At 70.3% G+C, this 55,842-nt stretch carries 51 protein-coding genes, 4 tRNA genes and 1 pseudogene (2 of these 56 running past the window's edge); 33 read left to right on the top strand and 23 right to left on the bottom strand.

Annotated elements, in window-relative coordinates; translation table 11 throughout:
* Positions 1–84: the end of a hypothetical protein gene (locus EXW95_RS14220; protein WP_174367993.1), read on the top strand. It extends 690 nt beyond the left edge of the window; 84 of the gene's 774 nt are visible here — the last part of the coding sequence; its start codon lies off the left edge, out of view; its stop codon occupies positions 82–84.
* 36 nt (positions 85–120) lie between these two features.
* Positions 121–696, top strand: a complete 576-nt coding sequence (gene tsaB / locus EXW95_RS14215) for a tRNA (adenosine(37)-N6)-threonylcarbamoyltransferase complex dimerization subunit type 1 TsaB (RefSeq protein WP_174367992.1) — start codon at positions 121–123, stop codon at positions 694–696.
* A 79-nt stretch (positions 697–775) separates the two neighbouring features.
* Here the strand turns inward: tsaB and EXW95_RS14210 are convergent, their stop codons facing one another.
* Both EXW95_RS14210 and EXW95_RS14205 read right to left on the bottom strand, forming a co-directional pair.
* Positions 776–2,635, bottom strand: coding sequence for an ABC transporter ATP-binding protein (locus EXW95_RS14210; protein WP_174367991.1), 1,860 nt, complete (start codon positions 2,633–2,635; stop codon positions 776–778).
* Positions 2,632–4,542, bottom strand: coding sequence for an ABC transporter ATP-binding protein (locus tag EXW95_RS14205; protein ID WP_174367990.1), 1,911 nt, complete (start codon positions 4,540–4,542; stop codon positions 2,632–2,634). Before EXW95_RS14205 ends, EXW95_RS14210 begins: the two co-directional genes overlap by 4 nt.
* A 350-nt stretch (positions 4,543–4,892) precedes the next feature.
* Between EXW95_RS14205 and EXW95_RS14200 the strand changes: the two genes are divergently transcribed.
* From EXW95_RS14200 to rplL, 12 genes are all read left to right on the top strand, one after another.
* Positions 4,893–4,965 (top strand) — tRNA-Thr (locus EXW95_RS14200).
* A 70-nt stretch (positions 4,966–5,035) separates the two neighbouring features.
* Positions 5,036–5,121 (top strand) — tRNA-Tyr (locus tag EXW95_RS14195).
* Between the two features lie 7 nt (positions 5,122–5,128).
* A tRNA-Gly gene (locus tag EXW95_RS14190) sits at positions 5,129–5,201 on the top strand.
* A gap of 15 nt (positions 5,202–5,216) precedes the next feature.
* A tRNA-Thr gene (locus EXW95_RS14185) sits at positions 5,217–5,291 on the top strand.
* Between the two features lie 174 nt (positions 5,292–5,465).
* Complete coding sequence (gene tuf / locus EXW95_RS14180; protein WP_046844266.1) at positions 5,466–6,683, top strand: elongation factor Tu; 1,218 nt, start codon at positions 5,466–5,468, stop codon at positions 6,681–6,683.
* A 351-nt stretch (positions 6,684–7,034) separates the two neighbouring features.
* Entirely contained in the window at positions 7,035–7,202 is a 168-nt protein-coding gene (gene rpmG, locus EXW95_RS14175; protein WP_022800165.1) for a 50S ribosomal protein L33, read from the top strand.
* Positions 7,203–7,280: 78 nt separating this feature from the next.
* Positions 7,281–7,460, top strand: coding sequence for a preprotein translocase subunit SecE (gene secE / locus EXW95_RS14170; protein WP_046844264.1), 180 nt, complete (start codon positions 7,281–7,283; stop codon positions 7,458–7,460).
* Positions 7,457–8,029 (top strand): transcription termination/antitermination protein NusG, encoded by a 573-nt coding sequence (gene nusG, locus EXW95_RS14165; RefSeq protein ID WP_058977759.1) that lies wholly within the window; start codon positions 7,457–7,459, stop codon positions 8,027–8,029. Before secE ends, nusG begins: the two co-directional genes overlap by 4 nt.
* A gap of 182 nt (positions 8,030–8,211) precedes the next feature.
* A complete protein-coding gene (gene rplK, locus EXW95_RS14160) occupies positions 8,212–8,646 on the top strand; it encodes a 50S ribosomal protein L11 (protein ID WP_046844262.1) in 435 nt (144 codons plus the stop codon).
* Positions 8,639–9,340 carry a 50S ribosomal protein L1 gene (gene rplA, locus EXW95_RS14155; protein WP_058977761.1) on the top strand — a complete coding sequence of 234 codons (702 nt, stop codon included), beginning with the start codon at positions 8,639–8,641 and terminating at the stop codon, positions 9,338–9,340. Before rplK ends, rplA begins: the two co-directional genes overlap by 8 nt.
* Before the next feature lie 228 nt (positions 9,341–9,568).
* Positions 9,569–10,063 carry a 50S ribosomal protein L10 gene (rplJ, locus tag EXW95_RS14150; RefSeq protein ID WP_119673067.1) on the top strand — a complete coding sequence of 165 codons (495 nt, stop codon included), beginning with the start codon at positions 9,569–9,571 and terminating at the stop codon, positions 10,061–10,063.
* 66 nt (positions 10,064–10,129) lie between these two features.
* Positions 10,130–10,492 carry a 50S ribosomal protein L7/L12 gene (gene rplL / locus EXW95_RS14145; RefSeq protein ID WP_174367989.1) on the top strand — a complete coding sequence of 121 codons (363 nt, stop codon included), beginning with the start codon at positions 10,130–10,132 and terminating at the stop codon, positions 10,490–10,492.
* A 47-nt stretch (positions 10,493–10,539) separates the two neighbouring features.
* Here the strand turns inward: rplL and EXW95_RS14140 are convergent, their stop codons facing one another.
* From EXW95_RS14140 to EXW95_RS14115, 6 genes are read right to left on the bottom strand one after another with little or no spacing between them, the layout of a single operon-like run.
* Positions 10,540–11,142 carry a hypothetical protein gene (locus EXW95_RS14140; RefSeq protein ID WP_174367988.1) on the bottom strand — a complete coding sequence of 201 codons (603 nt, stop codon included), beginning with the start codon at positions 11,140–11,142 and terminating at the stop codon, positions 10,540–10,542.
* Positions 11,100–11,405 carry a GIY-YIG nuclease family protein gene (locus EXW95_RS14135; protein WP_174367987.1) on the bottom strand — a complete coding sequence of 102 codons (306 nt, stop codon included), beginning with the start codon at positions 11,403–11,405 and terminating at the stop codon, positions 11,100–11,102. The genes EXW95_RS14140 and EXW95_RS14135 overlap by 43 nt, the downstream gene beginning before the upstream one ends.
* The gene (locus tag EXW95_RS14130) at positions 11,402–11,953 is read right to left on the bottom strand and encodes a DUF2239 family protein (RefSeq protein ID WP_174367986.1); all 552 of its coding nucleotides are present in this window, start codon (positions 11,951–11,953) and stop codon (positions 11,402–11,404) included. Before EXW95_RS14130 ends, EXW95_RS14135 begins: the two co-directional genes overlap by 4 nt.
* A gap of 60 nt (positions 11,954–12,013) precedes the next feature.
* Complete coding sequence (locus EXW95_RS14125) at positions 12,014–12,430, bottom strand: hypothetical protein (protein ID WP_174367985.1); 417 nt, start codon at positions 12,428–12,430, stop codon at positions 12,014–12,016.
* A 23-nt stretch (positions 12,431–12,453) separates the two neighbouring features.
* On the bottom strand, positions 12,454–12,963 hold the full coding sequence (locus tag EXW95_RS14120; protein ID WP_174367984.1) for a hypothetical protein: 510 nt from the start codon (positions 12,961–12,963) through the stop codon (positions 12,454–12,456).
* A complete protein-coding gene (locus tag EXW95_RS14115) occupies positions 12,960–13,760 on the bottom strand; it encodes a tetratricopeptide repeat protein (RefSeq protein WP_174367983.1) in 801 nt (266 codons plus the stop codon). The genes EXW95_RS14120 and EXW95_RS14115 overlap by 4 nt, the downstream gene beginning before the upstream one ends.
* Before the next feature lie 339 nt (positions 13,761–14,099).
* Between EXW95_RS14115 and EXW95_RS14110 the strand changes: the two are divergent.
* A pseudogene (locus EXW95_RS14110) lies at positions 14,100–17,554 on the top strand (DNA-directed RNA polymerase subunit beta).
* 130 nt (positions 17,555–17,684) lie between these two features.
* Positions 17,685–22,304, top strand: a complete 4,620-nt coding sequence (gene rpoC / locus EXW95_RS14105; RefSeq protein ID WP_174367982.1) for a DNA-directed RNA polymerase subunit beta' — start codon at positions 17,685–17,687, stop codon at positions 22,302–22,304.
* A 63-nt stretch (positions 22,305–22,367) separates the two neighbouring features.
* On the opposite strand, the gene EXW95_RS14100 is transcribed toward rpoC, so the two are convergent.
* From EXW95_RS14100 to aroA, 6 genes are all read right to left on the bottom strand, one after another.
* Positions 22,368–22,610: a hypothetical protein gene (locus EXW95_RS14100; protein WP_174367981.1), complete on the bottom strand. Its 243-nt coding sequence runs from the start codon at positions 22,608–22,610 to the stop codon at positions 22,368–22,370.
* 149 nt (positions 22,611–22,759) lie between these two features.
* Positions 22,760–24,148, bottom strand: a complete 1,389-nt coding sequence (locus EXW95_RS20720; RefSeq protein ID WP_254605624.1) for a DEAD/DEAH box helicase — start codon at positions 24,146–24,148, stop codon at positions 22,760–22,762.
* Positions 24,103–26,121: an SWIM zinc finger family protein gene (locus tag EXW95_RS20715; RefSeq protein ID WP_254605622.1), complete on the bottom strand. Its 2,019-nt coding sequence runs from the start codon at positions 26,119–26,121 to the stop codon at positions 24,103–24,105. Before EXW95_RS20715 ends, EXW95_RS20720 begins: the two co-directional genes overlap by 46 nt.
* A gap of 227 nt (positions 26,122–26,348) precedes the next feature.
* The gene (locus EXW95_RS14090) at positions 26,349–27,467 is read right to left on the bottom strand and encodes a sorbosone dehydrogenase family protein (RefSeq protein WP_371810075.1); all 1,119 of its coding nucleotides are present in this window, start codon (positions 27,465–27,467) and stop codon (positions 26,349–26,351) included.
* A gap of 248 nt (positions 27,468–27,715) precedes the next feature.
* Complete coding sequence (locus EXW95_RS14085; RefSeq protein ID WP_046844247.1) at positions 27,716–27,997, bottom strand: YiaA/YiaB family inner membrane protein; 282 nt, start codon at positions 27,995–27,997, stop codon at positions 27,716–27,718.
* A 267-nt stretch (positions 27,998–28,264) separates the two neighbouring features.
* Positions 28,265–29,590, bottom strand: coding sequence for a 3-phosphoshikimate 1-carboxyvinyltransferase (gene aroA, locus EXW95_RS14080; RefSeq protein ID WP_174367980.1), 1,326 nt, complete (start codon positions 29,588–29,590; stop codon positions 28,265–28,267).
* Positions 29,591–29,954: 364 nt separating this feature from the next.
* Between aroA and EXW95_RS14075 the strand changes: the two genes are divergently transcribed.
* The 6 genes from EXW95_RS14075 to EXW95_RS14050 all read left to right on the top strand — a co-directional run bounded on the left by EXW95_RS14075 (position 29,955) and on the right by EXW95_RS14050 (position 36,809).
* Positions 29,955–31,166 carry a hypothetical protein gene (locus EXW95_RS14075; RefSeq protein ID WP_174367979.1) on the top strand — a complete coding sequence of 404 codons (1,212 nt, stop codon included), beginning with the start codon at positions 29,955–29,957 and terminating at the stop codon, positions 31,164–31,166.
* A gap of 208 nt (positions 31,167–31,374) precedes the next feature.
* On the top strand, positions 31,375–32,190 hold the full coding sequence (locus EXW95_RS14070; RefSeq protein ID WP_174367978.1) for a hypothetical protein: 816 nt from the start codon (positions 31,375–31,377) through the stop codon (positions 32,188–32,190).
* Entirely contained in the window at positions 32,187–33,434 is a 1,248-nt protein-coding gene (locus tag EXW95_RS14065; RefSeq protein ID WP_174367977.1) for a glycosyltransferase, read from the top strand. The genes EXW95_RS14070 and EXW95_RS14065 overlap by 4 nt, the downstream gene beginning before the upstream one ends.
* The gene (locus EXW95_RS14060) at positions 33,431–35,080 is read left to right on the top strand and encodes a hypothetical protein (protein WP_174367976.1); all 1,650 of its coding nucleotides are present in this window, start codon (positions 33,431–33,433) and stop codon (positions 35,078–35,080) included. The genes EXW95_RS14065 and EXW95_RS14060 overlap by 4 nt, the downstream gene beginning before the upstream one ends.
* Positions 35,077–36,000 carry a hypothetical protein gene (locus EXW95_RS14055; protein ID WP_174367975.1) on the top strand — a complete coding sequence of 308 codons (924 nt, stop codon included), beginning with the start codon at positions 35,077–35,079 and terminating at the stop codon, positions 35,998–36,000. The genes EXW95_RS14060 and EXW95_RS14055 overlap by 4 nt, the downstream gene beginning before the upstream one ends.
* Positions 35,991–36,809: a hypothetical protein gene (locus tag EXW95_RS14050; RefSeq protein WP_174367974.1), complete on the top strand. Its 819-nt coding sequence runs from the start codon at positions 35,991–35,993 to the stop codon at positions 36,807–36,809. Before EXW95_RS14055 ends, EXW95_RS14050 begins: the two co-directional genes overlap by 10 nt.
* A 7-nt stretch (positions 36,810–36,816) precedes the next feature.
* On the opposite strand, the gene EXW95_RS14045 is transcribed toward EXW95_RS14050, so the two are convergent.
* The 4 genes from EXW95_RS14045 to EXW95_RS14030 are packed head-to-tail and all read right to left on the bottom strand — an operon-like array spanning position 36,817 to position 40,914.
* Positions 36,817–37,815, bottom strand: coding sequence for a 3-oxoacyl-ACP synthase III family protein (locus EXW95_RS14045; RefSeq protein ID WP_174367973.1), 999 nt, complete (start codon positions 37,813–37,815; stop codon positions 36,817–36,819).
* Positions 37,812–39,134 carry a F390 synthetase-related protein gene (locus EXW95_RS14040; RefSeq protein WP_174367972.1) on the bottom strand — a complete coding sequence of 441 codons (1,323 nt, stop codon included), beginning with the start codon at positions 39,132–39,134 and terminating at the stop codon, positions 37,812–37,814. The genes EXW95_RS14045 and EXW95_RS14040 overlap by 4 nt, the downstream gene beginning before the upstream one ends.
* The gene (locus tag EXW95_RS14035; protein ID WP_174367971.1) at positions 39,131–39,949 is read right to left on the bottom strand and encodes an MBL fold metallo-hydrolase; all 819 of its coding nucleotides are present in this window, start codon (positions 39,947–39,949) and stop codon (positions 39,131–39,133) included. The genes EXW95_RS14040 and EXW95_RS14035 overlap by 4 nt, the downstream gene beginning before the upstream one ends.
* Positions 39,946–40,914, bottom strand: coding sequence for an NAD(P)-dependent oxidoreductase (locus EXW95_RS14030; protein WP_174367970.1), 969 nt, complete (start codon positions 40,912–40,914; stop codon positions 39,946–39,948). The genes EXW95_RS14035 and EXW95_RS14030 overlap by 4 nt, the downstream gene beginning before the upstream one ends.
* Positions 40,915–41,045: 131 nt before the next feature.
* Between EXW95_RS14030 and EXW95_RS14025 the strand changes: the two genes are divergently transcribed.
* On the top strand, positions 41,046–41,471 hold the full coding sequence (locus EXW95_RS14025; RefSeq protein ID WP_174367969.1) for a hypothetical protein: 426 nt from the start codon (positions 41,046–41,048) through the stop codon (positions 41,469–41,471).
* A 141-nt stretch (positions 41,472–41,612) separates the two neighbouring features.
* Here the strand turns inward: EXW95_RS14025 and EXW95_RS14020 are convergent, their stop codons facing one another.
* On the bottom strand, positions 41,613–42,692 hold the full coding sequence (locus tag EXW95_RS14020) for a LacI family DNA-binding transcriptional regulator (protein WP_174367968.1): 1,080 nt from the start codon (positions 42,690–42,692) through the stop codon (positions 41,613–41,615).
* Positions 42,693–42,998: 306 nt separating this feature from the next.
* Between EXW95_RS14020 and EXW95_RS14015 the strand changes: the two genes are divergently transcribed.
* From EXW95_RS14015 to EXW95_RS14000, 4 genes are all read left to right on the top strand, one after another.
* Positions 42,999–44,978, top strand: coding sequence for a beta-galactosidase (locus EXW95_RS14015; RefSeq protein ID WP_174367967.1), 1,980 nt, complete (start codon positions 42,999–43,001; stop codon positions 44,976–44,978).
* 57 nt (positions 44,979–45,035) lie between these two features.
* Entirely contained in the window at positions 45,036–46,139 is a 1,104-nt protein-coding gene (locus tag EXW95_RS14010) for a glycosyl hydrolase 53 family protein (protein WP_174367966.1), read from the top strand.
* Between the two features lie 47 nt (positions 46,140–46,186).
* The gene (locus EXW95_RS14005; protein ID WP_174367965.1) at positions 46,187–47,386 is read left to right on the top strand and encodes a maltose ABC transporter substrate-binding protein; all 1,200 of its coding nucleotides are present in this window, start codon (positions 46,187–46,189) and stop codon (positions 47,384–47,386) included.
* Between the two features lie 428 nt (positions 47,387–47,814).
* On the top strand, positions 47,815–48,444 hold the full coding sequence (locus tag EXW95_RS14000; RefSeq protein ID WP_174367964.1) for a DNA-3-methyladenine glycosylase: 630 nt from the start codon (positions 47,815–47,817) through the stop codon (positions 48,442–48,444).
* 108 nt (positions 48,445–48,552) lie between these two features.
* Here EXW95_RS14000 and EXW95_RS13995 read toward each other — a convergent pair whose 3' ends face one another.
* The gene (locus tag EXW95_RS13995) at positions 48,553–49,239 is read right to left on the bottom strand and encodes a flavin reductase family protein (RefSeq protein WP_174367963.1); all 687 of its coding nucleotides are present in this window, start codon (positions 49,237–49,239) and stop codon (positions 48,553–48,555) included.
* A 29-nt stretch (positions 49,240–49,268) separates the two neighbouring features.
* On the opposite strand from EXW95_RS13995, the gene xseB reads away from it, so the two are divergent.
* On the top strand, positions 49,269–49,502 hold the full coding sequence (gene xseB, locus EXW95_RS13990; RefSeq protein ID WP_174367962.1) for an exodeoxyribonuclease VII small subunit: 234 nt from the start codon (positions 49,269–49,271) through the stop codon (positions 49,500–49,502).
* Between the two features lie 58 nt (positions 49,503–49,560).
* On the opposite strand, the gene EXW95_RS13985 is transcribed toward xseB, so the two are convergent.
* Complete coding sequence (locus EXW95_RS13985; protein ID WP_174367961.1) at positions 49,561–50,214, bottom strand: SDR family oxidoreductase; 654 nt, start codon at positions 50,212–50,214, stop codon at positions 49,561–49,563.
* 114 nt (positions 50,215–50,328) lie between these two features.
* On the opposite strand from EXW95_RS13985, the gene EXW95_RS13980 reads away from it, so the two are divergent.
* Positions 50,329–50,979, top strand: a complete 651-nt coding sequence (locus EXW95_RS13980; RefSeq protein ID WP_174367960.1) for a lysophospholipid acyltransferase family protein — start codon at positions 50,329–50,331, stop codon at positions 50,977–50,979.
* An 87-nt stretch (positions 50,980–51,066) separates the two neighbouring features.
* Here EXW95_RS13980 and EXW95_RS13975 read toward each other — a convergent pair whose 3' ends face one another.
* On the bottom strand, positions 51,067–52,194 hold the full coding sequence (locus tag EXW95_RS13975; RefSeq protein WP_174367959.1) for a sterol desaturase family protein: 1,128 nt from the start codon (positions 52,192–52,194) through the stop codon (positions 51,067–51,069).
* A gap of 341 nt (positions 52,195–52,535) precedes the next feature.
* Here EXW95_RS13975 and EXW95_RS13970 point away from each other — a divergent pair, with 341 nt between their 5' ends.
* The 4 genes from EXW95_RS13970 to EXW95_RS13955 are packed head-to-tail and all read left to right on the top strand — an operon-like array spanning position 52,536 to position 55,590.
* Positions 52,536–53,405, top strand: a complete 870-nt coding sequence (locus EXW95_RS13970) for an ABC transporter substrate-binding protein (protein WP_174367958.1) — start codon at positions 52,536–52,538, stop codon at positions 53,403–53,405.
* Positions 53,406–54,410, top strand: a complete 1,005-nt coding sequence (locus EXW95_RS13965; RefSeq protein ID WP_174367957.1) for an iron ABC transporter permease — start codon at positions 53,406–53,408, stop codon at positions 54,408–54,410.
* Positions 54,403–55,203 (top strand): ABC transporter ATP-binding protein, encoded by an 801-nt coding sequence (locus EXW95_RS13960; protein WP_174367956.1) that lies wholly within the window; start codon positions 54,403–54,405, stop codon positions 55,201–55,203. Before EXW95_RS13965 ends, EXW95_RS13960 begins: the two co-directional genes overlap by 8 nt.
* Before the next feature lie 33 nt (positions 55,204–55,236).
* Positions 55,237–55,590, top strand: a complete 354-nt coding sequence (locus EXW95_RS13955) for a ferredoxin (RefSeq protein ID WP_174367955.1) — start codon at positions 55,237–55,239, stop codon at positions 55,588–55,590.
* A 22-nt stretch (positions 55,591–55,612) separates the two neighbouring features.
* Here the strand turns inward: EXW95_RS13955 and EXW95_RS13950 are convergent, their stop codons facing one another.
* Positions 55,613–55,842: the 3' end of a catalase family protein gene (locus EXW95_RS13950; RefSeq protein WP_174367954.1), read on the bottom strand. 871 nt of this gene lie beyond the right edge of the window; the window shows 230 of its 1,101 coding nt (coding positions 872–1,101); the start codon falls outside the window, past its right edge; it ends in the stop codon at positions 55,613–55,615.

Here is a 55,842-nt window from a genome sequence, read left to right as displayed (position 1 = left end):
GCAGCCGCGCAGGTGCAGGAGGAACCAGCGCGGGAGCTTCTAATTGAAACCACCGCGCGACTCGGTCAGATCGCCGCGCGGTGACGGTTGCCCCAAATCCAGCCTCTACAATGCCCGGCGATGACTGAGCACGCTGCCCCTGTCTCCCTGAAGCCGGATGTGACCCTGGCGCTGGACACGGCGACGCCGTGGCTGACGCTGGCGCTGGTGTGGCCGGGCGGGTCGCTGGGGGTGTCGCGTGAGGTGGACCGCGCGCACGCGGAGTTGCTGCCGGGCGCGGTGCAGGCGCTGTTCGCCCAGGCCGGACTGCCCCTGCGGGCGGACGCGGTCGTGATCGGCACGGGGCCGGGGTCGTACACGGGCGTGCGGGTGGGCGCGAGTTACGCGCTTGGCCTGGGGCGGGTGTGGGACGCGCCGGTCCTGGGGGTCAGCACGCTGGAGGCGCTGGTGGGAGGGGACGGCGTGCAGGGCGTGTCGCTGGATGCCCGCAAGGGGAACGTGTATGCCGCGCGCTACGACGTGCAGGGGGGCGTGGTGCGCGCGACGTTGATGCCGCCCACGCGCCTGCCGCTGGAGGAGTTCCAGGCGGGGCTGGACGGCGCGCCTCACCACGCGGACACCGTGCCGGATGGGCTCGCGCTGCTGCGCGCCGGGCTGGATCACGGCGCGCGGGACTGGGCGCTGGCGTACCTGTAGGGGGTAATAGGTTGTGGGCTGTGGGTTGTGGGAAAAGATCCTCCTACAACCCACAGCCCACGTCCCACACCCCTCCGTGTCAGTCGGCGGCGTCGCCCTGCGCGTACTGGAGGCGGTGGAGTTTGGCGTAGTAGCCGCCCTTGTCGAGCAGCTGGCGGTGGCTGCCCTGTTCGACGATGCGGCCCTTGCGCATGACGACGATCCGGTCGCAGTGTTCGATGGTGCTGAGGCGGTGCGCGATGATGATGCTGGTGCGGCCGCGCATGACGCGTTCCAGCGCGGCCTGGATGCGCAGTTCGGTTTCGGTGTCCACGTTGGCGGTGGCCTCGTCGAGCACGAGCAGGATGTCCGGGTTCTGGATCAGCGCGCGGGCGAAGGCCAGCAGTTGCTTCTGCCCGGTGGACAGGGTGGCACCACGTTCGCGGACCTCGGTCTGGTAGCCGTCCTCCAGGCTGAGGATGTAGTCGTGCACGCCGACGTAGCGGCAGGCTTCCACGACGCGTTCGTGGGGAATGGCGGGGTTGTTCAGGGTGAGGTTGCTCTCGATGGTGCCCGCGAAGAGAAACACGTCCTGCAGCACGACGCCCACGTGTTTGCGCAGGTCGTGCTGCTGCAGGTCGCGAACGTTCACGCCGTCCACCTTCACCGCGCCGCGCTGCACGTCGTAGAAGCGGCTGACGAGGGCGGTGACGCTGGTCTTGCCCGCGCCGGTCGCGCCGACCAGGGCGACGCTCTCGCCGGGCTGGATGTCGAGGTCGATGCCGCGCAGGATCCAGCGGTCGTCGGTGTCGGGGGTGGTGCCGGTGACGTCCTGGTCGTACGCGAACCAGACTTTGTCGAAGGTGACGCGGCCCTGGAAGTCCGGCAGGGTCTTGGCGCCGGGTTTGTCCTGGATGGCTTCCTCGGTGTCGAGTACGCCGAAGATGCGTTCGCTGCTGGCCATGGCCGCCTGCAGGTTGTTGAACACGTCCGCGAGGTCCTGGATGGGCTGGAACAGCTGCTGCGAAAGCTGCACGAACGCGAACAGCGTCCCGACGGTGATGGCCCCGGCGACCACGCCGTCCACGCCGAGGATCTGCCGGGCGGCGAAGTACAGGATCAGGGCGACGGCCACCTGGGCGAGCACGGCGACGACGGGCATGAACAGCGAGAACCACTTGACGCTGTTCTCATTGGCGCTCAGCAGGGCGCGGTTGCTGAGGTTGAAGTCCAGCGCGCTGCGTTTCTGCCGGGCGAACAGCTGCACGGTGAGCATGCCGGTGATGTTCTCGTTCAGTTTGCTGTTCACGATGGCCTGCTGGGTGCGGGTCACGCGGAACGAGTCGCGCAGGCGGGTCTGGAAGAAACGGGTGGCGAGGAACAGGACGGGCAGCACCGTGAACGAGATCAGCGCCAGGCGCCAGTTCACGCTGAGCATGATCACGACGTACACGACGATGATAAACGTGCTCTGGATCAGGCTGACGAGGCCGCCGGTGATGAACTGGTTGATGGCGTCCACGTCGCTGGTGACTCGGGTGATCAGGCGTCCGACGGGGTTCTGGTCGAAGTACGCGAGGTGCAGGCGTTGCAGTTTGCTGAACACGTCGGCGCGGATGTCACGCAGGACGTTCTGGCCCAGGTAGCCGATGGTCAGGATGAAGCCGTACTGCAGGGCGAATTCCACGACTTTCAGGCCCATGTAGGCCAGGGCGGTGGTGGTCAGGCCGCTGATCAGCGCGTCGCGGCTGGTGGCCTGCCCCTGGGCCAGCGGCGAGAGGTACGCGTCGATGGCGTGCCGCTGGATCAGGGCGAACAGCGGGGAGGCCAGTGAGATCAGCAGGGCCAGCAGCACGCCGCCGATCACGAGCGGGAGGTAGGGGCGGACGTAGTGCAGGATGCGCCGCACGAGCTGCGCGTCGAAGCCCTTCTGGTAGGCGTCGGTATCGGGGCGGGTCATCGGTTCACCTTCTGATGTTCGAGCTGGTCGGCGGCGGCTTCCGGGTCGGCGATGGCGTCGTCGTCGCTGTCCAGATCGCTGGCGAGGCGCTGGAGGCGTTCCAGCTGCGCGTAGTGGCCGTTCTGGGCGAGCAGGTCGTCGTGGCTGCCCTGTTCGGTCACGCGGCCCTCCTCGAGCACGACGATCTGGTCGGCGTGGCGCAGGGTGCTGACGCGGTGGGCGATCAGGATGACGGTGCGGCCCTGGCTGACCTCGCGCAGGCCGTCCACGATGCGGCGTTCGGTCTCGGTGTCCACGGCGCTCAGCGAGTCGTCGAGGATCAGGATGGCGGGTTCACGCACGATGGCGCGGGCGATGGCAGTGCGCTGCCGCTGCCCGCCGCTGAGGGTGACGCCGCGCTCGCCGAGCATGGTGTCGAAGCCCTGCGGGAAGTCCTCCACGTCGCCGAGCAGGCCCGCCAGTCGGGCGGCGTCGCGCACGCGGGCCGGGTCGGGCGTCTGGGGGATGTCGTCGGGTGGGGGCGCGCCGACCACGCTGACGCCGGTGGGTACGCTGGGCAGGTCGCGGGCCTCGATGCCGAAGCCGATGTTGTTGGCGATGCTGTCGCCGAACAGGAAGGGTTCCTGCGGGACGACGCTGATCGCGTCGCGCAGGACGCTCAGGGGGACGCTGCGCAGGTCGTGGCCGTCGAGGCGGACGGTGCCGCTCGTGGGGTCCATGGCTCGGGTCAGCAGCTGGCCCAGCAGGGTCTTGCCGCTGCCGGTGGGGCCGGTGATGCCCAGGAACGTCCCGGCGGGCACGTGCAGGTTCACGCCGTTCAGGACGGTCGTCTGCCCGTACTTCAGGGTGACGTTCTCGAAGCTGAGGTCACCCTGCAGCGCGCGGATGTTGGGGTCGGTGCGGCCGGGTTCGTCCCGCACGAGCGGCTGCGCGTCGAGGATCTCCTTGAGGCGCAGCCAGGAGGCCAGCCCGCGCTGGGTGATGCTGGTGATCCAGCCGATCATCAGCATGGGGAAGGTCAGGCGTTCCAGCGTGCCGACGAACTGCACGAACATCCCGACCGTGAAGGTACTGCCGGGTTCGAGGATCAGGCGGCCCCCGACGAGCAGGATCAGCCCGAACGCGAGGCCCAGCAGCAGGCTCATGAAGGAGCGCAGCGGGCCGTCCACCTTGGTCAGGGCAATGTTGCGGCGCAGCAGTTCGAGGTTCATGGCGCGGTAGTCGTCGATCTCGCGGTCCTCGATGGCGTAGCCCTTGACGATGCGGGCGCCACTGAAGTTCTCCTGCGCCTTGGCGGAGATCAGCGAGTTCTGTTCCTGCGCGAGGCGGTGGCGGACGTTGATCTGCCGCGCGAGGTACGTCAGGACGCCCACGATGACCGGCACGATCGCCACGACGATCAGCGTCAGGCGCCAGCTGAGGCTGAACATGACCGCGAAGGCCGACACGAAGCCCGCGACGATGTTCACGATCTGCCACGCGCCGAAGCCCAGCATCTCGCGCACGGCGTTCAGGTCGCCGGTCAGGCGGTTCATCAGGTCGCCGGTGCGGGCGCGGTCGTAGTAGGGCTTGTCGAGGGTCTGCAGGTGCCCGAACAGGTCGCGGCGGATCTCGTACTCGGACTGGCGGGACGCCACGACGATGTTGCGGCGCATGACCAGCATGAAGAAACCGGCGGTCAGGGCAGCGGCGACGACGCCCAGGGCGTACAGCCCGGCGGTGGCGGCAGTGATGCCGGGCGTGGCGGCGTTGCCGTCCACCTGCCCGGTCAGGCCGTCGATGGTCAGGCGGATCAGGTAGTACGGCAGCAGGTTCACGGCGGTGGCGATGACCACGGCGATGAGCCCGATCACGTACTGGCGGGTGTGCAGGCGCAGGTACGGGAGCAGGGAGCGGAAACTGTCCAAGGAAGGTGCCTCCTGAGGCGGGGGGAGGGCGGAGCTGGTGGGGTGGTCCAGCGGCCGGAAAATGGCCGGTGCGCAGGCGAGGATACGCCCGCAGCGGCCCGGCCGAATGCGCCATGTGGCGCATACCTGTGCCTGCCTGAGCAAACGCTCAAGGGGACAGCGCCGGGGCGGTCCGACGAGGTGGTCCGGGTGGGGGCGGCGTGGCCGGTTCAGGGGGCGAACGGTGAGGTGATTGACACCCTGGGGGGTGACTGCTACTATTCACAGCCGGAAGTGAACGCGCCGAAAAGCGCCGCAGCGACCGCATCCAGAGGCCGGAACTCGTTCCAGCGCTTTCAGACAGGAACGGTGCCACCCTAGCTCAACTGGTAGAGCACCCGACTTGTAATCGGAAGGTTGGGAGTTCGATTCTCCTGGGTGGCTTCACACACGATCATCCGCACCACACGGCTGAACGTGCGCTTTGAGAAAGGCGAAACAGTGGGTACAATACGGGTAGGTGGCCGAGTGGTTAAAGGCGACAGACTGTAAATCTGTTCACGTAAGTGTACGGCGGTTCGAATCCGCCCCTGCCCACCACGATCACGCGGGAATAGCTCAGTTGGTAGAGCGTCAGCTTCCCAAGCTGAATGTCGCGAGTTCGAGTCTCGTTTCCCGCTTTCTCACCCCCCAACGCTTCTGTAGCTCAGTGGTAGAGCACTCCCTTGGTAAGGGAGAGGTCGTCGGTTCAATCCCGACCAGAAGCTCCAACATGGCGCGGCCTCTTGTGGGTCGCGCCTCTTCTCTAGGCCCCCATTCCGGACCGACCGCTGAAAATCAAGGAACCCTCACGCGGGGAACCCTCTTTGCGTTCACGCGGCGGCCCTGTACACTGGCAAGGCTTGCCTGCACAGCGGGCAGTCCACTCTCAGGAGGACACACTCATGGCTAAAGGAACGTTCGAGCGCACCAAGCCCCACGTGAACGTGGGCACCATCGGTCACGTCGACCACGGCAAGACCACCCTGACCGCCGCGATCACCTTCACGGCCGCCGCGATGGACCCCACCATCGAAAAGCTGGCCTACGACCAGATCGACAAGGCCCCCGAAGAAAAGGCCCGCGGCATCACCATCAACACCGCCCACGTCGAATACAACACCCCCACCCGCCACTACAGCCACGTTGACTGCCCCGGCCACGCCGACTACGTCAAGAACATGATCACCGGAGCCGCCCAGATGGACGGCGCCATCCTCGTCGTGTCCAGCGCTGACGGCCCCATGCCCCAGACCCGCGAGCACATCCTGCTCGCCCGTCAGGTCGGCGTGCCCTACATCGTCGTGTTCATGAACAAAGTGGACATGGTCGACGACGAAGAACTCCTCGAGCTCGTCGAAATGGAAGTCCGTGAACTGCTGAGCAAGTACGAGTTCCCCGGCGACGACCTGCCCGTCATCAAGGGCAGCGCGCTGCAGGCCCTCGAAGCCCTGCAGGCCAACCCCAAGACCGCCCGCGGCGAGAACAACTGGGTTGACCGCATCTGGGAACTGCTCGACGCGGTGGACAGCTACATCCCCACCCCCGAGCGCGCCACCGACAAGACCTTCCTGATGCCCGTCGAAGACGTGTTCACGATCACCGGTCGTGGCACCGTGGCGACCGGCCGCGTGGAACGTGGCGTCGTGAAGGTCCAGGACGAAGTGGAAATCATCGGTCTGCGCGACACGAAGAAGACCACCGTGACCGGGATCGAAATGCACCGCAAGCTGCTGGACAGCGGCATGGCGGGCGACAACGTGGGCGTGCTGCTGCGCGGCGTGGCGCGTGACGACGTGGAACGCGGGCAGGTGCTGGCGAAGCCCGGCAGCATCAAGCCGCACACGAAGTTCGAAGCGAGCGTGTACGTGCTGAGCAAGGACGAAGGCGGGCGTCACAGCGCGTTCTTCGGCGGGTACCGCCCCCAGTTCTACTTCCGCACGACGGACGTGACGGGCGTGGTGGAACTGCCCGAAGGCGTGGAGATGGTCATGCCCGGCGATAACATCACGTTCGTGGTGGAACTGATCAAGCCGATCGCGATGGAAGAAGGTCTGCGCTTCGCGATCCGCGAAGGTGGCCGTACCGTCGGCGCCGGCGTCGTCGCCAAGGTCATCGAGTAATCGAGACCCGCTGACGCGGAAAGGGGGAGGCCTGCGGGTCTCCCCCTTTCACCTTTTCGCTGTCCCGCCTGGGTCGCCTTCCGGGTGACGGCCGCATCCCAGGCAGGAAGCGGCACGGAAAACCGGCGTGGCGTCGGCGTTTTTCCGACAGGTGTCCTGGGCACAGTGGACACCTGCCCCCGGACTCCCTATAATTCGAATGTTGCCCGCCAGAAGGCGGGCTTTTACCAGCGTGTCCGACCCCGCCACCGTGCGGGCGAGGACCTCTCCGGAGACCGCTCCGGGGTGGCTGGGAGCAGACACGCCGCGACCCCCGCGTGGGGAGACCGGCCCTCTGCGAAGGAGCATCTCATGGCGAAAGACGGCCCCCGCATCATCGTGAAAATGGAAAGCAGCGCCGGCACCGGCTTCTACTACACGACCACCAAGAACCGCCGCAACACCCAGGCGAAGATGGAACTGCGCAAGTACGACCCCGTCGCCAAGAAGCACGTGGTCTTCAAAGAGAAGAAGGTCTGATCCTGCCCCGGCCCTCCGGCTTGCCTGGGGGGCCCGTCGCCGGTTCGTTCCACGCCTTTTTCTCCCGCAGGTGAATGCATGAACTTGATTCAGTACTTCCGCGACTCCCGCGCTGAACTCTCGCGCGTGTCGTGGCCGACCCGCCAGCAGGTGCTGGAAGGCACGCAGGCCGTGCTGATCTTCGTCGTCGCCCTCACCCTGATCGTGTACGCCCTCGACCTGCTGTTCGGGAACCTGATCCGGCTGGTGCTGTCATGAGTATCGAATGGTACGCCGTGCACACCTACGTCGGTCAGGAAGACCGCGTGCAGCAGCACCTGATGGAACGCGCGGCCAAGCTCGGCATGCGCGGCACCAAGATCTTCCAGGTCATCCAGCCGGAAGAGAAGGCGGTCGAACTGCAGGAGGGCGGCAAGAAGGTCGAGGTCACGCGCAAGCTGTTCCCCGGCTACGTCTTCGTGCAGATGGACGTCGAGGATGACGACGCGCCCGGCGAACTGGGCGAGTCCTGGGAAGTCGTGCGCGGCACCAACGGCGTGACCGGCTTCGTCGGCACCGCCACCCGCCCCGTGCCCCTGTCGCACGAGGAAGTCCAGCGCCTGCTGGCCAGCGTCGGCGTCGCCACGCAGCCCGTGCAGGAAGAGGCCCCCAAGGTCAAGGTGGACTTCAAGGCCGGGGACATGGTGCGCGTCACGGGCGGTCCGTTCGCGGACTTCAGCGGCGTCATCAGCGAGGTCAACATTCCCCAGGCGAAGGTCAAGGTGCTCGTCAGCATCTTCGGCCGCGAGACCCCGGTGGAACTCGACTTCGGTCAGGTCGCCAAGTAACACCCATGCCCGCACCCACCCGCACCCTACTGGTAAAAGTGCGGCGCAGGCAGTACACTGAAAAAGTTGCTGTGCGGTCCAGGCCAGAGATCACTCCGGCCCAGGAACGACGCAGAACTTAGCGCCAGCACCCCGTCCGGGCCACATACGGCACCAGACCGGGGGAGCTAAGGAGGCACCACATGAAGAAAGTCGCAGGGCTTGTCAAACTGCAGCTCCCGGCGGGCAAGGCCACCCCGGCCCCCCCCGTGGGTCCCGCGCTCGGTCAGTACGGCGCGAACATCATGGAGTTCACGAAGGCGTTCAACGCGCAGACGGCCGACAAGGGTGACGCGATCATCCCCGTCGAGATCACCATCTACGCCGACCGCTCCTTCACCTTCATCACCAAGACCCCTCCCATGAGCTACCTGATCCGCAAGGCCGCAGGTCTGGCCAAGGGCAGCGCGACCCCCAACAAGGCCAAGGTCGGCAAGCTGAACTGGGATCAGGTCCTGGAAATCGCCAAGACCAAGATGCCTGACCTGAACGCGGGCAGCATCGAAGCCGCCGCGAACACCGTCGCCGGCACCGCCCGCTCCATGGGCGTGACCATCGAGGGGGCCCCCAATGCCTAAGCACGGCAAGCGTTACCAGGCGCTGACCGCCAAGGTCGACCGCAGCAAGCAGTACACCATCGACGAGGCCGCCGCGCTGGTCAAGGACATCGCCAGCGCGAAGTTCGACGAGACCGTCGAAGTGCACTTCCGTCTGGGCATCGACCCCCGCAAGAGCGACCAGAACGTGCGTGGCACCGTCGCGCTGCCCCACGGCACCGGCCGCACCGTGCGCGTCGCCGTGATCACCAAGGGTGACAACGTGCAGGCCGCCGAGGCCGCTGGCGCCGACGTGGTCGGCAGCGACGAGCTGATCGAACGCATCGCCGGTGGGTTCATGGACTTCGACGCCGTCGTCGCCACCCCCGACATGATGGCCCAGGTCGGCCAGAAGCTCGCGCGTCTGCTCGGGCCCCGCGGCCTGCTCCCCAACCCCAAGAGCGGCACCGTCGGCCCCGACGTGACCGGTATGGTCAAGGGCCTCAAGGCCGGCCGCATCGAGTTCCGTAACGACAAGACCGGCGTCGTGCACGCCCCCATCGGCAAGGCCAGCTTCGAACCCGGCAACCTCAGCGCCAACTACAGCGCGCTGATCAGTGCGCTGGAAGCCGCCAAGCCCGGCAGCGCCAAGGGCGTGTTCCTGCGCAGCGCGTACCTGACCACCACCATGGGCCCCAGCATCCAGCTGACCCTCAGCGGCGGCAGCAACGCCTAAGCAGGACCGCTGACCGGCGAAGGTTGATGGTTGACAGCACCATCCATTGACCATCAACCTTCACCCGTCGGCACTTCTTATCGGCACCCCGGTGCACCTCGCACCTTTCCAATCCGTTTCTTCTCAGGCACCAAAGACAGCGGGGACCCTTGCCAGGTTTAAACAGCCCGCCGAGTTGCCAGGGCGCGACCGTGCACCTGGACCTCGTTCCCACCAAGGAGGTACTGCGTGGCGAACGAAAAGAACCAGCAGACCCTCAGCAGCCTGAAAGGCAGCCTCTCGGGCGTCGAGACGTTCTACGTCGTCGACTACCAGGGCCTGACCGCCGGACAGCTGGGTAAACTGCGCAAAGACATCCGCGAGAAGGGCGGGCAGCTCATCGTTGCCAAGAACACCCTGATCAACCTGGCCCTCCAGGACAGCGGCCGTGACTTCACGGACGCCCTGAAAGGCCCCAGCGCCATCGTCGTGGCTCAGGACGACCCCGCCGGAGTGGCCAAGGCCCTCAGCGACGCCGCCAAGGGCAACGACAAGGGCATCCCCGCCGTGAAAGCCGGCTTCGTCGAAGGCAACCGCGTGGACGTGAAAGTTGTGGAACGTCTCGCCAGCCTCGGCAGCAAGCAGAGCCTGCAGGGCGAACTGGTCGGCGTGCTCAGCGCCCACCTCAGCAACTTCGTGGGCATCCTCGAAGCGTACAAAGAAAAACTCGAAGGCCAGGCCTAAACCTGCCTTCCTGCCCGGGCTGAGCCCAGGCACGCACCACCCACTTCAATTCCGGAGGAATACAACATGGCTTACGACAAACAGGCTCTGATCGACCAGCTCGGCACCCTCACCATCATGGAACTCGCGGACCTCATCGACGGTCTGAAGGAAACCTGGGGCGTCACCGCCGCCGTCGCCGCCGGCCCCGCCGCCGCTGCCGGCCCCGTCGCCGAAGAGAAGACCGAGTTCGACGTCGTCCTGGTGGACGCCGGCGCGAGCAAGATCAACGTCATTAAGGAAATCCGCGCCATCACCGGCCTGGGCCTCAAGGAAGCCAAGGACATGAGCGAGAAGGGCGGCGTGCTGAAGGAAGGCGCCAGCAAGGACGAAGCCGAGAAGATCAAGGGCCAGCTGGAAGCCGCTGGCGCCAAGGTCGAACTCAAGTAAGTCCCCCCTCACCGGGAGTGCACCCCCAGCTTCGGCTGGGGGTTTTTTCAGTGCCCCGCCGGGTGGGCCTGCTCGGCGACCTGCCGCACGAAGCGCGACGGGTCCTCGCGGAGCAGCGCCGCCACCCCGGCAGGCAGCGACGGGCGGGACGCGACGGCCAGCCTCACCCCGTAATCCGGGTCAGCGGCCAGGGCGGCCAGCAGGTCGGGGGGCAGGTCGGGACGCGCGGCGATCCGGGCGCGGACCAGCCACGCCGCGTGCCGCGCCAGGGCCAGGACCTCCGTTTCCTGCAGGGCAGGGTGCTGCGCGAGCGGGATCAGGAGTTCCGTTCGTCCGTGGCGGATCAGGTGCGTGCGGACCCACGCGGGCACGTCGGGCAGGCGCAGCAGTGCGTGGAACGCCCCGTCCGGCCATTCGCGCAGCAGGTGCGGGTCGGCCAGTCGCAGCAGCGGCAGCGCCGGGTTCGCCAGGACGACCTGCGGGAACTCGGTGGCAAGGATGCCCAGCACGGCGGCGGGCGTGTTCGGGTGCCGCGCCACCTGCGCGCGGACCGCCGCGTCCGGGTGATCCGCCAGCGCCGCCAGCTCGGGCGCGGGCGCGCGGGGGTTCAGTACCGCTGCCGGGGGGACAGGTGCAGTTTCTCCAGCCATAACGCGAGCAGTTCCTCCAGGTCGTCCGGGTCCATGCCGCCCGCCGGACCGGGCTTCAGGTCGTCCAGCACCTCGAACGAGAAGGCCGCTTCGCCGTGCTGCGTCCAGTCTCGCTGAAGGGTGGGCGTGCGGTGCGATCCCAGCTGTAACTCGAAGCGGACCCGGTTCAGGTACGCGGGAGCGTCCACGCTGCCGCCGATCAGGCTGCGGCCCGACGCGACGTGCTGCACGCGGTAGATGCCGGGGCGGGGCGTGTGCTTCATACGTCCCCGAAAGCGGGCGCGGCGAGGTACAGGGCGTGCGTGCGGATGTCCGGCGGCCACGCGGCCAGCGCGGCCTCGAACGCGACGCGCTGCCCGGCGTACAGCGCGCGGGTGGCGGCCTCAAAGCCCGGGAGGTCCCCGCCCACCGCGCCCAGGAAGCGGTCGGTGGCCGCCTGGGCCTGCGCGCGGCGTTCACCGTCCGGGTCGGCTTTTCGGGCCTCGTCGATCAGGCGGCGCAGCGCGGCGGACGCCCCGCCCCGCTGGCGTTCAAGCCACTCCCAGTGCCGGGGCAGCAGCGACACCTCGCGTGACACGACGCCCAGTTTCGGGCGACCCGGCCCGCTGCGCGGCTCGGGCGGCAGGTGGCGGGCCAGGACCTCGTCCAGGGTGCCGCTCAGGTCGAAATCCACGCTGCGGCCCGTGCGGTCGTCGAAGGTCAGCAGGCCCGCGCGCGGCCCGGCGTGCAGCAGGGTGAGGGTGTCCGCGAGGGGCGCGGTCAGACGGCGGGTGGGGCCGTCGAAGGTGGTGAAGGTCGCGTCAGCATCCATGCCCCGATTTTATCCGGGTAAATTGCAGGGAGGCAATATTATCCGGGTAATAAAGATGGCCTATTCGCGTGTCTGCTGTCGAGCCGCCCGTCCCATTCGCCGGGCGGTGTGACGAATCCGCTGCGTCCCGCCTGTGTGCACGAGGGCCTCCAGCTCAAGAACAAACGCCTCGCCCCCGCCTTCCCGCTCCAGCCAGTCCAGGGCCGCCTGCTGCCAGAACTCCGTCGGCCAGGTCAGGCCCAGCCGGATACTCGAATCGACCTGGAGAGTATCGGCCAGCGCCGGGCTCAGGCCCACGGCGACCAGCCGACTCCGCAGATCGGCGTGAAATGCGGCCCCCTGCTGCAACACCGTGACGAGAAAGACCGGGGGCGAGTCAGTCAGCGACGACCACCCTCCTTCCCGCGCGAGGTACACCCACTCCCCTGCCCCGGTCACGCCGACGGGCACGCGGACGGCACTCAGCTCGGTCACCACGGTGATGCCCTGCTCCGGAGTCGTCAGGGCGCCCCTCCGAAGGTTTTCGTCCAGAGGCCGCAGCTGTCGCGGGCGCTCAGGCGCAGGGTCTCCCCCATCCAGCGCAGGCCCAGCACATCGAACCCACCGCAGTCGGGCCGGGTGCCCAGCTGACCGGTCACGGCGCGCGGCCCGGTGGCCTGCACGACGGTCGCCTGGAAGGTGAACACGTCCATGGTGTCGAAGGATCTGGACCGCTCGGTGACGAGTACCACCGCGTCGGTCTGCGCGGTCCACAGTTCGCCCGGCCAGCTGTTCAGGCGCGCGCCAGTATCCGGGTTCAGCTGCCACGTCTCGCACGCGGACGCCGCGATGACGCTGCCCGTGGGGCACAGGCCGACCCACAGCCGCCCCAACCCCAGCTGCGCGGACTGCCGGGATAGTTCGGCGGGAATGGGCAGTGTCCAGATCGTCTGGCTGCCTTCCACCCGCCGGATCTGGGCGGGCCGCTGCGGGCTGGGCAGGTCGTACAGGTAGACCGGCGCGGCGATCACTTCATCTCTTTGCGCAGCCCGGCAGCCATCTGGAACCACTCGCGTTCCTGGCGTTTGTAGAGGTTCGTGGCGCGCGATTCGGTCTTCGCCATCTGGTCGAGCAGCGCGCGGGCGTCCTCGGCGCGGCCCTGACGGATGAGGTACGCGGCGTAGCGGGCGCGGGGTTCCTCGGTGGTGGCGCCCGTGATGGCGTCGCGGTAGGTCTGGTCGGCGTCGGGTTTGCCCTGGGCGTCCTGCGCCTGCGCCAGCAGGGTGAGGGTCCGGGTGCGGGTGGCGGCGCTGGTGCGCAGGTCCACGCGGGTGAGTTTGTCCTCGGCGGCGCTGAAGTCACTGCGGGCGAGGTCCAGTTCGGCACTGGTGAGCAGCACGACCGGATCGTCGGCGTAGATGCCGCTCAGGAGGGGCGCGAGGGTGGCCTGCGCGTCGTCCGGGCGGCCCGCGCGGGCCTGCAGGGCGGCCAGGTCGGCGCGGTGCTGGAGGGTGTCGCTTTCCGTCAGGCGTTCGTGCGCCTCGCGGATGCGGGTGTCGAGGGGTTTGAGGGCCTCGACGCCGCGCGCGACGGCCTGTCCGGCCACGCGGCCACCCCCGCGCGCGGCGGGGATCAGGACCATGAAGGTGTACACGGCGGCGAACGCCAGTCCGAACAGGCCGCCGAACAGCGCGCCGAACAGCAGCATGACGATCCAGTACACCTGCTGCCGCGTGACGATCGCGTGGATCAGGCCGATGATCGCCAGCAGGCGCAGGAGGTTCAGCAGGAAGGGCAGGTAGGGTTGCAGGGCGTCCACGTCTCCCATGCTACGGGGCGCGACCGGGCGTTCCTGCCCATCAACGTGAAGTCCGGCTGAGGTTCAGGGTGGATTGATTCCGGGGGGGATGTGCGGCATACTTCGCGCCATCACCCGCGCCCGCTTCATATGGCGGCGCCCGTTGACCGGTCATGCCGGACGGGCGTATACTGCTCTGTGCTGACCATGATGGGTCGGATCAGGAGTTCTTTGCGGCGAACGGGTCTGCAAAACTAATTCACTTTCCAGGGAACGCGCCCACGACACACGGGGGGCCGCGATTCCCGGACGCGTCGTTTCTCCACCCCGGAAACGCGTGTGAACCACAAGAGGGCGTGCGAGGTGGACATGAGTTTGACCGGTAAAGGACCCCGCATCGAGCGATTCGGTGACATCGCGGACGTGATTCCGCTTCCCAACCTGACCGAGATTCAGGTGAACTCCTTCAGGGCCTTCCTGCAGGCCGACCGGGCCCCCGACGGGCGCGAGAACGTCGGGCTGCAGAGCGCCTTCAAGGAAGTCTTCCCCATCGACGAGACCGAGAAGGGCCGCTCGACGGGCCTAGTGCTGGACTTCCTGGAGTACCGTCTGGGCGAGCCGCCCTACACCCCGAGGAATGCCGCGAGAAGGACGTCACCTACCAGGCGCCCATGTACGCCAAGCTGCAGCTGATCCACAAGGACAGCGGCCTGATCAAGGAAGACCAGGTGTTCCTGGGTGACCTGCCCCTGATGACCGAGGACGGGTCTTTCGTCATCAACGGCGCGGACCGCGTGATCATCTCCCAGATCCACCGCAGCCCCGGCGTGTACTTCACCTCGTCCTACAAGGGCATCAAGAAGATGTACACCGGCGCGATCATTCCCATGCCCAAGCGCGGCCCCTGGATCGAACTGGAGTTCGCGGGCGGCATCCTGGAAATGAAGGTCAACAAGCGCAAGTTCCCCGTGGCGATGCTGCTGCGCGTCCTCGGGTACGACGACGCCAGCCTCAAGGCGCTGTTCACGGAATTCGAGCCGGACCTGGAACTCCCCGAGGACAAGAGCGCGGGCATGGGCGCCGACGAGGCGCTGCTGCGCCTGTTCACGGTACTGCGGCCCGGCGATCCGCCCAAGCGTGACAAGGCCATCCAGTACCTGTACGGGCTGCTGGCTGACCCCCGCCGCTACGACCTGGGCGAACCCGGCCGCTTCAAGATGAACACCAAGCTGGGCGTGCAGCGTCAGGAGCGCACCCTGCTGAACTTCGAGGACGGCAAGTTCACGGACGCCGGTCTGGTGGACACCATCCGCTACCTGATGGCGCTGCAGTACGGCCGCGAGACCGTCAGCATGGCCGACGCGGACGGCGTGCTGCACGACGTGCCCGTGGGCGAGGACGACATCGACCACCTCGGCAACCGCCGCGTGCGCACCGTGGGCGAACTGCTCGCCGACCAGCTGCGCGTCGGCATGGGCCGCATGGCGCGTGGCGTGCGCGAGCGCATGCTGCTGGGCAACCCCGACGCCGCGACCCCCACGAAACTCGTGAACAACCGCCCCATCGTGGCGGCCATGCGCGAATTCTTCGGCCGCAGCCAGCTCTCGCAGTTCAAGGACCAGACCAACCCCCTGTCGGACCTGCGCCACAAGCGCCGTATCTCCGCGCTGGGGCCGGGCGGTCTGACCCGCGAACGCGCCGGTTTCGACGTGCGTGACGTGCACCGTACCCACTACGGCCGCATCTGCCCGATCGAGACGCCCGAAGGCGCGAACATCGGCCTGATCTCCTCGCTCGCCTCCTACGCGAAGGTGAACGACCTGGGCTTCATCGAGGCCCCGTACCGCAAGGTCGAGGGTGGCCGCGTCAGCGACGACGTGATCTACATGACCGCCGACATCGAGGACCGTTACACCGTCGCGCAGGCGAACAGCCCGCTGAACGACGACGGCACCTTCAGTGACGAGCGCGTCTTGGCCCGCCGCAAGGGCGACCCGCTGTGGTACACCCCGGAAGAAGTGGACTACATGGACGTGTCCCCGAAGCAGATCGTGTCCATCAACACGTCCCTGATTCCCTTCCTGGAGCACGACGACGCCAACCGCGCCCTGATGGGTTCGAACATGCAGTCGCAGGCCGTGCCGCTCGTGCGCGCCGACAGCCCCGCCGTGGGCACCGGCGTCGAGCGCCGCGTGGTGACCGACAGCGGCACCAGCGTCGTGAGTGACGTGACGGGCCGCGTGACGTACGTGGACGCCCGCAACATCCAGGTCACCCTGACCGAGGACGCGCCCGCCATCGGCTACAGCGTCGGCAACGTCCGCACCTTCGAACTCGTGCGCTTCACGCGCAGCAACCAGGGCACCAACCTCGACCAGCACCCCATCGTGGACATCGGTGACACGGTGAGCGCCGGTCAGGTCATCGCCGACGGTCCCGCCAGCGACCTCGGCCGCCTCGCGCTGGGTCAGAACATCACGATCGCCATCATGCCCTTCGACGGCTTCAACTTCGAAGACGCGATCTGCATCAGCGAGGGTCTGGTCCGCAAGGACTTCTACACCAGCGTGCACATCGAGAAGGACGAGATCGAGGCGCGCGACACCAAGCTCGGGCCCGAGAAGATCACCCGCGACATCCCCGGCCTGTCTGAAGCCGCGCTGCGCGACCTCGACGAGGACGGCATCGTCCGCGTGGGCGCCGAAGTCAAACCCGGCGACATCCTCGTCGGCAAGACCAGCTTCAAGGGCGAAAGCGAACCCACCCCCGAAGAGCGCCTCCTGCGGTCGATCTTCGGTGAGAAGGCCCGCGAAGTGAAGGACACCAGCCTGCGCGTGCAGTCCGGCCAGGGCGGCATCGTCGTGAAGACCGTCCGCTTCCGCCGCGGCGACGAGGGCGTGGACCTCAAACCCGGCGTGCGCGAGATGGTCCGCGTGTACGTGGCCCAGAAACGCCAGTTGCAGGTGGGCGACAAGGTCGCCAACCGCCACGGGAACAAGGGCGTGGTCTCCAAGATCATGGCCCCCGAGGACATGCCCTACCTCGAAGACGGCACCCCCGTCGACCTCGTGTTCAACCCGCTGGGCGTGCCCTCGCGCATGAACCTCGGGCAGATCCTCGAAACCCACCTGGGTGAAGTGGCCCGCCTGACCGGCCAGAAGTTCGAGACTCCGGTCTTCGACTCCGTCACCGAGGCGACCATCAAGGAAATGCTCGAAGTGGCCGCCGCCGAACGCATCCAGCGCAACAAGGACGACGGCTTCGAACTCGACAAGCGCGAGCAGCAGGTGCTCGACCGCGCCGCGAAACTCGGCGTGATCAGCGACACCAGCGGCGACTACGAGAAATCCCAGATGGAACTCAGCCGCACCGGCAAGAGCGTCCTGTACGACGGCCGCAGCGGCGAACCCATCAGCGGCCCCGTCGTGGTCGGCACCATGTACGTCATGAAGCTGTACCACATGGTGGAAGACAAGCTGCACGCCCGCTCCACCGGCCCCTACAGCCTCATCACCCAGCAGCCCCTCGGCGGGAAGGCCCAGTTCGGCGGCCAGCGCTTCGGGGAGATGGAAGTGTGGGCGCTCGAAGCGTACGGCGCCGCGCACGTCCTGCAGGAAATGCTGACCATCAAGTCCGACGACATCGACGGCCGCGACGCCGCGTACCAGAGCATCGTCAAGGGCGAAGAAGTGTCGGGCAGCACCATCCCCGAATCGTTCAAGGTGCTCGTCAAGGAACTCCACTCGCTGGGCCTCGACGTCGAAGTGCTCGACAACGGCGACAAGGCCGTCGACATCTTCGAAGGCATGATGCCCAAGCGCTGAGGCGCGCTGATTCGCGCCGTCTAAGGGTCGAAAGGTCCAAGAGTCAGGAGAATTCCGCGCTCAGGCCCTAGACCCCCTGACCTTCAGACCCTTAGACCCACAGTCCAAGCCTCCCAACCCAGGAGTCTCAATGAAAGATTTCAACAAAGTTCGTATCGCCATCGCCAGCCCGGAGAAGATCCGCGAGTGGTCGTTCGGCGAGGTTGAAAAGCCCGAAACCATCAACTACCGCACCCTGAAGCCCGAGCGTGAAGGTCTGTTCGACGAGCGTATCTTCGGGCCGCAGAAGGACTACGAGTGCGCCTGCGGGAAGTACAAGCGTCAGCGCTACGAGGGCAAGGTCTGCGAGCGCTGCGGCGTGGAAGTCACCAGCAGCAAGGTCAGGCGCTACCGCATGGGTCACATCGACCTGGCGACGCCCGCCGCGCACATCTGGTACGTCAAGGACACCCCCAGCAAGATCGGCACGCTGCTCGACCTGAGCGCCGGTCAGCTGGAGAAGGTGCTGTACTTCAGCTCCTTCCTGGTCACCGATCCCCGCAACGCCCAGAAGGACGGCCGTCCCCTCAAGCGCGGCGAACTGCTGAGCGACGACGAGTACCGTGAACTGCGCTTCGGCCGTCAGGAAACGTACTCCATCCCCAACGGCACCGACGCCGAGATCCGCGACGGCGAGTACGTCACGCGCGGCCAGATCCTGGGCGGCAACGTCGTCAGCAAGATGGACGGCCTCGCGCAGTACCGCTTCCCGCGCCGCGCGATCATCGCGTACAGCGAGGAAGTCGAGGCGACCCTGCCCGTGCCCGCCGAGGCGCTGGTCGAGCAGGACGCGTTCCGCGCCGGTGAGATCCTCGCCGAGCTGGAAAGCGACGTGCAGATCACCGCGCCCGTGGACGGCACCGTCGTGCTGCACGAGATGGGCGAGGACAGCGTCATGGTCGAGCTGCGCGAGGGCGTGGACGAGGAAGGCACCCCCAGCGGTGAGGTCCTGGCCCGCGTGTACATCCCGCACGGCATGAACGTGCAGGTCGTGCACGGCGAGATCGTCGAGGCCGGCGCCGCCCTGGCCGACGCCGCGAGCGGCACCCGCCTGCGCGTCAGCCGCGACAGCCGCCTGAGTGGCGTCACCTTCCCCAAGAAGAAAGGTGACGTGCAGGTCAAGGCGCACTGGACGCGCCGCGCCGAGTACCCCATCAACCCCACCATGCACGTCCTGATCGGCGACGGCAGCGAGGTCAAGCGCGGCCAGAAGGTCGTGGGCGCGATCGACAAGGAAGAGGAGATCGTCGCGGACGCCGACGGCACCATCACCCTGCACAACCCCGCCAGCATCATCGTCAGCAAGGCGAAGGTCTACGCGTACAACGACGAGCCCCTCGTCGTGAACGGCGACCGCGTCGAGCCCGGTGACGAACTCGCCGACGGCGGCGACCTGCGCAGCGAGATCAGCGGCCGCATCGAGATCGACCTCGTGCGCAAGCAGGTGCGCGTCATCGAGTCCTACGACTTCGACGCCAAGATGGGCGCCGAGGCCGTCAAGGAACTCCTCGACGACCTCGACCTCGATCAGCTGGAAGTCGAACTGAACGAGATGATGAAGGACTCCAGCCGCCACAAGCGCGCCAAGGCCCGCAAGCGCCTGGAAGTGACCCGCGCGTTCAAGCGCAGCGGCAACCACCCCAGCTGGATGATCCTGAACACCGTGCCCGTCATGCCCCCGGACCTGCGTCCGATGGTGCAGGTGGACGGCGGCCGCTTCGCGACCTCGGATCTGAACGACCTGTACCGCCGCCTGATCAACCGCAACAACCGCCTGAAGAAGCTCATGAGCCAGGGCGCGCCGGACATGATCATCCGCAACGAGAAGCGCATGCTTCAGGAAGCGGTGGACGCCCTGATCGACAACGGCCGCCGCGGCAGCCCCGTCACCAACCCCGGTTCTGACCGGTCCTTGCGTTCCCTGACCGACCTGCTCGGTGGGAAACAGGGCCGCTTCCGCCAGAACCTGCTCGGGAAGCGCGTGGACTACTCCGGCCGCAGCGTGATCGTGGTCGGCCCGCAGCTGAAACTGCACCAGTGCGGTGTGCCCAAGCGCATGGCGCTCGAACTCTTCAAGCCCTTCCTGTTCAAGGTCCTCGAAGAGAAGGGCGAGGTCACGAACATCAAGCAGGCCCGCAAGATGCTCGAACGCTACCGCGACACCCGCGACAGCGTCTGGGACGCCCTGGAAGAGGTCATCGAGGACAAGGTCGTGCTGCTCAACCGCGCGCCCACCCTGCACCGACTGGGCATCCAGGCCTTCGAGCCCGTGCTCGTCGAAGGTCAGTCCATCCAGCTGCACCCGCTGGTCTGTGAAGCCTTCAACGCCGACTTCGACGGCGACCAGATGGCCATCCACGTCCCCCTCAGCGCCCAGGCGCAGGCCGAGGCGCGCATCCAGATGCTCAGCGCCCACAACCTGCTGTCCCCCGCGAACGGCGAACCGAACGTCAAACCCAGCCGCGACATCATCCTGGGGATCTTCACCCTGACCCTGCTGCGCAAGGACAACCTCGGCGCGGGCAGCGAATTCGCTGACGAGCAGGCCGCCCTGGCCGCCCTCGAAGGCGGGAAGGTCGCGCTGAACAGCCCCATCGTCGTCGCCGGTCAGGAAACCAGCCCCGGCCGCCTGAAGTACATCTTCAGCAACCCCGACGAGGCCATCATGGCCGTCGAACGCGGCGAGATCGACCACCAGGACTACGTCCGCATCCGCCTCAACGGCGTCACCTACGACACCAGCGCGGGCCGCGTGATGTTCCGCCGGATCGTGCAGGAAGCCCTGGGCCTGCAGGCGCACCTCGTGGACACCCTCGTGAACCTCGAGACCGCCTACGAGAAGGACCACCTCAAGGACATGGTCATGGCGTGCTTCAAGCACCTCGGGATCGAGGCGACCGCCGGGCTGCTCGACGGCCTGAAGGACGCGGGCTTCAAGCTCTCCACGACCTCCGGCATCACCATCGGCATCGACGACATCGTCATCCCGCCCGCCAAGACCGAAATCCTGGCCGAAGCGGACGCCAAGGTCGCCGAGATCGAGCAGAACTTCGAGTTCGGCTTCATGACCGAAGAAGAGCGCTACAAGCAGGTCGTGCAGCTCTGGAACGACACGAAGGACGAAGTCAAGAACGCCATGTTCGACAACTTCGGCAAGAACTACCCCTTCAACCCCCTGTGGATCATGAGCCTCTCGGGCGCCCGTGGTAACGCGCAGCAGATCACGCAGCTCGCCGGGATGCGCGGCCTGATGGCCCGCCCCGACGGCAGCACCATCGAAGTGCCGATCCGCGCCAGCTTCCGCGAGGGTCTGTCGGTGCTGGAATACTTCATCTCCACCCACGGCGCCCGTAAGGGTGGCGCGGACACCGCGCTGCGTACCGCCGACTCCGGCTACCTGACCCGCAAACTGGTCGACGTGGCCCACGAGGTCGTCGTGCGCGACGTGGACTGCGGCACCACCGACTACACCGTCATGCCCCTGGGCGCGACCGACGAGCGCACCGGCGAGTGGCGCACCCGCAAGAGCAGCGAGATCGAGACCAGCATCTACGGCCGGACCCTGTCCGACGCCGTGGAAGTCGACGGCCGCACCATCGAAGCGGGCGAGATGCTCAGCCTGGAAGACGTCAAGGCGATCACCAAGAACGCCAAGGCCCTCCAGAGCGTGTTCATCCGCACGCCCCTGAACTGCCGCGTCAAGAGCGGCGTGTGCCAGAAGTGCTACGGCTACGACCTCTCGCAGGCCAAGCCCGTCAGCATGGGCGAAGCGGTCGGCGTCGTCGCCGCCGAATCCATCGGCGAGCCCGGCACGCAGCTCACCATGCGTACCTTCCACACCGGTGGGGTCGCCGGCAGCGGCGGCGGGGACATCACCATGGGTCTGCCCCGCGTGATCGAACTGTTCGAAGCCCGCAAACCCAAGACCAGCGCGGCCGTGGCCGACCGTGACGGCGTCGTGCGCATCGAGGAAGACGAGGAACGCTACCTCGTGCGCATCGAGGCCGACGACGACCAGTACAGCAGCAAGACCGCCATGAAGATCAGCAAGGGCCTGCGCATGATCGTCAAGGACGGCGACCGCGTCGAAGCCGGCCAGCCCCTCACGCGCGGCGCCATCAACCCCCACGACCTCCTGCTGTACAAGGACACCGACGCCGCCCAGCGCTACCTGGTGGAAGAAGTGCAGCGCGTGTACCGCAGCCAGGGCGTGAAGGTGCACGACAAGCACATCGAAGTCATCGTGCGCCAGATGCTCCGCTGGGTCGAAATCACCGACGGCGGCGACACCGAACTGCTCGAAGGGCAGACCGTGGAACGCTGGGAAGTCGACCAGGCCAACGACCTGCTCGAGGAAGGCCAGACCCCCAGCTCCTGGAAGCCCGTCCTGCTGGGCATCACCAAGAGCAGCCTGACCACCAAGAGCTGGCTGTCCGCCGCGAGCTTCCAGCACACCACCCACGTGCTGACCGAGGCCAGCATGAAGGGCCAGGTCGACGACCTGATCGGCCTGAAGGAGAACGTCATCCTCGGGAAGCTGATTCCCGCCGGGACGGGCCTCCAGACGGTGCGGGACATGCAGGTCGCCGACGAGCGCACCCTCGAGAAGTACGGCGAGGGCAGCACCAGCACGGACTCCGTGACCGGCAACCGCAGCTACGACGACACCCGCCCCGGCGTCGTCAACGAGAACGTCACCTACACCAACTAAGGTTCCTCGCCCCAATGCCCCCTGCCCCCTGTGGGTGGGGGGTTTTTCGTCGTCCGCGCGGGGTCACCTCTCCCCCCTTCCGGCGCAGGAGTCATCGGCAGAGCAGTCCTCTGCCTGATCGGCCAGTGGTACATGTTCGGGAGGCAGGTCGTCGGTGGGCAGCGTCTCCAGCAGCCACACGAGCTGCCCCGGTGCGGTCAGCAGGTCGGTCCAATCGGTCGGCCAGAGGCGGTCCCAGGCGGGCGGCGCGAGCAGCAGCGCGGCGGTCCCGAGGCGGAGGGCAGCGGCGGTCAGGACGGTACTCATGGATCAGTCCCCTGAGGCTCCGTGAATGCGGAGTCGGACCTCATGACACGCCTCCACCCGTGACCACGCCGTGCCCGGCACGTGACCGCGAAGCACGGAAACGGGAGGGGCCGCGCGGCGCGACACCCTCCCGGACCGTCGGGGCGGGTTTACCCGACCTGCTCGACCCCGCTGCGTTCGGGCAGGTCGCCGTCCTCGTCCTCCAGCGGCGCGAACAGGCGGTCCAGGTCGGCGGACGTGAGCTGGGTGGCGTCGCTGAGACCCCCGTCGAGAATGCCGCGCGCCAGGGACGCCTTGCGGGCCTGCAGGTCCAGGATGCGTTCCTCGACGCTGCCGGCGGCGATCAGCTTGTACACGAACACCGGTTTGTCCTGCCCGATGCGGTAGGCGCGGTCGGTGGCCTGCTCCTCGGCTGCGGGGTTCCACCAGGGGTCGTAGTGGATGACGGTGTCGGCCGCCGTGAGGTTCAGGCCGACGCCCCCGGCTTTCAGGGTGATCAGGAACACGTGGGTCTTGCCGTTCTGGAACGCGTCGATCTGGCCCTGACGGTCCTGGGTGCTGCCGGTGATCATGGAGTACGGGATGCGCTGTTCACGCAGCCAGTCCTCGAGGTGGCGCAGCAGCGTGGCGAAGCCGCTGAAGATCAGGACGCGCCTTCCCTCCTCGATCATCTGCGGGAGGTGCGCCTGGAGCCAGTCGAACTTGGCGTTGTTCTGCACGCCGCGCGCCGCGTCGAGTTTCACGAGGCGCGGGTCGGTGACCGCCTGCCGCAGCTTCAGGAGGGCGTCGAGGATGGCGATGGTGCTGCGGGCGAGGCCGCGCGCACGGAGTTCCTCGCGAACGCGGGTCTCGGTCGTGACGCGCACCGTCTCGTACAGGTCACGCTGGTCGCCGTCCAGCGTGACGCGCACCGGGATCTCGGTCTTGGGGGGCAGTTCGCGCGCCACGTCGCGTTTCTCGCGCCGCAGGATGAACGGGCGCACGCGCGCGGCGAGCGCCTGACGGCGGGACGCCTCGCCGCGCTTCTCGATGGGCGTGCGGTACAACTCGCGGAACGTCTTCTCGTCGTGCAGCAGGCCCGGCGCGAGGAAGTTGAACTGCGACCACAGCTCACCCAGGTGGTTTTCCAGCGGCGTGCCGGTCAGCGCGAGGCGGTGCCGGGCACTGAGGCTCCCGGCGGCCTTAGCGGCGGCCGTGCGGGTGTTCTTGATATTCTGCGCCTCGTCGAGGATCACGAGGTGGTACTCGAACGCCCCCAACTCCGTGATGTCGCGCGGCAGCAGCGGGTACGTCGTGAGGATCAGGTCATGCTCGGGAATCCGCGCGAACTGCGCGCGGCGGTCCTTGCCGTGCAGCGTCAGCACCCGCAGGTCCGGCGTGAACTTCGCCGCTTCCGCCTGCCAGTTGCCGATCACGCTGGTCGGCGCGATCACCAGACTGGGCCGGTCCGCGCGGCCCGATTCCTTCTCCAGCAGCAGGTGCGACAGGGTCATTACGGTTTTTCCCAGCCCCATGTCGTCGGCGAGGATGCCGCCCATGCCGTACTCTCGCAGGAATTGCAGCCACGCGACGCCCTGGCGCTGGTAGGGGCGCAGGTCGGCGCGCAGGCCCTGCGGGGGGTGATGTCCTGCACGCCCCGGAAGTCGCGCAGGCGGCGGCCCAGGTCGAGGAGGCGTTCGGCGCCGAGCCAGCGGGCCTGCACGGCTTCTTCCAGCTGGGCGACGCGGGCGGCGTCGAGGAGTGGGAGGCGCAGCGGGCCGGGGGGCAGGTCGCGGAGGTTGAGTTCCACGAGGACGCCCAGGATGGCGCGGACGCGTCCGGCGGGCAGCGCGACGCGGCGGCCGTCGCCGAGGGAGGCGTGCAGGACCTCGTCGTCCTTGAGTTCCGCGAGGGCTTCGGGGGTGAACAGTTGCGGCTGGCGGGCGATCAGGTCGGCGAGGATGGGGATGAGGCTGAGGCGCTGGCCGTCCACGACGATGCCGAGGTCGAGGGTGAACCAGCCGCCGTGGGAGTCGTCAGTCTCGCCGTACCAGTCGGTGATCTCCGCGAAGTTCAGCGGGAAGTCCGGGTGGACGTGGATGGTGAAGCCCTGCGCTTCGAGGTCCTCGCGCCCGGCGCGCATGAAGGCCATCCAGGCGTCGTCGTCCCCGAGGGTGAGGAGGTGGTCGCCGCCGGGGACGGTGTACTCGTGGCCGTAGGCGTCCTCGAGGAGCATGAAGCCGCTCAGGGCGACGGTGTGGGCCGCGTCGCGTTCCGCTTCGGGGTCGCGGGTGACGCGGGTGAGGACGCCGTTCCGGAAGACGGCGGGGCCGGTGCCTGCGTGGTCGTCGGGAACGGTGAGGCCCGCGTAGGCGTGCCGGAGTTCTGCCAGTGGGAGCGTGACGGTGTGCCGCGCGCCGCTGAAGGCGTGGTGGGTGGCCTCGCGCGCCAGCAGGTGCAACTGCGGGGTGTACGGCAGGCGTTCCTCGCGGACCTGCACGGTCTGCGGGATGGGCAGGTTCAGGCCGGAGGCGGTGATCGCGTGGGCCAGCGCGACGGCCTGCGCGGGCGGCAGGACCGGGCCGGACAGGAAGCGGGCCGTGACCTCGGCGGGCGCGTCGGTCTGCACGCGCGAGAGGGTCAGCGCGGCGGGCCTCACCGCCCAGGGGGGCGCGACCGGGAGCAGCTGCGCGTCCGGCGCGTCCGGGAGGTGCACGGCGGGGGTCTGCCCGCCGCGCGGGTCGCTCAGCCACGCCAGCTGCCCGCTCAGGTCCGGACCGCGCGTGAGGGGCTGCTCGGGCCGCTCCCAGCACAGGCGGCCGCTGCCGAGCAGGTGCTCCAGCAGCAGGTCCGCCGCGGGGTGGTCGGTCAGGGCGTGCAGTTCCTCCTGCCAGCGGCCCGGCTCGTGCGTGGCGGTGGTCGCCATTTCCAGCAGCCGCAGGAGGTTCGAGTCGCGGCGCACGAACGCGGGCGCGCTGCTGAGGTTGCGGGGCAGCGGGTAGCGTTCAGCTCCCTTCACGTCCGGCTGCTCGCCGCGCAGCGGCACGCGCAGGAGTTGCAGCGCCACGCGCCTCCCCCCCGCCGACGAGCCGGGCGGCAGGAAGCGCAGCACGTAGCGCAGTTCGAACTGACGGCCGCGGCTGGGGCTGCGGGTGTCCGTGAACGACGCCAGCCACTGCTGCGTGCGGGCGTCCAGGGGTTCCTCGGCGGGGGCGGGTTTGCCACCGTCGGCCGCGTCGCGGGGCGCGGGGCGCGGCCCGGCGGGCGGGTCGGTCGCCAGCACGAGCGCGGCCACGTGACGGCAGCGGTAGCGCCCGCAAGTGCAGGAACTGCCGCGCAGTTGCGGGTCCGGCGGGGGCAGCAGGTCCACCGTGGCGTGGTAGGGCACGCCCGCGTCGGTGACAGTCGCCTCGGCGTGCCAGCCGTCGTCCGTCCACTCGCGGCGCACGTCGGTGACGGCCTCCTCGCGCAGCGCGAGGCCCTGCGCGGCGGTGTCGAGCGCGAAGCCGGGCGGCAGGCGGCTGAGTTTCATCGGGCCCCCGCGTGGACACCTGCGTCAGGCGTCCACCCCTGCGGGCGGGACGGAATGACCATCACGACGGGAACAAACACGCCCTCCAGTGTACCGCGCCCCGCCTGATCCTGAATCCGAAGTCCAGCACAGAGCGCCGCGTCGGCTGGACAGCTGTCCGGACCCCACCACCCCGCGTCGTCGGGCGGGACGACGAACACCCCCTCCACCCCGCCCGGCGACCCGGCTCAGCGGGCCTGGATGCGCCAGACGCGGCCCTCGCCGTCGTCGGTCAGCAGCAGCGAGCCGTCGGCGGCCACCGCGAGGTCCACCGGGCGCCCAACGACGTTCTGCCCACGCAGGAAGCCGGTCAGGAAGTCCGTGACCCGCCCGGTCTGCGGGTCGATGGTGATCACCTTGTAGCCGCTCTTCTCGCTGCGGTTCCAGCTGCCGTGCAGCGCCACGAACATCTGCCCGCGGTAAGCGGCGGGGAAGGTCTTCCCGGTATAGAACGCCAGGCCCAGCGGCGCGGAATGCGCGGTGGTCAGCGCGAAGGCGGGCGTGGCGGCCTTGCAGGTGTCAGCGGATTTGCGGCCAAAGTCTTTGTCCCACACCTGTGCCTGTCCGGGCTGGGTGGTGTAGCAGTACGGCCAGCCGTAGAACCCGCCCTGTTTGACCTTGTAGAACCCCTCGGGCGGGAGGTCGTCGCCCAGCTGATCGCGGCCGTTGTTCGTGGCATACAACTGCCCACCGAACCACTCGACCCCCACCGCGTTACGCAGCCCGGTCGCGTAGGGCTTGCCGTTCTTCCCGTCTGCGTCGTACACCCAGATCGCGGCGCGTTTCGGGTCGCTCTCCTCGCAGACGTTGCAGGTGCTGCCCACCGACACGTACATCCGCCCGTCCGGGCCGAACTCCACGGTGCGGGTGGAGTGCCCGCCGCCGCCCGGCAGGTTCACCAGTCTCACCGGCGCGGCGCTGGCCTTCGTGTCCCCGGCCCTGTACGGGAAACGCACCACGCCGTCCGTGTTCGCCACGTACAGGAACCCGCCCCGGATGGCGAGGCCGTGCGGCTGGTTCAGCCCGCTGGCGAACACCTGCTTCCCGTCCGCCTTCCCGTCACGGTTGCGGTCCGGCAGGACGTACACGATCCCGGCGCCCGTGTCGCTGAGCAGCACGTCCCCGTTGCTGGCGACCACCATGAAGCGCGGCTTCCTGAAGCCGTCCGCGTACAGGTTCACGCTGAACCCGGCGGGCACTTTGAGGCTCTGCGCGACGCCAGTGCTGCTCTGCGCGCAGCCGGTGCCCAGCAGGGCGAGGGTCATAGCAGCCAGCGCCGCCGGAAAGGCCAGTCGGATTGAGGGCATGCTCCCAGCAGACCAGCCACTCATGAGGCGGGCATGCCAGCCGGATCAACGTCGGGCCGAGATCAGCCTGTAGCCCACCTCAGGCGATGCAGAGTCCGCACCCGTAAGCAGCGGTGGGCGCCACCCTGAACAACGTCACGCTGGAACGCCGATCCTGCACACCCCCTCCCGGCCTCCCCGCTCAAGGGGGAGGGGCAGAACGGCTCGGCCCATCATGGGCTGACCCGCACGGCGCGTGCCAGCCTGGATCAGGTGTCGAACTTGCTGAGCACCTGCTCGGTGCGGGCGCTCTTGACGCGGTTCACGAGCCGTTCGTGCTCGTGCCGGTCACGCAGGCTCTTGGAGAGGGTCAGGGTGCTGGCCGTCAGGAACAGCGTGCCCATGTACAGGTACCCCTTGATCCACCAGTCCACCGGGATGAAGTAGATGCCCAGGATCATCAGGCCCAGCGCGGTCGTGAACGCGATCCAGATGAAACTCAGCCAGGCGGGGGAATCACCGACGATATCCGGGTTGCTGAACTGCGTCATGGGTACAACCTCCTGTGACGGGCCCTGCGGACTGTGAAGGGCACTGCTGAGGATTCTGCCGTGACGGGCACGCGCTGCGCCGCTCAGGTGCCCTTGCGCCGGTCAAGCCGGGCATGCTAGTGACCCGCCGCCCAGCTCGCCCCAGCATAGGAGCGGGACAGCCGTCTCACACTGGCTTCTGAACGCACTCCAGAAAAGCCCCTCCAACCCTCGCCCAGACGCGAGAAAGCCGCCCCAGTTCAGGGCAGCTTTCCGGTGTCCTGAATGTCAGGCGCGCGTGGCTTCCGGGTACTCGAACCTCGCCCCGAGGGATTCGAGGTGACGGAAGAACATCGGGTAGCTCTTGCGGATGTGGTGCGCGCCCGTGATGCGGATGGGGGCCTGCGCGCCCAGGCCCAGCACGGTCAGCAGCATGATCATGCGGTGGTCGCCGTGCCCGTCTGCGGTGACGCCCCCGGCGAGGCTGGGCGTGCCCGTGACGGTCAGGCTGTCCTGCGTCTCGGTGACGGTCAGGCCCAGAGCCTCCAGTTCGCGGCGCGTGTCGCTGATGCGGTCGCATTCCTTCAGGCGCAACGTGTACACGTTCTCCCAGGTGGTCGTGCCCTCCGCCAGGGCCGCCGCCGCCGTCAGGGCCTGCACGGCGTCCGTGAAGCCGTCCCCGTCCCGCGTGACCGCGCGCAGGGGCCGCCCGCCGCGCACGATCACGGTATCGCCCTCTCGGGTCAGGTCCGCACCCATCTCCCGCAGCACGTTCAGGGCCTCGCGTTCACCCTGCAGGTCATGCTCGCGGAGGTTCGACAGGCGCAGCTCGCCGGGCCGCGTGGCGGCCGCCGCGAGGATCGCCGCGCTGCCCGGGTAATCCCCCGGCACGAGCACGCGGCCCGCCCGGAACGCCTGCCCACCCGGAATCGTGATGCGGCTCAGGTCCTCACTGGCAGACGCCTGCACCCCGAACGCCGCCAGGGTGTCCAGCGTCTGCCGCAGCGGCGCGTGACTCTTGATGTCCCCCGTCAGCCGCAGGTCCAGCCCGTCCGCGAGCAGCGGCCCCAGGAACATCAGCGCCGACGCGTACTGGCTGCTGCGCTCCGCACTGACCTCCACCACGCCCCCCCGCACCGGGCCCGAGATGGCCAGGGGGAACATGCCCTCCCGACTCTGCACCCGCGCCCCCAGGCGCGACAGGGCCTCCAGCAGATCCCCCTGCGGCCGCTTTCCGAGCGAATCCGGGTAGTCCGTCACGAACGACGTGCCCGTCGTCAGGGCCGCCACGCCCATCAGGAACCGCGCCACCGCCCCCGCATTCCCCGGATTCAACGTCACACCCGCCTGCGGACTGCTCCCGAACCCCCGGATCACGGCGTCCCCACCCACCAGCTCCACGCCCGCACCCCAGTCCCCCAGGCAGCGCAGCATCGCCCCCGCGTCCTCGCTGGTCGCCACGCCCACCACCCGTGACTCCCCATCCGCCAGCGCCGCCGCCAGCAGGTACCGCGTCGTGTAATTCTTGCTCGGCTGCGCCCGCAACTCCCCCCGCAACTCCGCGGCGGGATGCACGATCACGTCAAACTTCTCCGGCAGGCCATCCGCACTCATGAGGCCAGCGTAGCCCGCACGCCCACGCCACGCCGGGACGCTGTACAGGAGGGGGAAGTGGGGAGTGGGTTGTAGGCAGTAGGAAGGGAGGCTGCTGCGCAGCGGGAAGGGCAACCCCTTAGTCGCCTACGGGGACAGCTCCCCTCCCTGCGGGCCCTGCGAGTCAGGGGGAGCCTCGAACACAGGCCTCTGCGGCGAGAAGCAGATCGGCGCGCCACAGCGCACGCCAGGGCACCACACCCGGCCGTCCGGCGCCTTCATGTTCCTGCGTTTCAGGGCGGTGTGAGAGTCGCGTGGGCACCCTGACGGGAGTACGGCGCCCCCAGCTTCCCTCATCTCACCGGGCGGCGCCCCGGAGCCTCCCATGCGTGCACCCCTGACCGTGACCCTGCTGACCGCGCTGCTGGCCGCCTGTTCCCAGACGCCCACCCCGGCGCCGGACGTGACCGGCAGCGCGGAGGGACTGGCGGCGCAGGCGAGGAGCACCTGCCGCCTCCCGGCGATCCCGAGCGTGATACGCGCGGTGCGGTTCGATCCGTCGTACGCGTACGGACTGGGCCTGGACGCCACGCAGCTGAGCGCGCAGCTGGTGGACGCCTGGGCGCGCGAGGGCGTGAACACCGCGTACGTGCTCGTGTACAACCCCACGTACGGCGCGCGGTACCGCACGACCTACGCGAACAACGTCGTCGAGAGCTGGGGGCAGCAGGACCTGCTGGGAGCGCTGCTGACCGCCGCCGCGCCGCGCGGCATTCAGGTGATCGCGTGGGTGTACGACTTCCGGCACGCGGGCGCACTGGCGGCCAACCCGGACTGGACGTCCCGCCGCGCCGACGGGCAGGGCTACGAGGAGAGTTTCGACCGGGCGTTCATGACGCTGGGCAGCAGCGCCGCCGAGACGTGGTACCAGGGGTTCCTGAAGGACCTGCTGACCCGCTACCCGGCGCTGAGTGGCGTGGATCTCGCCGAACCGGTCGTGAACTGGTGGGGCGCGCAGGCCGATTACAGCGCCGCGAGCACCGCCGCCTTCCAGAAGGCGTACCCCGGGCAGACGGTCGGGGGGGACACCTGGCGCACCTGGCGGGCGGCGCAACTGTCCGCTCACCTGGCCCGCTCGGCCCGCACCGTCCGGAGCCTGTGCAAGCGCGTGCACGTGACGACCACCCTGACCGCCGCACCGGACGGCACGCTGATGCCCCCCGCGACCGTGGCGCGCGAGACGGGCTTCGACCTGAACGCCGTGCTGGGCAGCGCCGACCGGCCGGACGTGCTGAACGCCGAACTGATCTGGCAGCAGTGGAAGGCCCAGTACGGCGCGGCCGTCTTCACGCCGGACTGGACGGGCGCCGCGACGCGGCAGGCCCTCGCGCAGGTGGCGGGCCGGGCACGACTGGCGGTGCATGTGGAGACCACGCCGTTCGGCGCGGTGGTGCCGTCGGACGCGGACACCCAGGCGGCCCTGCGCGCGGCCAGCGCGGCGGGCGCGTCGGCACTGGACGTGTACGACAGCACGGTGCTGGACAGCAGCAGCCCCTGGGCGAGCGTGTACGCGCCCCTGACTGCACAGGCCCGCTGACGCGGCCACCCCCCGGCGGGGGCCCCCATGCCCCCCTGCCGGATGCAGGCCGGTCGGCGACAGGACCGCTATTTTTGACAGGAATCACCGGTCAGATCTGCCGCTACTGGTGCCCGGAGGCCACGGCGCCGGGTGAGAACCGTTCACTGCTCCGTCCGGGCGTCCTGACCTGAAGTCAGGCGGCCGTCGTCTCGACCCGGGGGTCCCTATGCTCAGTCTTCAGGTGTGCGGCCTCGTGGTCAGCAGCCTCTCCTCTCTGCCCAGCCCGCAGTGGCTGCAGGTCACCAGCGCCGCGTACGACTGCCCGGTCAGCGTGACCCGCAGCGAGCAGCGGGTCAGCCTGAGCGCGCTGGACCGGCGGGTGTCGGTCATGCCCGGCACGTGGCGGGTGCTGCCCGCCGAGCAGGCGGCGCGGGCCCGGGCTGGGGACGGCGTGCGCCTCCCGGCCGACCCGTGGCCGGTCATCCGTGACGGGACGCTGCGGCGCGCGCTGCTGGACGCCTCGGCGCGCGGCGCGGCGCTGCTCGTCGAGACCGACCGCCCCGGGACGCTGGGCGCGGTGGCCACCACCTACCGGGGCCTGAACCTGACGCCCAGCGCGGCGTTCGTGCCGGACCTGAGCGGGAACCTGAACCTGTGGCCGCGCGGCACGGCGGTCGTGGCGCGGCTGGACGGCGCCCCGCTGCTGCCGCGGCTGGCGCAGCTGCCCGGGCGGACGGTCGTGCCCTTCGAGCCGGACGGGGCGGGGGGGCAGCGGGCCGCGCCGGACGCGCCGACCACGCTGCGGGTCGCGCCGCGCCTGGAGTGGTCGTTCGCCGGGCAGACGTACCGCAGCGACGCCGAGCCGGGTGCCCTGGCGGGCGCGCTGAGCCGCGTCATGCCTGCCATGTGGGCCGCCGGGCACGCCCTGAACGGCGCGCTGCCCAGCCTGCTGCTGAACCTCAGCAGCGCCGCGGCGTGGGTGGTGCTGGCGGTCATGCTGCTCAGCGGCGGCGCGCTGCTGCGGGCGCTGGTGCGGCGGTGAATCCGGTCGACGCGGTCTTCACGCTGGCCTTCTGGGGCATCACCATTCCGCTGCTGGGCTGGGCGCTGCTGACCATCGGGGCGGTGCTGTACGCCCGCAGCACCCGGCAGGAGGTGCAGGCGCTGCGGGGGCCGCTGCCGCGCGTACCGTCCGTGAGTGTGCTGGTGCCCGCGCACAACGAGGCCGAGGTGATCGAGGCGACCGTGCGGGCCCTGCACGCGCAGACGTACCCGGACCTGGAAATCCTGGTGATCGACGACGCGTCCACTGACGACACGCCGGCCATCCTGGCGCGGCTGGCGGGGGAACTGCCGCGCCTGCGGGTGCTGAACGTCCCGCCCGGGCAGGGCGGCAAGGGCAAGTCCCGCACGCTGAACCTGGGGCTGCCGCACGCGCGGGGCGAGGTGATCGCCGTGTACGACGCGGACAACACCCCGGAACCCGACGCGCTGCACCTGCTGGTGGCGGCGCTGCTGGCCGACCCGAAACTGGCGGCCGTGAACGGCAAGGTGCGCACCCGCAACCGCGACGCGAGCCTGCTGACGCGCTTCATCGCGCTGGAATTCATGTACTTCCAGTGGCTGTACCAGGGGGGCCGCTGGCAGCTGCGGCGCCTGAGTACCCTGATGGGCACGAACTACGTCATCTGGCACCGGTACCTGACGGCGCTGGGTGGCTTCGACGAGGCGTCCCTGGTGGACGACACCGAGATGAGCTTCCGGCTGATGCAGGCCGGGTACGGGATCCGCTGGGTGCCGTTCGCGGTCACGTGGGAGCAGGAGCCCGACACGTACCCCGTGTGGTTCCGGCAGCGCATGCGCTGGAGCAAGGGGAACTTCTACGTGACCTTCAAGTACCTGCCGCTGGCGCTGTCGCACCCGTACCCGCTGGGGCTGGAACTGCTGTACCTCGTGCTGAATTTCCTGGTGTTCTTCCCGTCGCTGCTCATGAGCACGGCCGTGCTCGTGCTGGGGCTGCTGGGCGTGGCGCACGTGACCCTGCCGGGACCGTTCACGGCGCTGTGGGTGCTGTCGTACCTGCTGTTCGTGGGGCAGATGTGGCTGGTCGTGACGCTGGAGGACCGCCGCCTGAGCAACTACCTGCTTGGCCCGCTGAGTTACTTCACGTACGCGCAGCTGTTCATTCCGGTCAGCCTGGGTGCGCTGCGGTCGTACCTGGGAGACGCGCTGCGGGGCCGGCAGGGCACCTGGGTGAAGACGCCCCGCAAGAAGGAGAACGCGTGACGCGCGCGGGGCGGGTGCTGGCGCTGCTGCTCGCGCTGGGCGGCGCCGCGCACGCCGAGGACCTCACGCTGCGCGACTGGGTGACGGGCCCGCGCGGCACGTACCTGAGCGTCCCGCCGTTCGAGGCGTGGCGGGACGTGCGCGTGCAGGTGTCGGGCCTGCCGTCGCGCGGCCCGTGGACGCTGCGGCTGGACGGGCGGGTCGTGGCGACGTCCGGGGCCCAGGGCGGCACGCTGAGCGCGGCGCTGCCGGACGTGCCGGGCGGCGCGCACCAGCTGACGATCTCGGCGGGGGACTGCGACGCACCCCGGGCGGTGCGGGCCACGCTGCGCAGCCGCTCTGAACAGCGGCGGGCGCCGCACCTGAACGAGGTCGCGGCGCTGCTGCGCGCCCCGGACGGTCAGCTGCGGCTGGCCCGCCTGGACTGGCCGGAACGCACGCCGGGCAGCGTCGCGGCGGCCCTGGCGCTCGCGCAGGGGCTGGGCGCCCACGCGCGGGTGCTGTGGCTGGACGCGCGGGCGCCGCTGCCGGGCGCGGCGGACGTCCCGCCGGACCTGCGCGTGGCGTTCCGGCCCGACCCGGCCCTGCCGGTGCCCGCGCGGCTGACCCTGGCGGACCGTGACCTGACCGTCACGTACCGGGACGAGGCAGCCCTGCCGGGCGCGGTGGCGGCCCTCCTCGCGGCGCAGGCGCCCGGCACGGCAGGCGCGGCCCGCCTGGACGGCGTGAGGGCCGATCTGGAGACCCTCCCGGCGCTGCCCGCGGCGCGGCTGGAAGCGCCCGTCACCCTGGCGGAGTTCGGTCTGGGCGACTACCTGCTGGACCGCTGGCCGACCGTGCAGGTGCTGCGCGTGCCGCCCGCCTGGGCGATGGGCGGCGGGACGGGCCGCGCGCAGCTGCGCCTGACCCTGCTGGGCCCGGAGCGCGCGGCCGTGCAGGCGGGCCTGAGTGAACGCGAGGGCCGCGCCCCGCTGGAACGCGGGCAGCCCACCACCCTGGACCTGCCTGCCGCGCGGCTGGCCGCCACGCAGGGCGTCCCGCTGCGCGCGCGGCTGTGGACGGCCGGGGGCGCGCAGGACACGACCGGGAGTGCCGGGGAGGCTGGGGCCGCGTGCCCGGCGGCCCGTGTGGACGCCCGCGCCTCGCGCGCCGCGCTGAACCTGCGCCCCAGCAGCGGCGTGGCGGCGCTCCCGGCCGCGCTGATCGCCGATCCCAGCGTGGGCCTGCCGGACTCGCCGCAGGCGCTGTCCTTCGCGCTCACCCTGGCGGGCACGCTGCCCGGGTGGGGCCTGACGGGCACGCTGCCGTGGCAGGTGCGCCTGAACGCGCCGGGCGCCGCGACGACCACCCTGACGCTGCAGCGCACGCCGCTGCCCATGGACATCCCGAACGAACTGACCACCCGGGGCCGGCGGGACGCGCCCACCCTGACCGTGAACTGGCGGGCCGACGCCGACCTGGCCGCCCTGAGTGCCGACTGGCTGGCGGTACCCGCGCAGCTGCGGCCCGGCATGGGCGTGATCACGGTCCGGCCGGGCGGCGCGGTGCAGGTGCGGCCGCGCGGCACGACCGGCGCGCCGTGGGTGGGGCTGCTGATCTCGGCGGCGCTGCTGCCGCTGGCGGCGCTGGGAGCGCGGCGCGCGTGAACGGCCCGGGAGTCGCGGCGCTGATCACGGCGGCGCTGGTCACGGGCCTGGCAGCGCTGGCGGCCGGGGTGGCGGCGCGGCCCGCGCCGGACGCGACCTTCGAGACGGTCATCTGGCAGCCGGACTGCCTGAGTGCCGGGCAGGTGCGGAACTACCGGCCGCTGGGCGCGCGGACGCTGCTGCTGCAGTGGACGGCCGTGGAGGACCAGCGGTTCCTGGGGCGCGGCGCGGACCTGTGCGCGCTGGACTGGCGGGCCGCGCAGCGCCGCAGCGGCGACCTGCGGCTGGTGGTGGGCCTGCAGGGCGCGTACCATCCGCGCGTGCAGGACCTCCCGGCCCTGGCGCGGGCGTCGCGGGCGCTGGCGGCCGAGTGGCCGGGCGGCACGTTCTACGCCCCGGTCGAGCTGAGGCCCGACTGGCCGGCCGCGCCGGTCCGCGCGTACCTGCAGGCCCTGCCGCGCCCGCTGTGGGTGAGCGTGTACGCCGCCCGGGGCGGGTACACCCCGGCGCTGGTGGCGTGGGTGGCGCGGGCCGTCCCGGCGGACGTGCGGGTGCTCGTGCAGGACGGCGTGGGGGTCGGGCACGCCTCGCCGGAGGATGCGGCGGCGGTCGTGCGGGCCCTGCGGGCGCAGCGCGGTGCGGACGGCGCGGCGGTGATCGTCGAGGTATTCCGCCCGCGCGCCGGTGGCGGGTGGCGGGCGGCGTGGCCGTGGGAACTGGCCGGGCAGCTGCGCGCCTACCGGGACCTGCCGCGCGTGGCGTTCGACGGGCCGCATTACATGACGGGCGCGTGGATCCGGTCGCTGGTGTGGTTGCGGCGGGCGGGCCTGCTGGGTGACGCGGGGCGACCCGCGCGGGGTGCGGGCGGCGGTGAGGGTGGCGGTGCGGGCCGCCCGGGACGGGAGATGACATGGACGTGAACCTGAGACCGACGCGGCTGGTGCTGCTGGGCCTGACCGGCCTGCTGTGCCTGAGTGCCTTCGAACTGCTGTCCCCCGGTGACCGGCCGCTGTGGCTGCTGGTGAGCGGCGCGGCGATGCTGGGCACAGTGATGCGGCCCGCGGCGGCGGCGCTGCTGGGCTGGGGGCTGGTGCTGCTGCTGGCCGCGTACCTGATCGTGCGCGGGGCGCTGGGGGTCGTGAACGGCGCGGGCTGGCTGACGACGCTGCTCGTGCCGTGGCTGCCGATGATGACCAGCGCGGTCGTGGAGCACGTGCGCCGCACCGAGACGCGCCGCCTGGAGTTGCAGCGGGTGCTGGACCTGCGCGCGGAGCTGAATCCGGTGACGGCGCTGCCCGGGGCGGGCATGGCGGCGCTGCTGCTGCCGACGATCAGCGCGAACCTGGAGCGGCAGGGGCACGCGGCGGCGGTGGTGGAGGTGCAGGTGTCGAACCTGGCGCTGCTGGAGCAGCTGTACGACGAGGCGCAGCAGCACGCGACGCTGCTGGCCCTGCGGGACGCGCTGACGGCCGAACTGCGCGGCAGCGACTGGCTGTTTCACCTGACGTCGGGGCGCCTGCTGATCCTGGCGGACCTGGGCCGCCATCATCAGGGGCACGTGGTGCTGCTGGACCGGTTGCAGCAGCGGCTGGGCGCGGTGCCACGCGCGGAACTGACCCTGCGGGGCGCGGCGCTGCACCTGCCCCTGACGGACCTGGACGGCGTGCTGGCGTCCCTGCAACTCCTGCCGCCCCTGACGGTGCAGCCGACGGGGGCCGCGGCGGACTGACCCGCCGTCACAGCTCCCAGATCACCCCACCCGCGATCAACCCCGCTCCGGTCCCGACGAGCAGGGCCGTGTCCCCTTCCTTCAGCCGCCTCGCCTCGACCGCCTGATGCAGCGTGAGGGGGAGGCTGGCGGCGATGACGTTGCCCAGGGTGCGGAGGGTGACTTCGACCTGTTCCTCGGGCCAGCCGTAGCGGCGCAGCAGGTCGAGGCCCGCCTGACTGGCCTGATGCGGGATGACGCGGGTGATGCCCGGCAGGCCGCTGCTCAGGCCGGGGCGGAGGCGTTCGAGGAAGGGCGGAACGACGCGGCTGGCGAGTTTCAGGACCTGGAGGCCCTGCATGTCGAACGTGAAGTCGGTGGGGGCGGCGGTTGGGTGGTTGGGGTGGCGGAGGGTGCCGCCGCCGCTGATGCGGGTGTGGTCGGCTCCGGCGGGGTGCGTTTCGGTGCGCGTGGCGTGCAGGCCCTGGCCGGGGCGGGTGGGTGGGCCGAGGAGGACGGCGGCGGCCCCGTCGCCGATCAGCAGGGTGCTTTCGGGCTGGGCAGGGTTCAGGCCGACGCTGCCGCCTTCGCTGCTGATGATCAGGACGTGCCGCGCCCGAGCGGTATGGATGAGCAGGGCGGCGTGCTGGAGGGCGAGCAGGAAACTGAGGCAGGTGCCGTGCAGGGAGTACGTGGCGGCGCCGTGCAGGCCGAGTTCGCGGGCGTAGAGGGCGGCGCCGTCGGGGATGGGTTGCAGCTGGCTGCCGCTGGCGTTCAGGAGGACGTCCACGTCGCCGATCTCCAGCCCGGCGCGCGCGATGGCCTCGCGGGCGGCCTGTGTGCCGAGGGTCAGGGCGGTCTCCTGGCCGGAGAGCCAGCGTCGTTCGTGGACACCGCTGCGTTTCAGGGCGATGGCTTCGGGCACGTGGCACAGCCGGGCGACCTCGGCGGTGGGCACGCGGCGTTCGGGGAGGGCCTGCGCGGTGGCGAGGAGGCGCACGCCGAGGACGGGATCGGGTGGGTTCATGCGGGCCTCCAGGTTCGGGTGACGCGGCGGCGTTTCGTGCCGGGCGGGGTGGGGTCGAGGGGGCGGGTGTCGAGGGTGAGGCGCCCTGGGTCGGCATGGCTGCGGTGCAGGGCGTCCCGGACGGCGCGCAGGGCGTGGGCCTGGGTGTCCGGGGTGTGCGGGTCGAGGTGCAGCGTGATGTGGTGGGGGCCGGTCTGGTCGGCGCGGTACTCGCGCAGGCCCGGCACGGCCGCCAGGGCGCCGCGCAGGAAGTCCGGCCAGACGGTCACGCTCTCCCCTGCCGCGCCGGGGAGGTGCAGCGCGTCGTCCTGCCGCCCGGCGATGCTGTGCACGCGGCGCGCGGCCTGACCGCAGGGGCACGGGTCGGGGTGGAGGCGCAGGGCGTCGTCGAGGCGGTGTCGGATGAACGGCTGCGCGCGGCGGCGCAGGTCGGTGATGACGGGGCGGTGCAGACCGTCCCCGAGGGGTTCGAGGTCGAAGTGGACGTGCGCCTCGTTCAGGTGCAGCGACCCGTGCGGGCACGGCAGGGCCAGCAGGCCCTCGGTGGCCTGATAGACCTGCACCACGTCGCCCCAGCCGCGCAGGGCGGCCTCGTCGTCGGGGTCGAGAACCTCCGCGACGCTGATCACGCGGGCGCGCAGCTGAATGCCGGTGCGGTGCAGGGCGCGCAGCACGCCGGGCGGCCCGACGATCAGGGTGGGCGCGTAGGCCTGGGCCTCGGCGGCCAGTTCGGGCAGGGGGCGCAGCAGGTCGAAGAAGCGGAACTCCAGCCGCCGGCGGCGGACGCTGCGGTACAGGGGGCTGTCGGCGCGCAGGAAGAACGCGACCCGTTGCGGGCGCAGCATCCCCCACAGGCCGCCGGGCAGCAGGTGGCGCAGGACGGTCCCGGCCCAGCGGGCCTGCTCGGCACGGCTGACCAGAAAGACGCCCTGGGTGCCGCTCGTGCCGGTGGACAGGCCGACGGTGACGGGTCCGGCGGGCGTGGCGAGGGTGGGCGTGAAGTCGCGGGTGCGTTCCGCCTGCCGTCCGACCGCCAGCGCGCGGTCCAGCGTGACGCCGACGGTGTTCAGCGTGTCGAAGGTGGCGAGCATGGCGGCCTTGTCGGTGGGGGGCAGCTCGCGCCAGCGGCTCAGGGGAAGTCCGGCGGCGCGGAAGCGGGCGGCGACGGCGGGGCTGTGCGCGGCCACCCAGCGCAAGTGCCCGTGCGCGAGGCGGTCCTGGTGGCGGTCCAGCGCCGCGCGGCTGCGGAAGCTCAGGCGGGCGTCGTCCAGCGCGCCCAGCAGGGTCAGCACCGTATTCACGGGGCTTTCCAGATTCATGGGGCGGTCCAGCCTTCGGGCTCGTCGTGGCTGACATGCAGCCTCGCAGCGGGGTTGGCGTGCAGGAAGGCGCGCAGGGCCGCGCCGCTGGTGGCCTCCTGGGCGGGGTCGTGGAATGCCACGCGGGCCAGCGGGTGCACGGGGCGTTCCTCGCGGCCCGCGCGGACGCTCCAGGCGGCGTCGGCGGCCAGGACGGTCAGGCCCGCCTCCTCCTGCGCCAGGAGGCCCACCATGCCCGGCGCGTGTCCGGGCAGTGGCACGGCGCGCAGCAGCCCGTCCCCGAAGACGTCGGCGACCTCCGGGAAGGGGTGCAGGGCGTCCCCGGCGGCCGTGAAGTCCAGCCACGCGCAGCGGTCCTCGAAGTCGTCCGGGAGGAGTTCCGGCATGAAGGCCCGGCGCACGGCCCGCACGCCCCGCAGGGCCCGCAGGGGCTCCCAGGCGCGGCGGTCGAGGTGGAAGGTCGCGTGCGGGAAGTCCCGCAGGCCGCCCACGTGATCAGCGTGCAGGTGCGAGACGATCACGTGCCGCACCTCCTCCGGGGGGAAGCCCAGCACGCGCAGCTGCTCGCGGGCGGAGTCGTGCGGGCCGAACTGCACGGGCGTGATCAGGCCGTAGATCAGGCCCGGCCAGCGGCGCATGGCGGTCACGACGTCCGCGCCGTAGCCGGTGTCGAACAGCACCGGGCCGCGCGTGGGGTGCAGGATCAGCGTGAAGCCCGCCGGGTACGCCTGCACCCGCCACGGCGCGCCGCGTTCGGTGATCGCCGCGAGGTTCAGGCACGACCCGGCCCGCAGTGGGACGACCCGGACGTTCACGCCGCCCCTCCGCGCAGGGCAGCGAAGACATCCACGAAACCCTGCTCCGGCGTGACGACCGGCGCGTAGCCCAGCCGCTCGCGGGCGCGGGTCAGGTCGAGCGTCATGGGCCGCGTCAGGAGGCGCACGCCGCTGGCGGTCAGGGGCGGTTCGGGCCGGTCGGGGTGCAGGCGCGCGCCGAGTTCCAGCGCCGCCGCGAGCCCCTCCAGCAGCCGCGCGGACACCCGCCGGGTCGGTCTGGGGACGCCCAGCGTGTCGGCCAGCCGGTCCAGTGTCGCCCACAGCGGGATGGCCTGCCCGTCGGTGATGTTGAACACGCCGGACGCGGGGCGGGTCAGGGCCAGCGTGATCGCGTGGGCGACGTTGCGCACGTCGGTCAGGTCCGTCCAGACCTCGCTGCCCGTCAGGCGCGGCAGGCGACCGGCACGCAGCGCGGCGGCCAGCCGGGGCACGATGCTGGTGTCCCCCACGCCGTAGATGCCGCGTGGGCGCAGGATCGTCACGTCGGGCAGCGCGGCGCGCACCGCCTGTTCCGCCTGCCATTTGCTGCGGGCGTACAGGCTGTCGAAGCGCGGGCCGACCGGGGTATCCTCGCGCACCGCCTGCGTGTAGCCGGTCGCGTTGTACACGCTGGGCGTGCTGACGTGCACCAGCCGCACGCCCCGCCGCGCGCACGCCCGGGCCAGCGCGGCGCTGGGGGCCACGTTGTCCGCGTGGAAGTCCTGCGCGTGCCCCCACAGGGTCGAGCGGGCCGCCGCGTGCACCACGCCCTCCACCCCGTCCAGCAGGGCGTCCCAGTCTGCGCCGCGCAGGTCGGCCGCCACGAAACGCACGCCGTCCCGCTCCAGCGCCGCGCCCTTCTTCAAGTCGCGGCCCAGGCCCGTCACGGCATGCCCGGCCCGCGCGAGTTCACGGGCCGTCACCCCGCCCAGGAACCCGGTCGCGCCCGTCACCAGAATGGTCATCGCCCGCGATTATGCCTGCCGCGCGCCGGGGTCGCCCGCGAATCTGAACGGCGTGCAGGCCAGTGGGCGTACCCGCCGCTGCGCCATTCGGGCGAGGTGACCTGCGGGAACATCCCGGTACGCTGCGTCCCATGACGACTCCTGATGTTCAGATCGACTTTCAGGCCGGTCAGCGCTGGACGTACCGCACCCGCCCCGGCGAGGACACGAGCACCGTACTGATCCTGCGCCGCGACGACGAACCGAGCGGCGTGGTGCTGCACGTGGCGCTGGACGGGCTGCGGCTGGGCAACTCCCACCTGCCGGGTGGCGTGCAGATGGAACTGGGTCACGCGCCAGTCACAGTGGACGCCCTGCGCGCCAGCGTGCTGGAGCTGATCCAGGTGAACGCTCCCCTGCCCAACGACGAGGGCGGTTACCGCCAGTGGCGTGAGGCGGCCGACCGGGGCGAGGCGGGCGTGTTCACCCTGACCCTCGCGGAGATCCTGGACGTGATCGGGCAGGCGGTGACCCCAGCGCCTGTGGACGGCCTGTTCGGGAAGACGAACCGCCGCTGATCCTCACAGCGGTGTTCAGAGGTGTTGAGCAAATCCCTCAATACCTCTGAGCCGAGCAGAGCGAGAAGCCGTCAACATCAGCGGTTGGAAGTGGAGCCCAGGGGCGTGCCGTTGGCCCTTCAATGGAACTGGAAACCGCTGTCAGTTCCGGGTCAGGGCGTCCATCAGGGTGCGCAGCGCGGCCTGCACGTCCTGCCGTTCCGGGCCGGGGGGCGGGGCGGTGCTGGCCCGCACGACGAGGTGCGGGGTGCTGAGGGTCGGGGGGTGGTCCTCGCCGCGCAGCAGGGCGTGCAGGTGTGCGAAGGCGCGGCGGCCCAGCAGCGGGAAGTCCTGCCGGACGGTCGTCAGGGGCGGGATGAGCAGGGCGCTCTCGGCGGTGTCGTCGTAGCCGACGACGGATACGTCCGCCGGGACGTTCACGCCGCGTTCCCACAGGGCGCGCAGTGCGCCGACGGCCATCTGGTCGTTCGCGACGAGCAGGGCCGTGAACGGCACGCCGCCTGCCAGGAGGGTCTGGGTGGCGGCGTAGCCGCTGGCGGGACTCCAGTCGCCGGGCGCGCGGGCGACGAGGTTCAGGCCGCGCGCGGCGAGGGTGTCCTCCCAGCCGCGCAGGCGGGCCTGTTCGGCCACGGCGCCCTGTGGGGCGTCGATGCAGGCGATGCGGGTGTGGCCCAGGTTCAGCAGGTGGTCCGCGCCGAGGCGCGCGCCGAGCGCCTGATCGAGCAGCGCGCCGGGCACGTCGGCGCTGGGGGGGACGTCCATGAACACGCAGGGGAGGTCCGGGAAGCGCGCGGTGATCTCGTGCGCGTCGCCTGGGGACAGGGAGGCGTTGATCAGCGCGCCGTCCACCTGTCGTTCGCGCAGGGCGCGCAGGGCGTGCGTGACGGGCGCGAGGCCGTACCCGGCGACGATCGTGACGATCAGGCTGTACCCGGCCTGCCGGGCGGCGCCCTCGATGGCGGACGCGAGTTGCGAGGGGGCGTGCAGGGAGATGTCGTTCGTGGCGAACCCGATCGAGAGGCTGCGCTGCCGGGCCAGTCCGCGCGCGAGGCGGTTGGGGACGTAGTTCAGTTCGCCGATGGCGTCCATGACGCGGGCGCGGGTGCGGGCGGCGACGGGTCCCTGGCCGTTCACGACGCGGGAGACGGTCTGCGCGGACACCCCGGCGCGGTCGGCGACGTCCATCAGGGTGGGCACGCGGCGTTCGGGGTGATCAGTCATATGTTAAGGCTAACATTTCGTGTCAGGCCCGCTTTCTGAATCGTTCTGGAGCCTGAACGACCCGGACCGGATGGTCAGTTCAAGATTCCGCGATTTCGCTTTCCTGAGAGAAGAAAAATCTGCATCGCGCCACCAGTCGGCTTCAGGGACCGTGCCTGAATCACAAGTGTGAGCCTGAACACTCCGTACAGTGCGCGGCACATCCTCACCCCAGTGCCTCAGCCCCGAGGCCCCGCTGCCGGCCCCTCTTCCGCCGGTGTCCTCCCGTCCACTCGCGCGCCATGGCGCGGCGAGCGCAGGTGTCCCATGCCCCAACCTCAACCCACCGCCCATCTCGCCCTCGGCGTCTGCGACTACCCCGAGCACGTCTCCCCCAGCCGCTGGGCGCTGCACGCCCGGCAGCAGCGCGACCTGGGCCTGCGCTACGTGCGCATCGCGGAATTCGCCTGGAGCCGCATCGAACCCCGCCCGGGGCAGTTCAACTGGGCGTGGCTGGACGAAGCTATTGACCTGATCGCCCGCGAGGACCTGCAGGTCATCCTGTGCACGCCCACCGCCGCGCCGCCCGCGTGGCTGATCCGTGACCACCCGGACGTGCTGCCCGTGGGCAGAGGCGGGCACGTGAAGACCTTCGGGTCGCGCCGCCACTACGACTTCTCCTCGGAGACGTTCCGGGAGCATTCGCGGCGCATCACGCGCGCCATCGCCGAACGCTACGGGTCGCACCCGGCGGTGGCCGGCTGGCAGACCGACAACGAGTTCGGCTGGGGCGACACCGCCCAGAGCTTCAGTCCGGCCGCGCACGCCGCGTTCCACGCCTGGCTGCGCGAACGCTACCGGGGCCGCGTGGACGACCTGAACGACGCGTGGGGCAACGTGTTCTGGAGCATGGAATACACCGACTTCCAGGAGGTGCCCCTGCCCAACCACGCGGTGGCCGAGGTGAACCCGTCGCACGCGCTGGACTTCCTGCGCTTCTCCAGCGATCAGGTGGCCGCGTTCCACGCCGAGCAGATCGCCATCCTGCGCGAGTGCTCGCCGGGGCGGTTCGTGACGCACAACTACATGGGCTTCTTCAGCGCGTACGACCACTACCGCGTGTCCGCCGGACTGGATTTCGCCAGCTGGGACTCGTACCCGACCGGGACGCTGGACGCCGCGCGCGAGTGGCAGCTGCTGCCCCCGGACGACCGCCTCGCGTACGCCCGGACCGGGCACCCGGACCTGACGGCCTTCAACCACGACCTGTACCGGGGCGCGGTGCCGCACAGCGGGCGCTTCTGGGTCATGGAACACCAGTGCGGCCCCGTGAACTGGACGGCCAGCAACCCGCTGCCCGAGGCGGGCGCGGTGCGCCTGTGGACCGAGCAGGCCTGGGCGCACGGCGCGGACGCCTGCGTGTACTTCCGCTGGCAGGCGGCGACCATGGCGCAGGAGGTCATGCACTCGGGCCTGCTGCGCCACGACGGCCGCCCCGACCGGGGCTTCCACGAGGTCGCCGCGCTACGCCCCCAGGCGTACCCGCTGGGACCCGTGCGGACGCGCGTGGCGCTGCTGCACGACTACGAGAGCCTGTGGCTGATCAACGCCCAGCCGCACGCGGACGGCATGAACTACTGGGCGCAGACCCTGGCGTACTACCGCGCGCTGCGCACCCTGGGCGTGGACGTGGACGTCATCCACGCCGATCAGGACCTGGGCCGCTACGCGCTGGTCGTGGCACCCGCCATCACGCTGGTGGGCGCCGAGCGGGCCGCCCGCTGGACCCGCGCCGCCGCGCAGGGCACCGAACTGGTGTTCGGGCCGCGCACCGCGTTCCGCACGCCCAGTGGCCGCACGCACGAGGACGGGCAGTTCGGGCCGCTCTCGGACCTGCTGGGCGCGCGGCTGGGTCTGTACGACAGCCTCCCGCACGGGCTGACGCAGGCGCTCAGCGGCGGCCACCACGCGCGCCTGTGGGCGGAAAGCTACGAGCCGCGCGGCGCGCAGGTCCTGCACACCTACCAGGGCGGCCCGCTGGACGGCCAGGCGGCCGTGATCCGCAGCGGGACGGCCACCGTGATCGGCGCGCACAGCGACACCCTGATCACCGACCTGCTCGAGGAACGCCTGCACGCCCTGGGATTGCACCCCACCCGCCTGCCCGACGGGCTGCGCGTCACCCGCCGCGCCGGGCACCTGCTCGTCCAGAACTGGACCCAGGCGCCCCTGACGTGGCAGGGCCACGCGGTCCCCGCCTGCGGCAGCCTGCACCTGACCCCCACCCCCACCGGAGGTTCCCGATGACCCATTCACCCGCGCACACTGATCCCCCCCTCGCCCCCACCCGGAGGACCGACTGACATGCGCCGAATCCTCCCGATGCTGTTTCCGTTGATGCTGGGCGCGTGCGGTCAGGCGGCCGCGCCGGTCACGCCCGCCAGTCTGCTGCGCGGGTACGTGCGCGGCATCGACCTGTCCGAGGCGCGCGGCGCGGAACTCGCGGGCGTGCAGTTCCGCGACCGGGACGGCACCGTGAAACCCGCCGCGCAGATCGCCGCCGACCACCACTTCGACTGGGTCCGCGTCCGCCTGATGATCGATCCCGGCGGGGACGACGGGAAGAACTACGCCCTGCTGCAGGACCTGCCGTACGTGAAGGCCGCCGTGAAGGACGCCAAGAGCCGGGGCATGAAGGTGCTGCTGGACCTGCACTACTCGCACTGGTGGGCGGACCCCGGCAACCAGTGGACGCCCGCCCGCTGGAAGTCCCTGAGCACGGCGGACCTGCGGGTCGCGGTGCACGACTACACCGCGGACGTGATCACGCAACTGCGCGCTGCCGGGGCCGCGCCGGACATGGTGCAGGTCGGCAACGAGATCAACGGCGGGATGCTGTGGGAACCGGGCCGGATCGTGAATGACGACATGACGACCTTCGCGTCCCTGGTGAACGCCGGGGTGCAGGGCGTGCGGGACGCGGGCGGACCCACCCCGCCGCCCGTGATGATCCACATCGCCAAGATCGGGAACGCCGCCGAGACGACCGCGTGGTACCAGGCGTTCCGCAAGGCCGGCGGGCAGTTCGACGTGATCGGCCTGTCGTACTACCCGATGTGGCACGGGGACTTCCAGAACGTGTCCGACACCGTAAAGGCCCTGCGCGCCGAGTACCCGCAGACGCCCGTGCTGCTGGCCGAGACCGCGTACTACTGGGATACGAACGAGGTGGGGTACAAGGACGCGCAGGTGCCCTACCCGCAGACCCCGGCCGGGCAGCTGGCGTACCTGAAAGACCTGAACGCCACCATCCGCGCGGCGGGCGGGCAGGGCATCTTCTACTGGGGCGCCGCCTGGAGTCAGAGTCCGCGCTGGCTGACGTCCTCCTGGACGGACGACGACGCCTCGCGCCGCTCGCTGTTCGACGACGACGCCACCGCCACGCCCGCCATCGACGGCCTGAACTGAACTGCACCCATCCGGCCCCCTCCGTGGGGTCACACAAGGAGAACATCATGAACCGACTGACCCGCACGGCCCTGTCCATCGTCACCCTGTCCATCGCCGCGAGCGCCCACGCGGCCACCCTGACCGTCTGGAACCACTTCACGGACGCGAACGAGCTCGCGTGGCTGCAGTCCCAGGCCGCCGCGTACACGAAAGCCAGCGGGAACAAGGTGGTCGTGGTCAGCGTGCCGCTGGGCGAGATTCCCGACAAGCTGATCCAGTCGGCTCCCAAGGGCCAGGGACCGGACCTGATCGTGACGCTGCCGCAGGACCGCTTCGGGCAGCTGGCGTCCGCCGGGGTGATCGAACCCATGGACAGGTATGTGACCAGCCGCAGCGACCTCGACAGGACGGCGCTGAACGCCATGACGTACAAAGGCAAACTGTTCGGACTGCCGATGTTCGCCGAGAGCGTCGCCCTGATCTACAACAGGAAACTGGTGCCCAGCGCACCGACCACCTGGAACGAGTTCATCAGCGTGGCGCAGAAGAACACCGGCAACGGCCGCTTCGGGTTCCTGACGGACCTGAACAACGCGTACGCGAACTTCGGGTTCTTCAGCGCGTACGGCGGGTACGTCTTCAAGAACAACAGCGGCACCCTGAACGCCCAGGACATCGGGCTGGGGAACGCGGGCGCCGCGAAGGCCCTGCAGCTCATGAACGACCTGCGCTTCAAGTACAACCTCGTGCCCGAGGGCGTCACGGCCGACGCCGCGAAGGGCGCGTTCCTGGACGGCCGCGCCGCGATGATCGTAACTGGCCCCTGGGACATGGGGGACATCCGCAAGGCCGGGATCGACTACGGGATCGGCGTGCTGCCCACCCCTCCCGGCGCGAGCAGCAAGTGGGGGCCGTTCGTGGGCGTGCAGGGCGTCGTGCTGAACGCGTACGGGAAGAACAAGGCCGCCGCGGCGCAGTTCGCGCGCACGCTCGTGACGAGCACCGCGCAGACGGGCTTCAACCAGGCCGGTGGGCGCATCCCCGTCAGCCTCGCCGCCCGCACGAAACTGAAGGCGGACCCGGTCGTGACCGGCTTCGGGAAGGCCATCTCGGCCGGGACGCCCATGCCGAACGTGCCCGAGATGGGTCAGGTGTGGGCGCCGTGGGGCAGCGCGGTCGCGCTGGGCGTGCAGAAGAGCGGCGTGAACACCGCCGCGATCCTGTCGAACGCCGTGAAGGAAATCCAGAACGCGATCAGGAAGTAAGGCAGGACGGGCACGGGCGGGCCGGGAGGGGGTGTTCCCTTTCCGGCCTGCTCGCGTGGGGCGCGGGGCTCCATCGTGTTCCCCGCATGTGCCCCGCAGAGGTGCGGGGGAAGGACCGGAGACTGAGGGGCCTGGAGGGTGCGCCTCCATGCGATGACGGGATTCAGGTGACTGGCTTCCAACGTGATTGCCTTCCGTTGTCCCCTCTCCCCTTGTGGGACTCGGAGAGCTGCGCAGCAGAGAGGGAGGGACTCGCAGAGCGGCGCAGCTGAGGAGCGACAGGGCGCAAAGGTGAGGGGGCCGCCGGGCGACTCCGACTGCCCTGGCATTACTTGAATCCCGTATGAGCCTGGGTTGCCGACCGGAGGGACCAGCATCCAGGACCGGATGCCGCTGACTCCCACCGCACTCCCTGGGAGAATGCCTGCATGTCCCTTCCCGCGCATCAGGCGCCGCTGACCAGTCACGCCGACGCTGCCCGTCACCTGTCCCGCGACCCGGTCCTGGCCGGGGTGATCGCCCGCGTGGGTGACCTGCCGGTCCTGACGCCTACCGCCGATCCGTTCGGGACGCTGATCCGCAACGTGACCGGGCAACAGCTGAGCGTGAAGGCCGCCGCGAGCATCCACGCGCGCGTGACCGCCACGCTGGGCGAGGTGACGGCCGACACGCTGCTGGCCGCCAGTGGCGACACCCTGCGCGGCGCGGGCCTGTCGTGGGCGAAGGTGCGGACCGTGCAGGCCATCGCGCAGGCCGCGAAGACCGGCGCGGTGAACTTCGCGCACCTGAGCGATCAGGACGACGAGACCGTGATCGCGGCGCTGCTGCCCCTGCCCGGCATCGGCCGCTGGACCGCCGAGATGTTCCTGATGTTCGCCCTGGCCCGCGCGGACGTGTTCAGCCTCGGGGACCTCGCGCTGCGCCAGGGCCTCGCGCGGCTGCACCCGGACACCCCGAGCGCCGAGGTGTTGCTCCGCTGGGCGCCCTACCGCACCCTGGCCGCCCGTTACGTCTGGGCCGACAACGCCCGCGTGAAGGCCGGAGGGGAACCGGCGTGACTGGTTGATGGTTAATGGTCAACAGCGTGTCCGCGGCGACCCCGCCCAGGTCAAGCCGACCCACTTCCCACAACCCACTGCCCACTCCCTACTCCCCCTTCCCACTCCCTACTCCCCCTTCCGCCACTCCTCGAAGGAAATCCGGTCGATGACGAACGTGTCGCGGGTGCGGGCGTACGTGCCGCGTCCGCCCATGCGGCCGATCAGGTCCAGCGCGGCGGTGTCGACGTGGTGCCGCTCGGCGTCCTGCACGGCGTCGGCGCGGAGGGTGAGACCCAGGACCTCGCCCAGGATGATGCGGGTGTGGCCGATGGTGACGGTCTGCACCTCGCGGCATTCCAGCGCGGCGGGCGCGGCGGCCACGCGCGGCACGGCGACCTTCACGCCCGGCACGAGGGGAATGCCCAGCGCACCGGGTTCCCCGTGTCCGTGGGGGAAGTCGGTGGCGGTGGCGTTCATGGTGACGGCCAGCGCCTCGCTGACGAGGTTCACGGTGAACTCTCCGCCCGCACTGATGTTCAGCGCGGTGTCCTTCAGCGTGCCGTCGGGGCGGTGGCCGGGTGCGAACGCCACGACGGGCGGATCGCTGCCCATCAGGCCGAAGAACGAGTACGGCGCGAGGTTCACGTGCCCGTCCGCGCCCACGGTGCTCACCCACGCGATGGGGCGGGGCGTGACGGTCCCCGTGAGCAGCTTGTAGCGCGCGGCGGCGGGCAGGGCCGTCAGGTCGAAGTGCGTCACGGGCGGCGGGGCGGCGGGCCCGGGTTCAGTGGGCGCGGGGTCGGCGGGCGTCATGCGCGCAGCGTAGCGGTAGCATGGGCGGCATGACTGAGCCTCAGCCCACCTCGTACCGGGAGGCGTACGCCCGGCTGAGCCGCATCGCGGCGGAACTGGAATCCGGCGAGGCGGACCTGGACCGCGTCCTGCCGCTGCTGGAGGACGCCCGCGCCGCGTACGCCCAGTGCCGGGGGCGCATCGAGGCGGTCCGCGCCGTGCTGGCCGGGGACTGGGCCGACGACAGCGACGCAGACGAAACCGACATGCACGACGAGGAGTAAGTCGGGAGTGGGCCGTGGGGAGTGGATCGGGGCTGACCTCCGACCCACTCCCCACGGCCTACTTCCCACTGCCCTCTTCCAGCTCGGCGACGGCCTGCGCGACCGGGGTGTCCCCGGCGACCACCTCGAAGGTCTGCCCGGCGCTGCGTGGGTCGTTCAGGCAGGCGAGGACCACGGCGGCCACGTCGTCGCGGGCGATCATGCCGCGCGGGGCGGGCATTCCGGCGCTGACCATGCCGGTGCCCGGGGCGTCGGTCAGGCCGCCGGGTCGGATGACCGTCCAGTTCAGTGAACTGGCCTGGACGTGCGCGTCGGAGACGGCCTTGACGCGCAGCACGGCGGTCAGGAAGGGCGGCATCTGCTCGGGGCGGTCCACGCCCATGGAACTGACGACCACGAGGCGGCGCGGGCCACCCGCAGCGGCGCGGCGGACGAGTTCGTCCGTCACGGCGATCAGGGCGTCCCCGTCGATGGCCTGGAAGTTCCCGCTGGCGCCGGCCCCGGCGGCCCACACGACCGCGTCGGCGCCGTCCAGCACGGCCGTCCAGTCGCCGGTCAGGTCACCGTGGACCGGCTGCGCGCCGTGCTGCGCGAGCAGGTCGGCCTGTTCGGGCGTGCGGACCAGGGCGCGGACCTGATGTCCGGCGGCGGCGGCCTGCGCGGCCACGCGGCGGCCCACGCCTCCGGCCGCTCCGATCACTGCGATGTTCATGCCCCGCAGGGTGCGCCCGCCGGGGTAGCGGGACCGCGCGATCCGTCACGGTTCCACCGGCACCCCGCCAGAACGCGGAGGTCAGTTCGTGGATGCGGGCGTATCCTGCAGGCAATGAGTGACGCCGCTCACCCCGACACCCCCTCTGCCCCGCCCGCCCCCAGGGTCCAGACCGAACCCCCGGCCCCGCCTGTGATTCCGTGGGTGTACCGGCTGGTGGTGGACACCACGTACCTGCCCGTGATCTTCAGCGGCATGCACCTGGAGGTGCACGGCCGGGAGCACGTCCCCCCGCCCGGCACGCCGCTGGTCGTCGCGGCGAATCACGTCAGCGCGCTGGACCCGTTCCTGGTGGCGCGGGCGCTGCCGCCGGGGCGGTTTTTGCAGTTCATGGCGAAGAAGGAACTGTTCATTCCGGGCATCGGGGACATCATCCGCGCCGGGGGGTCGTTCCCGGTGGACCGCAGCGGGAACGACCTGGGCGCGGTGCGTACGGCCCTGCGGATCCTGAAGGCGGACGGCACGGTCGGGATCTTTCCGCAGGGCACGCGTGGCGGCGGCGAGATGCAGGGCGGCGTCGCCTTGATCGCCGCGAAGGGCCGCGCGCCCATCCTGCCCGCCGGGATCAGCCGCGACGGGAAACGCTGGATCGTCCGCTTCGGGGCGCCCATCCCGCCGCGCGGGGGCATCAAGGCCATCACCGGTGAGCTGGGCGAGGTGCTGTCCACGCTGGCTGTGCCGGTCGGTCAGCGGCTGCCCGGTTGATGGTTGATGGTTGATGGTTGATGGTTGACGGTCAACAGCGTGCGCGCAGCGAACCCGCCCCCGTCAAGACCACCCACTTCCCACTCCCTACACCCCACTCCCCACGACCTCTGCCTGCGGCCTGCGGGTCCAACAGGTGGTCAGCAGGGCGTGTGCCAGGAACGCGGCGGTCAGGGCGATCAGGGCGAGGTCGTCGCGGCCGGTCCAGGCGGTGAAGGCGGCCAGCGCGGCGGCCAGCAGCAGCCAGGAGCGGCTGCCCCAGCGGCGGCCCTCGAACAGGCCGGCGATGGCGACGGTGCCCAGCAGGAGGATGCCGAACAGCGTGAATTCCTCGGCGGCGGCGCGCGTGGATTGCGTGGCGATGTAGTCGATGAGCACGCCGAACAGTACGAAGCCGCCCAGCGCGACGAGCGGGTCCGGGAGGGGCGTGGGGTCGCGACGCGTCCAGGTGGGCAGGTGCGGGGCGGGGCGGCGCAGGACGTGCCGCAGGACCGGGAGGTTGTTCGCCCAGAAGGGGTTGTCGCTGGGCGTGCGGTGCGCGACGCCGTAGCGGATTTCGATGTCGCTCCGTTCCTCCTGGAAGGTGCCGAACCAGCGGTCCCACATGGCGAAGGTGCCGCCGCAGTTCCGGTCGCGGTACTCGGGGTTGCTGGCGTGGTGCACGCGGTGGTGCGACGGCGTGACGAGGACGTGTTCCAGCCACCCGCTCTTCTTCACGACGCGGTTGTGGTTGTAGAACTGCACGAAGTAGTGCAGCGCGCCGATCAGCACGAACTGCTCGGTGGGGACGCCCAGCACGGCCAGCGGCACGAAGAACGGCAGTGACGTCAGCGAGGAGTACCAGGAGTTGCGGATGCCCAGCGACAGGCTGAAGTGTTCGCCCTCGTGGTGGACGACGTGCACCGCCCACAGCAGCGGGTAACGGTGGTGCAGGCGGTGCATCCAGTAGAAACACAGGTCCCAGGCGAGCAGCGTGAAGATCCACTGCGCCGCGACCGGCCACTGCCCGACCCAGCCGAGACTGAGGTGCCGCAGGACGTAGTCGAAACCCGCGATTTCCAGGCCGCGGCACACCCAGGTCATGACGTGCCCGGAGTTCAGGTTGAACATCACCTCGCGCCAGGGAATGGGTTCCTTCTCCACGAAGTGGATGTACAGCAGTTCGGCGATCACGAGCACGAACAGCAGCAGGATGCCCAGGAACAGGTTGACCATACGGCGAGTGTAGGGACGTTCCGGGCCGCGCGGCGCCTCAGGTGAGCGGGGGCGGTGGGGGGAGTGGGGGGCGTGCGCTATGCTCTGCGGTGACGGCTGCGGGGGGAAGTCCGGTGAGAGTCCGGCCCTGTCGCGCAACGGTAACTTCAGCCCAGCTGGGGAAGGCCGAGCACCCCCGCCGTTCGCGCCGCCCGGAGTGGGCGGGCGTGGCTTGACCCCTCGCGGACTGGGGGCACGCCGTGAGCGCCCCCCACCGCGTGGGGCCTGCCACGGACACTGTGTTTCCCGCCGCCGCCCAGATACGGGCGGCGCGTTGCATTGCCGGAGGGAAGGAGTTTCGAATGAAGAGCATCCTGACCCTGATCACCCTGAGTGCCGCCCTGAGCGGCGCCGCGGGTGCCACCACCTACCCGCTGACGATCACCGACGACCTGGGCCGCAAGGTGACCCTGAAGGCCGAACCGAAGCGGATCGTCAGCGTGCTGCCCAGCACCACCGAGACGGTGTGCGCGCTGGGCCTGTGCGACCGCCTGGTCGGCGTGGACGACTACAGCGACTTCCCGCAGCAGGTGACGAAACTGCCGAAGGTGGGCGGCCTGTACAACCCGAACATCGAGGCGATGGTGGCGCTGAAACCCGACGTGGTGCTCGTCAGTCAGTACGGGAAGCTGGCCGAGCCGCTGACGCAGGCGGGCGTGACCGTGATCGCCGTGAACCCCGAGACGTACGACGAGGTGTTCACGAAGACGGCGCTGCTCGGGAAGATCCTGAACCGCGAGGCGCAGGCCCGGAACCTCGTGGCGAAGATCAAGGGCGACATCGCGCGCGTGGAGATCCTCACGAAGAACGCCGTGCGCAAACCCACCGCGTACTTCGAGATCGACCCCACCCCGTACTCGATCGGGCCGAACTCGTTCATGGGCGTGCTGCTGACCAAGGCGGGCGCGCGGAACATCATCCCGGCCAGCATGGGCGACTTCCCGAAGGTGGACCCCGAGTTCATCGTGAAGGCCAACCCGCAGCTGATCCTCGGCGTGGACGCCAAGACGGCGGGCGCGCGCCCCGGCTGGAGCGGCATCAGCGCCCTGAAAACCGGGAAGGTCAAGGACATCCCGGCCGAACTGAACACCATGCTGGGCCGTCCGGGGCCGCGCCTGGGGCAGGCGCTGATGGGCCTGGCGAAACTGATTCACCCGGAACTGTTCAGGTAAATGCAGGCCGCCGCGCCGCGCCGGGGGCTGGGGGTGGGCCTGGGCACGCTGCTGCTCGCAGCGCTGCTGCTGGCCGCCGTGGTCCTGGGCACCGGGCTGGGCAGCGTCACCATCCCGCCCGGCGAGGTGCTGGGCGCGCTGTGGCGCGGCGTGACCCGGCAGGCGCTGGAGGGGAACGACGTGATCGTGTGGCAGATCCGCCTGCCGCGCGTGGTGATGGGGGCGCTGGTGGGTGCGAGTCTCAGCGTGTGCGGGGGCGCCTTTCAGGGCGTGTTCCGTAACCCGCTGGCGGACCCGTACCTGCTGGGCGTCGCCAGCGGCAGCGCGCTGGGCGCCACGGTTGCCATCGTGGCCGGATGGCCCCGGGGGCTGATCCCGGTGTCGGCGCTGCTGACCGCGCTGGTCGCCGTGGCGTGCACCCTGTCCCTGGCGCGCGAGGGCCGACGCTTTCCGCCCACGCGGCTGATCCTGGCGGGCGTGGTGGTGGGCAGCGTCCTGAGTGCCGCGACGACCGCGCTGATCCTGCGTGGCGAGGACCGTGCGCGGCAGGTGCTGGCGTACACGCTGGGCGACCTGGGCTTCAGCGGCTGGCGGGACGTGCTGACCGTGCTGCCCTACGCGGGGCTGGGCTGTGGGGCGCTGCTGCTGCTGGCCCGCGCACTGGACACCCTGCAACTGGGCGAGTTGACCGCCCGCAGCCTGGGCGTCCCCGTCGAGCGGCTGCGGCTGATTGCAGTCATCGCCGCGAGCCTCGCCACGGCGGGCGCCGTCGCATACGTGGGCGTGATCGGCTTCGTGGGGTTGATCGTGCCGCACATGATCCGCCTCGCGTTCGGTCCCGGTCACCGCACGCTGCTGCCCCTGTCGGCGCTGCTGGGCGGGGCGCTGCTGGTCGGCGCGGACCTGCTGGCCCGCACCACGCCGCTGTCGCAGGTGGGCATCGTGACGACCCTGCTGGGCGGCCCGTTCTTCCTGTGGCTGCTGCGCAAGGAACGCCATGACTGACGGTATTCCTGACACTGACGCCCTGGTCGCGCGGGACGTCCACGTGCACGCCGGGTCGTTCCCGGCAGTGCGCGGCGTGAGTGCCACGTTCCGGCCCGGCGTGTTCAGCGCCGTGATCGGCCCGAACGGCGCGGGCAAGAGCACGCTGCTGCGCGCCCTGCTGGGCCTGAACCCGGTCACGCAGGGCGCGGTGACCCTGGCCGGGCGGCCGCTGGGCGACTGGAGCCGCGCGCAGCGGTCGCGGCAGCTGGCGTACCTCGCGCAGAGCGAGGGCCTGCCGGACGGCGCGCGCGTGCGGGACGTGGTGGCGCTGGGGCGCGGCGCGGGCGACTGGCGCTTCGGGCTGCTGCCCCGCACCCCCTGGACCGCGCAGGACGAGGCCGCCGTGGACGCCGCGCTGGACCGCACCGACACGCGCCGGTTCGAGGACCGCCGCGTGTCGGAACTCAGCGGCGGGGAGCGGCAGCGGGCGGCGCTGGCCCGCGCGCTGGCCGCCGAGCCGCGCTTCCTGCTGCTGGACGAACCCACGAACCACCTCGACCTCGCGTACGCGCTGGACGTCGTGCGGTACCTGCGCTGCGAGGTGGCGGGCGGCCTGGGCGTCGTGGCGGTGCTGCACGACCTGAACCTCGCCGCGCGGGCCGATCACCTCGTGCTGCTGCATGGCGGGCGGGTGCAGGCCAGCGGCACGCCGCGCGAGGTGCTGACGCCCGCGCACCTGCACGCCGCGTACGGGCTGCACGTCAACGTGGTGCAGCACGCAGACCGCCTGCTGGTCATCCCCCAGGATTGAGCGGCGCCCACACAGGGCCGCGCAAGGAGAGGCATGCCCCCGAAGTACTTTCCCACCCACGGCCACCTGCTCGTCTGCCAGGGCCCGAACTGTCAGGCGCGCGGCTCGGCGCTGCTGCACAAGGCACTCTGGAATCACCTGGAACGCCAGTCGCTGGCGTACTACAAACGCGGCGGCACGCTGCGCCTCACCGAGAGCGGCTGCCTGGGCGCATGCAGCTACGGCCCGGCGCTGTGCGTGTACCGCCCGGCCCCCGGCGGCGCGGGCCTGGAGGAAGCGTGGTACGCCGCCGTGGACTTCCCGCTGGCCGCGCGGGTGGCGCAGGCCACGCACGACCGCACGCCCCTGCCCGCCGAACACCGCTACGGGCCGGACGAACAGGCCTGACGAGCAGAGCTGACCGCACGGGTCAGGGGGTGGGCAGGTCGCCTGCGGTGCGGGGTTCGCGCAGAGGTTCGTCGTTGTGTTCGCGCCGGAAGGCCGTGGACTGTTCGTAGACGTGGCGGCGGGCGCGCATGGCGCTGCCGAGCGGGCGGTGCGCGGCGTGGGCGTGCCAGGGGCTGAAGCTCAGGCGGTCGTCGGCGAACACGAGTTTGTCGGGCCGCGCGGGGTCCTGCGGGGGGACGTGCAACCGCGCGA

It is taken from the genome of Deinococcus sp. JMULE3, assembly GCF_013337115.1.
In the GTDB taxonomy this organism is placed as follows: Bacteria; Deinococcota; Deinococci; order Deinococcales; family Deinococcaceae; genus Deinococcus.
Note: the sequence above shows the minus strand (reverse complement) of the source record. Positions and strands in the feature narration are given on the sequence as shown.

Excerpts from the sequence above, each read along its gene's own strand:
- rpmG (WP_022800165.1), top strand. The coding sequence starts at position 7,035 with ATGGCGAAAGACGGCCCCCGCATCATCGTGAAAATGGAAAGCAGCGCC.
- EXW95_RS13995 (WP_174367963.1), bottom strand. The coding sequence starts at position 49,239 with ATGACGCCCGCCGACCCCGCGCCCACTGAACCCGGGCCCGCCGCCCCG.
- rplL (WP_174367989.1), top strand. The coding sequence starts at position 10,130 with ATGGCTTACGACAAACAGGCTCTGATCGACCAGCTCGGCACCCTCACC.
- EXW95_RS13965 (WP_174367957.1), top strand. The coding sequence starts at position 53,406 with ATGCAGGCCGCCGCGCCGCGCCGGGGGCTGGGGGTGGGCCTGGGCACG.
- EXW95_RS14210 (WP_174367991.1), bottom strand. The coding sequence starts at position 2,635 with ATGACCCGCCCCGATACCGACGCCTACCAGAAGGGCTTCGACGCGCAG.
- secE (WP_046844264.1), top strand. The coding sequence starts at position 7,281 with ATGAACTTGATTCAGTACTTCCGCGACTCCCGCGCTGAACTCTCGCGC.
- nusG (WP_058977759.1), top strand. The coding sequence starts at position 7,457 with ATGAGTATCGAATGGTACGCCGTGCACACCTACGTCGGTCAGGAAGAC.
- EXW95_RS14100 (WP_174367981.1), bottom strand. The coding sequence starts at position 22,610 with ATGAGTACCGTCCTGACCGCCGCTGCCCTCCGCCTCGGGACCGCCGCG.
- EXW95_RS14090 (WP_371810075.1), bottom strand. The coding sequence starts at position 27,467 with ATGCCCTCAATCCGACTGGCCTTTCCGGCGGCGCTGGCTGCTATGACC.
- EXW95_RS14075 (WP_174367979.1), top strand. The coding sequence starts at position 29,955 with ATGCGTGCACCCCTGACCGTGACCCTGCTGACCGCGCTGCTGGCCGCC.
- tuf (WP_046844266.1), top strand. The coding sequence starts at position 5,466 with ATGGCTAAAGGAACGTTCGAGCGCACCAAGCCCCACGTGAACGTGGGC.
- EXW95_RS13970 (WP_174367958.1), top strand. The coding sequence starts at position 52,536 with ATGAAGAGCATCCTGACCCTGATCACCCTGAGTGCCGCCCTGAGCGGC.
- tsaB (WP_174367992.1), top strand. The coding sequence starts at position 121 with ATGACTGAGCACGCTGCCCCTGTCTCCCTGAAGCCGGATGTGACCCTG.
- EXW95_RS14015 (WP_174367967.1), top strand. The coding sequence starts at position 42,999 with ATGCCCCAACCTCAACCCACCGCCCATCTCGCCCTCGGCGTCTGCGAC.
- EXW95_RS14040 (WP_174367972.1), bottom strand. The coding sequence starts at position 39,134 with ATGAATCTGGAAAGCCCCGTGAATACGGTGCTGACCCTGCTGGGCGCG.
- EXW95_RS20720 (WP_254605624.1), bottom strand. The coding sequence starts at position 24,148 with ATGGGCGGCATCCTCGCCGACGACATGGGGCTGGGAAAAACCGTAATG.
- aroA (WP_174367980.1), bottom strand. The coding sequence starts at position 29,590 with ATGAGTGCGGATGGCCTGCCGGAGAAGTTTGACGTGATCGTGCATCCC.
- rpoC (WP_174367982.1), top strand. The coding sequence starts at position 17,685 with ATGAAAGATTTCAACAAAGTTCGTATCGCCATCGCCAGCCCGGAGAAG.
- EXW95_RS14005 (WP_174367965.1), top strand. The coding sequence starts at position 46,187 with ATGAACCGACTGACCCGCACGGCCCTGTCCATCGTCACCCTGTCCATC.
- EXW95_RS14135 (WP_174367987.1), bottom strand. The coding sequence starts at position 11,405 with ATGAAGCACACGCCCCGCCCCGGCATCTACCGCGTGCAGCACGTCGCG.
- xseB (WP_174367962.1), top strand. The coding sequence starts at position 49,269 with ATGACTGAGCCTCAGCCCACCTCGTACCGGGAGGCGTACGCCCGGCTG.
- EXW95_RS20715 (WP_254605622.1), bottom strand. The coding sequence starts at position 26,121 with ATGAAACTCAGCCGCCTGCCGCCCGGCTTCGCGCTCGACACCGCCGCG.
- EXW95_RS14115 (WP_174367983.1), bottom strand. The coding sequence starts at position 13,760 with ATGGGAGACGTGGACGCCCTGCAACCCTACCTGCCCTTCCTGCTGAAC.
- EXW95_RS14085 (WP_046844247.1), bottom strand. The coding sequence starts at position 27,997 with ATGACGCAGTTCAGCAACCCGGATATCGTCGGTGATTCCCCCGCCTGG.
- EXW95_RS14045 (WP_174367973.1), bottom strand. The coding sequence starts at position 37,815 with ATGAACCCACCCGATCCCGTCCTCGGCGTGCGCCTCCTCGCCACCGCG.
- EXW95_RS13975 (WP_174367959.1), bottom strand. The coding sequence starts at position 52,194 with ATGGTCAACCTGTTCCTGGGCATCCTGCTGCTGTTCGTGCTCGTGATC.
- EXW95_RS14140 (WP_174367988.1), bottom strand. The coding sequence starts at position 11,142 with ATGGCTGGAGAAACTGCACCTGTCCCCCCGGCAGCGGTACTGAACCCC.
- EXW95_RS14025 (WP_174367969.1), top strand. The coding sequence starts at position 41,046 with ATGACGACTCCTGATGTTCAGATCGACTTTCAGGCCGGTCAGCGCTGG.
- EXW95_RS14050 (WP_174367974.1), top strand. The coding sequence starts at position 35,991 with ATGGACGTGAACCTGAGACCGACGCGGCTGGTGCTGCTGGGCCTGACC.
- rplA (WP_058977761.1), top strand. The coding sequence starts at position 8,639 with ATGCCTAAGCACGGCAAGCGTTACCAGGCGCTGACCGCCAAGGTCGAC.
- EXW95_RS13955 (WP_174367955.1), top strand. The coding sequence starts at position 55,237 with ATGCCCCCGAAGTACTTTCCCACCCACGGCCACCTGCTCGTCTGCCAG.
- EXW95_RS14030 (WP_174367970.1), bottom strand. The coding sequence starts at position 40,914 with ATGACCATTCTGGTGACGGGCGCGACCGGGTTCCTGGGCGGGGTGACG.
- EXW95_RS14070 (WP_174367978.1), top strand. The coding sequence starts at position 31,375 with ATGCTCAGTCTTCAGGTGTGCGGCCTCGTGGTCAGCAGCCTCTCCTCT.
- EXW95_RS13985 (WP_174367961.1), bottom strand. The coding sequence starts at position 50,214 with ATGAACATCGCAGTGATCGGAGCGGCCGGAGGCGTGGGCCGCCGCGTG.
- EXW95_RS13980 (WP_174367960.1), top strand. The coding sequence starts at position 50,329 with ATGAGTGACGCCGCTCACCCCGACACCCCCTCTGCCCCGCCCGCCCCC.
- rplK (WP_046844262.1), top strand. The coding sequence starts at position 8,212 with ATGAAGAAAGTCGCAGGGCTTGTCAAACTGCAGCTCCCGGCGGGCAAG.
- EXW95_RS14020 (WP_174367968.1), bottom strand. The coding sequence starts at position 42,692 with ATGACTGATCACCCCGAACGCCGCGTGCCCACCCTGATGGACGTCGCC.
- EXW95_RS14010 (WP_174367966.1), top strand. The coding sequence starts at position 45,036 with ATGCGCCGAATCCTCCCGATGCTGTTTCCGTTGATGCTGGGCGCGTGC.
- EXW95_RS13960 (WP_174367956.1), top strand. The coding sequence starts at position 54,403 with ATGACTGACGGTATTCCTGACACTGACGCCCTGGTCGCGCGGGACGTC.
- EXW95_RS14130 (WP_174367986.1), bottom strand. The coding sequence starts at position 11,953 with ATGGATGCTGACGCGACCTTCACCACCTTCGACGGCCCCACCCGCCGT.
- EXW95_RS14000 (WP_174367964.1), top strand. The coding sequence starts at position 47,815 with ATGTCCCTTCCCGCGCATCAGGCGCCGCTGACCAGTCACGCCGACGCT.